Below are 43,965 nucleotides of genomic sequence, written 5' to 3' on the forward strand. Positions count from 1 at the left end.
ACCAGCATCTATTACGAAGAACTCGGCAGTAAAGCAAGCTAAAGAAAGCTATTCAATGGCTGATTTAAACAAAATGAATGATCAAGAATTAATTGAAACGTTAGGCAGTATTAAGTGGCACCAAATTACAGACTTATTCCAGTTTAATGAAGATGCAAAAGCCTTTTATAAAGATAACGGAAAAATGCAAGTAATTATAGACGAATTAGCTCATAGAGGTAGTACATTTACGAAAGATGATTCAAAAGGAATTCAAACGTTTACTGAAGTGTTACGTTCAGCTTTTTATCTTGCATTTTATAATAATGAATTAAGCGACTTAAATGAAAGAAGCTTCCAGGACAAATGTTTACCAGCGTTAAAAGCTATTGCGAAAAATCCCAACTTTAAGCTTGGAACAAATGAGCAAGATACAGTCGTATCTGCATACGGAAAATTAATTAGTAATGCATCAAGTGATGTTGAAACGGTGCAATACGCATCGAATATTTTAAAACAATATAATGATAATTTTAATGCATATGTAGACGATCGTATGAAAGGACAAGCTGTATACGATATGATGCAAGGCATTGATTATGATATACAGTCTTACTTAAATGAGGCTCGTAAAGAAGCGAATGAAACGATGTGGTATGGAAAAGTAGATGGGTTTATTAATGAAATAAATCGTATTGCTCTTCTAAATGACGTAACGCCAGAAAATAAATGGCTCGTTAATAATGGAATTTATTTTGCTAGTCGTTTAGGTAAGTTTCATAGCAATCCAAATAAAGGATTAGAAGTTGTTACACAAGCAATGCATATGTATCCACGTTTAAGTGAACCGTATTTTGTTGCAGTAGAACAAATTACAACAAACTATAATGGGAAAGATTATAGCGGGAATACGGTAGATTTAGAGAAGATACGTAAAGAAGGAAAAGAGCAATACTTACCAAAAACGTATACATTCGATGATGGATCTATTGTATTTAAAACTGGGGATAAAGTGTCAGAAGAAAAAATCAAGAGATTATATTGGGCTGCGAAGGAAGTAAAAGCGCAATATCACCGTGTGATCGGAAATGACAAAGCTTTAGAACAAGGTAATGCAGACGACGTATTAACGATAGTAATCTATAATACTCCAGACGAATACCAGTTAAATAGACAATTGTATGGATATGAAACAAACAACGGTGGAATTTATATTGAAGAGACAGGGACATTCTTTACATATGAGCGTACGCCAGAGCAAAGTATTTATAGTTTAGAAGAGTTATTCCGTCATGAGTTTACTCATTATCTTCAAGGGAGATATGAAGTTCCCGGTTTATTTGGAAGAGGAGATATGTATCAAAATGAAAGATTAACTTGGTTCCAAGAAGGGAATGCAGAATTTTTCGCAGGATCTACTCGTACAAATAACGTTGTACCAAGAAAGAGCATCATTAGTGGATTATCATCTGATCCTGCAAGTCGTTATACAGCAGAGCGTACACTATTTGCTAAATATGGTTCTTGGGATTTCTATAACTACTCGTTCGCATTGCAATCTTACTTATATACTCATCAATTTGAAACGTTTGATAAAATTCAAGATTTAATTCGTGCGAATGATGTGGGAAATTATGATACGTATCGTGAGACTTTAAGTAAAGATTCTAAGTTAAATAAAGAGTATCAAGAGTATATGCAGCAGTTAATTGATAATCAAGATAAGTACAATGTGCCGGAAGTAGCAGATGATTATTTAGCTGAACATGCACCAAAAGCACTAACAGAAGTGAAGAAAGAAATTAGTGAAACGTTGTCTATGAAAGATACAAAAATGACAAAGCATACATCTCAATTCTTTAATACATTTACATTAGAAGGCACATTTACAGGTAGTGTAACAAAAGGTGAGTCAGAAGACTGGAAAGCAATGAGTAAAAGAGTAAATGAGGCTTTAGAACAATTGACGCAAAAAGAATGGAGTGGCTACAAAACGGTTACAGCATATTTCGTCAATTACCGTGTGAATAGCTCTAATCAATTTGAATATGATGTAGTCTTCCACGGTATCGCAAAAGATGACGGAGAAAATAAAGCTCCGACGGTTAATGTAAACGGACCTTATAACGGGCTTGTAAAAGAAGGAATTCAATTCAAAAGTGATGGGTCAAACGATGAAGATGGAAAAATCGTTTCTTATTTATGGGACTTCGGGGATGGAAGTACAAGTACAGAAGTTAATCCAGTACATGCATATGAAAGAGAAGGAACTTATAAAGTAGCGTTAAGAGTAAAAGATGATAAAGGTAAAGAGAGCAGAAATGAAACAACTGTTACGATTAAAGATGGGAGTTTAACAGAATCTGAACCAAATAATCGTTCAGAGGAAGCAAATCGTATTGGGTTAAACACTACTATAAAAGGTAGCCTTATCGGTGGGGATCATACCGATGTTTATACATTTAATGTCGCATCAGCGAAAGATATCGATATTTCTGTTTTAAATGAGTATGGAATCGGGATGACATGGGTACTTCACCATGAATCAGATATGCAAAATTACGCAGCTTATGGTCAAGCTAATGGAAATCGTATAGAAGCAAAATTTAATGCAAAACCAGGTAAGTATTACTTGTATGTATATAAATATGATAATGGCGATGGAGCGTACGCATTATCAGTAAAATAAGTGCTTTTCCAATGTATGTTTAACTTTACTTTTTGTGGAAAATAGTATATTATATAGATATACAATATATCGGTTATTTACTAGGAGGAGCCTGTCACAATAGGTTTCTCCTGTTCTTTTTTAGAGGCCTGTCTTACAGGCTTTTCTTTAAAAGATAAATAACTGAAAATTAAGAACGATAATCTTTGAAAGAGGTGGGGCATACATATAACAAAAAAAGGGATTGTTTAAGAAAGGGGGATAAGAAATGGTCTTGTTTGGTTATCCACTTGAAACAATTTATTTATATGGATTTATTATTGCTACTATACTCACTGTTATTTATATTTTCTTTGGAGATATATTTGAATCAATATTTAGTTTTGGGGGCGGATCTGTATCCGTTGTAACTTTATTACTTAGTTTTTTTGCAATGTTATGTGGATTTAGTTATATAGGAGAATATTTATTTTCCTTTAATAGCATTATTACTTTTGGTGGCTCATTTGCTATATCCTTTATCGGTGTTTTCATAATGAAAATATTAATTTTAAAACCGATTGCAGAGGCAGAGCAAAATACAATGCACCGCATGGATGAATTTATTGGACGAAAAGGAGAAGTAATTATATCGATTCCGAAAGAAGGATTTGGAGAAGTATTAATCTCATCCCAATTTGGAAGTAATGCAATACCAGCGAAAACAATTGGGAAAAAAGATATTTCACAAGGAACCGAGGTCATTATTGAAGGAGTTCAAGATGGTGTTTTGCTTGTACAAAACATCGCTTATTCTTTAAAGAAACCAAAATTATAAGGGGGAATTTACATGACGATTCCATTAATTATCGGTGGAGTTTTACTCGCAATTTTACTTCTACTCATTTTAGTATTCATTACGAAGTATCGTACAGTTGGTCCAGATGAAGCATTAATTGTAACAGGGAACTGGCTTGGTGGTGGAAAGAATGTCGTTACCACTGATGATGGAAAGAAGATTAAGATTATCCGCGGTGGCGGTACTTTCGTTGTTCCAATTATGCAACGGGCAGAACTTCTTAGCTTATTAAACTACAAATTAGAAGTTGGAACACGTGATACGTATACGAAACAAGGTGTACCGATTACAGTAAACGGTGTTTCTATTATTAAAGTAGGATCGACAATTGAAGAAGTTTCTACAGCAGCTGAACAATATTTAGGAAAAGAAACGGAAGAGTTAAAAGTAGAAGCAAAAGAAGTTTTAGAAGGGCATCTACGTGCTATTTTATCTTCTATGACAGTAGAAGATGCTTATAGTAATAGAGAGCAATTCGCACAAAAGGTGCATGAAGTGGCTTCTACTGATTTGAAGAAGATGGGACTTCGCATCGTTTCCTTTACAATTAAAGAAATAATGGATAAAAACGGTTACTTAGATGCACTTGGTCAGCCGCAAATTGCAATGGTTAAGCGTGATGCAACAGTTGCAAATGCAGAGCGTGAAAAAGAGGCACGAATTGAAAAAGCTCGTGCTGAGAAAGAAGCAAAAGAAGCGGAATATCAACGTGATGCACAAATCGCTGAAGCTGAAAAACATAAGGAATTAAAAGTACAATCTTATAAGAGAGACCAAGAACAAGCTCGCGCAGATGCAGATCTTTCTTATGAATTACAACAAGCGAAAGCACAACAAGGTGTTACAGAAGAGCAAATGCGAGTTAAAATCATTGAGCGTGAAAAGCAAATTGAGTTAGAAGAAAAAGAGATTGCGCGTCGTGAAAAGCAATACGATGCAGAAGTAAAGAAAAAGGCAGATGCAGATCGCTATGCTGTTGAACAATCAGCCGAAGCGGAAAAAGTAAAACAAATGAAAAAAGCAGATGCGGATCAATATAAAATTGAAGCAGAAGCAAGAGCACGTGCAGAAGAAGTACGTGTAGAAGGTTTAGCAAAAGCAGAAATTGAAAAAGCACAAGGTCAGGCAAAGGCAGAAGTACAAAAGGCGCAAGGTACAGCGGAAGCAGATGTTATTAGGTTAAAAGGTTTAGCAGAAGCAGAAGCGAAACAAAAAATTGCAGAAGCATTTGAATTATATGGGCAAGCCGCGATTATGGATATGGTTCTTAAAATGCTTCCGAGTTATGCGAAAGAAATTGCGAGTCCGCTTAGCAACATTGATAAAATTACAGTCGTTGATACAGGCGGTGGTGGAAAGAATAGCGGCGCCGGAAAAGTTGCAGGGTATGCGACAGATTTAATGGCAACAATGCAAGAAACTTTAAAAGCCTCTTCTGGTATTGATTTAAAAGAATTACTAGAAGGATTCGCTGGAAAAGGTGCCGTGCAGCAACTATCAAACGATAAACCTGTCGTATCTGTAGTAGAAGGTAAGGAAAAAGAAGTAGAGAAAGATAAGGAATAGTAAGGTGAAAAGCCCCTCTAGTAAATAGATATTAGAGGGGCTTTTGTGTGTTTATAGGACTCTCTGCTAACACTAAGGCAGAGTAGTGAATAATGATATAAAAGTAAAGAAATAAATGTGGTATGATTAAGTTGAAAAATCTGTATATTCTTTGAATTCTATCTTCAGTAATGTTAGGGGAATGATTTTGAAATTGAAGAAATTGAAGAAATTGAAGAAATTGAAGAAATTGAAACTGCAACCGAGAATTACATTAACTATTAGTACACTTATTCTTGTTGTACTGCTGTTAACGAGTTATTTATTTTACTACATATTATCTGAAACAGTAGAAGAACAAATTGGAAAAAGGGCGTTGCATGTTGCGAAAACAGTTGCTGCTATACCGGAAATCGGGGAAGCTTTTCAAAAAGAAAATCCAGCTTCTATTATTCAGCCAATTGCAGAAAAAATTCGAATCGAAACAGATGCTGATTTTATTGTAGTTGGAAATAAAGATGGTATTCGTTATGCGCATCCTAAGCGAGATAAAATAGGAGAGAGAATGGTTGGCGGAGATAATGAAGGGGTTCTATTAGAAGGGGAATCTTATGTTTCGAAAGCAACGGGATCATTAGGGCCTTCACTACGCGGAAAAGTCCCGATTCATAATCAGGATAATGAAATTATTGGTGTAGTATCTGTTGGTTTTTCAATGGATGATATTCATGGAGCGATAGAAGTGTATGGAAAGCGTGTGTTTTGGATTACAATAACAGGTCTGTTAATTGGGATAATAGGGTCTGTATATTTAGCAAAAAGTATTAAACGGATGATGTTTGGAATGGAGCCAGAAGAAATTTCATCTTTATACGAGGAGCATAGTACAGTTATTCAATCTGTACGTGAAGGGATTGTAGTAATCGATAAAAATGGAATGGTTAGTTTAGTAAATCAAGCGGCATACGATATCCTTTCTTTAGATAAACAACAAAATATAATGGGAGAATTTATTTTAGATGTTATTCCTAATTCATCGATACTGGATGTACTTCAAACCGGAGAAGAACAATTTGATCGCCAATTAAATATAAAGGGACAGGATGTTATTGCTAATCGTCTACCTATTAAAGTTAATCATAAAGTAACTGGTGTAGTATCCAGTTTACGCCTGAAATCTGAAATGGATCAATTAACAGCAGAATTGTCTCAAACGCGGCAATATACAGAGGCATTGCGGGCACAAACGCATGAATATAACAATTTATTGTATACGCTTTCGGGTCTTATCCAATTAGAGTCGTATGAAGATGCTTTAGAGCTTATTCATAAGGAAACAGCAGTATATCAAGAGTTCGTTCAATTTATTATGAAACGAATTCAAAATCCATGGTTAGGTGGGATTTTAATTGGATTTTATAATAGGGCGCGAGAGTTGAAGATTGATTTTATGTTAGATCGGGAAAGTAGTTTAGAAGAGTTAAGTCCGCATATTGAGAGTAATTACGTTGTTTCTATTTTAGGGAATTTGATTACGAATGCATTTGAAGCAATCGAAAGAAATCACGAACATAATAAGAAAGTAAGAATGTTTGTAACAGACATTGGAGAAGAAATATTAATTGAAGTGGAAGATTCAGGACAAGGTGTTCATGATGAAATAATTACAAGTATATTCTATAAAGGTTTTTCGACGAAGGCGGGCGAAAAACGTGGATATGGATTAGCGAAAGTCAAAGAGTTAGTGGAAGATTTAAATGGGAGTATTGCGATTGAAAAAGGGGATTTAGGTGGTGCTTTATTTATAATTGCATTACCGAAAGAGAGAGGCGAATTGTAATGAATGAGGGGATTGAAGTATTGATTGTAGAAGATGATATTCGGATTGCGGAAATTCATCGTCGTTTTACTGAAAAAATTGAAGGGTTTAAAGTAATTGGAACAGCAACGACTGGGGAACAGGCGAAAGAATGGTTAGAGTTTGTAAAGCCACAACTCGTTTTATTAGATGTATATTTACCTGACATGCAAGGGACTGAACTCGTCACATATATTAGGCATAATTTGCATGATACAGATATTATTATGATTACAGCCGCATCAGAGACGGATGTAGTGCGACATGCTTTACGAGGCGGAGTAACAGATTATATTGTAAAGCCACTTACATTTGATCGGTTTAAAACAAGTTTAGAAAGTTATCAAAAGAAGATTACGAAGTTAAAGAAAAATACTCAATTATCTTCAGAACAGATTGAACATCTATGGTCCCAAAGAGGGGTGCAGGCAAATCAAATAGAATATGCGCCAAAAGGAATCGACCCTTTAACGTTAGCAAAAATAAAAAAGCATATGCTAACTATTAATGAAGAGGGAATTACTGCAGAGATATTAAGTTCAATGGTAGGTGTAAGCCGATCAACTGCGAGGCGCTATTTAGAGTATTTGATCTCTGGAAAGAAAGTGCATGGGGAGCTTATATATGGAAGTGTGGGAAGGCCAGAAAGAAGGTATTTCCGCGTTTCTTCATAGGGGATTTTTACAACAATAAAAACAGTAGAGGATTATTACATTTCCTCTACTGTTTTTTCTAGTTTCATCTTATATTGGAATAATTCCAATTACAATTCCAGTAATCAACATAACCATTGTCGTTCCAACGGCCCAAAGTAAAGTGAATCGTTGGTGTTCACCAAAATCAACCTTGGCCATTCCGACTAATAAATAAGTGGAAGCAACGAGGGGACTCAGTAAGTGAACAGGTTGACCGAGTAACGAAGCACGTCCCATTTCTGCTGCACTAATTCCGTAAGCGGCAGCAGCTTTCGTTAAAATAGGTAATACGCCGAAGTAAAAAGCATCATTAGACATGAAAAATGTGAACGGCATACTTAGTAAAGCTGTAATAATTGGAAGCTGTGGGCCAAGTGCATCTGGTATAAGAGTAACAACACTTTGAGCCATCGCATCTACCATTTTTGTTCCAGATAGAATACCTGTGAAAATTCCAGCAGCAAAGACGAGAGAAACAACCGCTAATACGTTTCCAGCGTGAGACGCAATACGCTCTTTTTGTTGCTCTAAGTTTGGATAGTTAATCATAACGGCAATAGCAAAAGCGACTGTAAATAGAACAGGTAGCGGCATAACTTCTAGTATGAGACAGACAAGTAATGTAGCGGTCAATAAAAAGTTAATCCATAGAAGTTTAGGGCGTTTATGCACGGCAGCTTCAACAGTCGCAGCTTGCTCATCCATTGTTTGCATTTGTTTTAAATATTGTACATCCATAATTCCTAAACGTTTTCTTTCTTTTTTTCCAAGATAGTAGGCAACGAAAACTACCCAAATTGCACCAGCAATCATTCCTGGTATAAGTGGTGTGAAGAGCTCTGATGCATCAAGTCCAAGAGCACTCATAACCCGAGCAGTTGGTCCACCCCAAGGTGTAAGATTTGTAACACCTGCCCCTAACATAACAACCCCAGCTAATATAAGTGGATTCATTCCAAGACGTTTATATAGTGGATACATTGCGGAAACTGTAATCATATATGTTGTTGTTCCGTCACCATCTAATGAAACGATAATAGTAAGAATAGCTGTACCAACAACAATTTTTAAAGGATCACCTTTTACAAATTTTAAAATTTTACTAATAACAGGATCGAATAAACCGCTATCAATCATAATTCCGAAATATAAAATGGCGAACATAAGCATAATACCAGTAGGTGCTAGCTTTTGAATTCCTTCTAACATCATCGGGCCCATATTGGCATAAAAGCCACCAATTAATGCGAAAATAATTGGAACTAATATTAATGCTACTAAGGCTGACATACGTTTAGTCATAATCAAAAACATAAAGACGAATACCATTGCAAATCCAAGTAATGCTACCATGTAATCTCCCCCTCAAAAAATGATTGCGCTTTCAATATAAAACGAAAATTCAGATAAAAGGTTTTTTATTTATAATAAAAGGTTCAATTCGAATGGTAAATAATTAAAGAAATAACATCATTAGAAACATAATCTTTATTTTGATCATTTTGTTCATGAGGTAATTTTGAATTTTTAAAAAGATAAATGCCTTCGTACAAGAATGGTAGAATAAGGTGAAAACGAGAAGCGCGTGAAGTAGGGAGTAGATTTTGAATGGAAACAAGAATAGAAGAGATTTATAGTTCATGTAAAGGAAAAGTAGAGGAGATTTTTATTAATGAATCCTCTTACGTATATGAATGGGAGAAATTAATGATGATCCGAAAAAATGATGGTGAGCTTGAGAAAATCGGGATAGGGATTAGTGGAAATATAAGATTAGTAAATGTAGAAGTTGGACAGGAAATTGATACGGATACATTATTAGTTAAGCTGGAAGATGATTTATTAATTACTGGTTGTGAATGATGAGGGATGTGTAGAAGTAACTGCACATCTCTTTTTTGCTCCATATATTACAAAAAGAACATTGTTTTTTCACAAATCTCACACAACCTTCTGCTATTCTTTTCGTGGAGTATACGGTTTTTAGGGAGGAATATTAATGAGGGTAAAATATGTCGTACTTGTTATATGTGTATGTTTCATCTTTATGGCAGTAGGATGTGGAAAACAGGAAATAAAAGCTGTGGCAATTAATGAGAAACATGATAAATGTGATATTTGCCAAATCGGGGTAATGGATAATCAATTTGCAACAGAAATCATTTTAGAAAGTGGAAAAGCGTTAAAGTTTGATGATATCGGTTGTATGTATAAATGGATGGAGATCAATTCAGGTGAAAAGACGAAAGAAAAATTTGTTCGAGATTATGATTCGAAAGATTGGGTTTCGTTAGAAGATGCTACTTACGTATATGATAAAACAATAACGACACCGATGGCTTATAATGTCATTTCATTTAAAAATAAAAAAGATGCAGAGAGTTTTGTATCTAACTATAAGGGGAAAGTTCTTTCGTATAAAGAGCTATCAGAGCATAAATGGGAAATGAATAAAGAGATGATGGGAAAACCGAAAACAGGGAATCACGGTGGGCATCATTAATAATAGAAAAAGACAACTATATAGTTGTCTTTTTCTATTATTACTCAGGTGCAAATATAGAAAAGGTGTAAAAATTTTAGAAGAACGGTTACAATGGAATATAGTAACCTAAAGCAATCATTTATGTACTTTTTAGAAATATATACAAATGCGGTAAAAACGTGCTAAACTAATTGCTTCATAATGTTAATGATGAGGCCATCAGGCGTATCATTCCAATAGGTTGAGAAACATAGTATAAGTTTAAGATAATCCGATTAAAGAAGGAATCTAAAGGGCTTATGGATAAATGTACTCAAGAAGAGTTATTGTATGTGATGGAGGAATGGTTAAGAAAACATTATCTTTCATAGGAGCTGTAGTTGTGAGAAAACAAAAAATTTTATTATGTATGTTATTAGGACTTTTAATGACGGTAGTGGCTTGCGATAAGCAAGAGGAGCCAGAATCAAAACCGGTTCATGTGAAAAACGAAAAGAAAAAAGAAAAGCATAAAGAACAGGAAGAATCTAAAGAAGAAAAAAGTATAAATTTAATGGACAAACAGTTGCTACTTTCTGCGACGCTTGGAGACACAGAAACAGCTATGAAGCTGATCCAAGATGGAGCGAATATCAATGTAGAAGGTGACAACGGAGAAACGCCTGTCCTTGCAGCGACGTATCAAAATCATGTAGAGACAGTTAAAGCATTAATTGATGCGGGTGCTGATATTGAAATTCAAGACGAAAAACAAAGTAATCCATTTCTTTATGCAAGTAGAGAAGGATATACGGATATTGTAAAAGTATTAATTAATGCAGGAGTTAATACGAAGGAAACGACTAAGTCAGGTGGAACAGCACTTATTTCTGCATCTGAGCGTGGCCATGTAGAGGTTGTTAAAGAATTATTAGAGCATACAGATATTGATGTGAATTATAAGAATGAACGTGGTGGAACAGCTTTATTAGAAGTAATTGTATTAGGAAATGGTAGTGAAAGTCATAAGAAAGTAATTCAAATGCTTATTGACCACGGGGCAGATGTAAATATGGCCAATAAGGAAAATATTACGCCGCTGCAATATGCTGAAAAAAGAGGTTTTAAAGATATTGCGAATATGTTGAGGATAGCTGGAGCGAATGAAGTAGTACAGCCGCAACCACAACTGGCGGAATAACAAGCTGAAGAAATAAAAAGCACGAAATAATCCCATTTAGATAGACAGAATGAAGAAGTCATTTTAGTATGATGGATTCAGTAATGTGTATTTAAATGGGATTTTTGTTTTGAAAAAATGGATGGATGCTATATCGAGAAGGCTACAAATAGTAATTAAGGAGGGTATAAATGCGATTTTCAGAACTTGAGTTAATAGCAATTCAGGCAGAAGTTTTATTTGTTCATAATCAAGTAGGAAGAATAAAGTGTGTAAATGAAAATGGAAATCTGAAAGCACCACGTTTTTTTCTTAGCAGAACTCGTGAAGGCAATATAACGAGGTATCATTATAAACTGCATGGTGAAATGATAAGTAAGATTGAGAAATTAATTCGAGAATGCTCAAATCACATTGAGATAGCAAAGATCATTAAAGTATTAAATGAAGAGAGAACGGTGGAGAATATTTGGGTGGGTCCTGCTTTCATGTTCCCTAATAATTTACATAAGCCAACTAGAACAATACAAATAACAGAGAAGAATAAAGAGCTTTTGCGAGAAAATTTTTCTAATCTAATAGAACAGATGGAATGGAGGCGACCTTATTTTGCAATTGTAAAAAATGAAAAGGTAGTTTCTATATGTTGCAGTGCCAGAAGTACGCCCGTAGCTGCTGAGGCAAGTGTGGAAACTTTAGTGGAGTTTCAAGGGAATGGATATGGTGCTGATGTCGTTACAGCCTGGGCACTATCAATACAAGAGGAAAAGCGCATTCCGCTTTATAGTACTTCTTGGGATAACTTTGCTTCGCAAGCAGTGGCGAGAAAACTAAAACTCATTAACTATGGAATGAATTTACATATTGATTGAATTTTAAACATTGTTGTGTTCTGTTGGGATTTATTCGTATATCTAGATTATTGTAAAAGTAATATGGTGAATATTAACATTCGATTAACATCTAATTAACAATTTATCAAAACTGACTTAATAAATGCGTAATATAGTAAAGGTAACAAAATACCTAGGGTAGAGAACATTTGAGAACACCCGCTTACATATAACGTGCCGCTTTCTTAAGTGTGCTCTATTCCCTAGAGTTCAAATAAGGAGAAAGGTGTTCTATGTAAGTAGGTGTTTTTAGTTTGGATAAAAATAGAAAAGCTAGGTGGAATGAATGTTTGAAGAACCTTATATTGCGATGATAAAGGATTGGAAAGGGTACAAAACATACAAAAAATTACCGAAAACAGTTTTTCTTATGACTGGTTCAATGCTGGAGTTACCAGAGCGTGTATATGAACTACAGAAACATGGACACGATGTATTTCTTCATTGTGATTTTATACAAGGCTTAAATACGAACACAGAGGAAGCACTTTTATATATTCAAGATGTTATCGGAGCACAAGGTATTATTTCGACAAAGGGATCGACAATTCGAAATGCCAATAAAATTGGATTGAAAACGATTCAACGCATTTTTATTGTTGATACTTTATCTCTTACAAAATCAATTGAAAATTGTAAAACGACTAAACCGAATGCAGTAGAGATTATGCCTGGCATTATGCCTTCTATTATTAAACAGCTAGCGGAGGAAATAAAATTCCCTATTATTGCAGGTGGGCTGATTCAAACGCGAGAGGATGCAGAAATCGCAATTCGTGCAGGAGCAAGTGCAATTTCAACGAGTCATTATGAAGTGTGGATACAAGAAGAAAAAAGGAGTGCAACCTTGTGATTGAATTGAAAAATGTTTCAAAGGTATATAAAAATGCGGAAGAGACAGCAGTTAAAGACGTATCAGTTCATATTAAAAGAGGAGAATTTTTTGTTTTAGTTGGACCTTCGGGATGTGGAAAAAGTACATTATTACGAATGCTGGCTGGTTTAGAAGAAATTTCTTCGGGAGATTTAATTATTAATGAACATGTTGCAAATGATTTAGAGCCGAAAGACCGTAATCTATCAATGGTATTTCAAAATTATGCATTATATCCACACCTAACTGTAGAAGAAAATATTTTATTTGGACTTAAGGTAAGGAAGGTACAAAAAGAAGAGCGACAAAAGCGATTAATGGAAGCTATTGAAATGGTAGGACTGAAAGAGTATGTGAAAATGAAACCGGGCCAATTATCAGGCGGGCAAAGACAGCGTGTTGCACTTGCTAGGGCCATTGTCAGTCAAGCACCGATTTGTTTAATGGATGAACCACTTTCGAATTTAGATGCGAAATTACGTGCCCAGATGAGGATTGAAATTAGAGAAATTCAGCAACGATTAGGAATTACGATGATTTACGTTACTCACGATCAAATAGAAGCAATGACTATGGGAGATCGTATTATGGTTTTAAATAAAGGAAGTATACAACAAGTTGGAACACCGCTTGATATATATAACGAACCAGCAAACGAATTTGTTGCAAGTTTTATAGGTTCTCCTTCTATGAATATAAATGATGGGGAAGTGGATAAAGAAAAAGGCATATTACATATAGGGCAATTGCAAATTCCATTATCTATTGGACAGTTAAAGCAATTACCAGAAGGAATAATTCGAATCGGCATGCGTCCTGAGCATATTGCATTGTCTGAGGAAGGACAAGAAGTTACGCTGCAATCTGTAGAAGTATTAGGGAATGAATCTATATTAAACTTTGCGGTAAATAGAACAACTTGGAGTGCGAAAGTCATCGGACAGTTACTCCTGAACAAAGGTGACAAAGTAAAATTATTATTCTCGCAAGAAAAACTATGCTTCTTTCACCAAAATACGAATGAACGATTAAAAGTGGTGGCTGAAGAAGAGTTGAAAGTGGTGGCGAAATAATGATTGAAGTAGGTAAGTTACCAGTTCAAACAACAGTGTCAAAAAAGAAGAGTTTATGGGGCAGAACGAAAGATTTAAGAATAGGATTATTGTTTTTGGCGCCATCTATTTTGTTATTTTCAATTTTTCTTTTCTATCCATTGTTTAGGACGATCTACTATAGCTTTTATTTAACAGATATACACGGAGAAGCTAATCTTTTCGTTGGCTTAGAAAATTATCAATATTTATTTTCGGATCCTGCTTTCTATAAAAGTATAAAGTCAACTTTATTATTTGTTTTATATACAGTGCCTACTAGTATTGTATTCGCCTTATTTCTTGCATTAATTGCAAATGAAAAAGTAAGAGGGATCGGGTTATTCCGAGTACTGTTTTCTTCAACGATGGGAATATCAGTAGCTGCTAGTGCAGTGATTTGGCTATTTTTATTTCATCCAAGTGTAGGGTTATTTAATAATATATTAGCCTCTATGAATCTTCCGGCAATCGCATGGTTAACGAGTCCAGACTGGGCACTGTTTTCTGTATCGGTTACAACGGTTTGGGTGAATACAGGATTTGCATTTTTAGTTATATTAGGTGGTTTACAAAATATTGATACGTCTTTATATGAGAGTGCATCTATAGATGGTGCTAGTTATTTACATAAGCTTCGCCGCGTCACATTACCGATGCTATCACCAACTTTATTTTTTATCGTGACAGTAACGTTAATTAGTGCATTCCAAAGCTTTGGACAAATTGATATTTTAACGCACGGTGGACCGAATGATGCAACGAATTTAATTGTGTACTCGATTTATAAAGAGGCATTTGTAAATCATCAATTTGGAACAGCAAGTGCACAAGCGATGGTATTATTTATTTTCATTTTTATTGCTACATTGATTCAATTTAAGTTTGCTGAGAGAAAGGTGCATTATAAATGATCGTTAAACAGTGGAAACAAAATTTCCTATTATACATGCTGCTCATTATTAGTGCAGTAATGGTGTTTTTTCCTGTACTGTATGCGTTTTTAATAAGCTTTATGACACCAGACGATATTCAAATGAGAAGGTTATTTCCAACTCAATTTACTTTTGATAATTTCATTAATATTTTTCAAAAAGTACCTCTTTTTACATACTTATATAACAGTTTAATTGTATCGACAGTTGTTATGCTTGGACAACTTATCGTATCCAGTTTAGCAGCTTATGCTTTTGTTTTTCTTCAGTTTAAAGGTAGAAACTTAATTTTCTTCTTGTTTATTTCAACAATGCTTATTCCGTGGGAAGCAACGATGGTACCGAACTTTTTAACGATTCAAAACTTCGGATGGATTAATAGTTTTGCTGGGATGACGGTGCCGTTTTTTGCAACAGCTTTCGGTATTTTCTTACTACGTCAACATTTTATGACACTTCCGAATGAACTGAAAGAAGCTGCTTTTATTGAAGGGATTGGAAATGTAAGGTTTTTATTCAGTGTTGTAATTCCGTATTGTAAAACGAGTTTTATTACGCTTGGAGTATATAGCTTTTTAACAACGTGGAATATGTATTTGTGGCCGCTCTTAGTAACCACTGATGAAAAAGTAAGAACGGTTCAAATTGGTGTAAAGCAGCTTCAATCTCAAGAAGTTGCAACTGATTGGGGCAGTGTAATGGCCGGTGTTACGGTTATCGTCATTCCAACGTTGATTTTACTATTTTTAGGGCAAAAGCAATTACAAAAAGGATTAACAAAAGGTGCAATTAAATAAGCATACATAGGAAAAGGTGGGATTGAGATGAGTTTATTGAAAAAAAGTGCTGCTCTTTTAATGGCAGCCACAATGGCATTAACCGGCGCAGCTTGTTCAAATAGTAAAACAGAGGGGAAACCTGAAGCACAGGCAAAAGTAGCTCCAGTTGAAAAGAATGGTGATAAAACTGTAATTCGTTTCTGGCATGCAATGGGTGGAAAAACACAAGGTGTACTAGATGGGCTTGTTGCAGACTATAATAAGTCGCAGAATAAATACGAGATAAAGGCAGAGTTCCAAGGAACATACGAAGAGTCTTTAACGAAATTTAAAACGATGTCTGCAACGAAAGAAGCGCCAGCTCTTGTTCAATCGAGTGAAATTACAACGAAGTATATGATTGATAGCAAAAAGATTACGCCTATCGATAGCTGGATTAAAAAAGATAAGTACGATACATCAAAATTAGAAAAAGCAATTACGAACTATTATTCAATTGATGAAAAAATGTATTCTATGCCGTTTAATTCATCTACACCAGTATTAATTTATAATAAGGATGCTTTCGCGAAGGCTGGATTAGATCCAGAGAAAGCTCCGCAAACATATGATGAGTTAAAAGAAGCGGCGAAAAAGTTAACGATTAAAGAAGGCGGAAATGTAAAGCAGTATGGATTTTCAATGCTGAATTATGGTTGGTTCTTTGAAGAGTTGTTAGCGACACAAGGTGCTTTATATGTAGATAACGAAAACGGCCGTAAAGATGCTGCAAAGAAGGCGGTATTTAACGGAAAAGAAGGTCAAAAAGTATTTGGGATGTTAGATGAATTAAATAAAGCTGGTGCACTTGGAAAGTATGGAGCAAGTTGGGATGATATTCGTGCTGCGTTCCAGTCTGGACAAGTTGCTATGTATTTAGATTCTTCAGCTGGTGTTCGTGATTTAATTGATGCATCTAAGTTTAATGTAGGCGTTTCGTATATTCCGTATCCAGAAGATTCGAAACAAAATGGTGTTGTTATTGGCGGTGCATCATTATGGATGACGAATATGGTTTCAGAAGAAACGCAGCAAGGTGCTTGGGACTTTATGAAATATTTAACGAAGCCAGATGTACAAGCAAAATGGCATACTGCAACAGGATATTTCTCAATTAATCCAGATGCATATAATGAGCCGTTAGTAAAAGAGCAGTATGAAAAGTATCCGCAGTTAAAAGTAACGGTAGAGCAATTACAAGCAACGAAGCAATCTCCAGCAACTCAAGGTGCATTAATTAGTGTATTCCCAGAATCAAGAGATGCAGTCGTAAAAGCATTAGAAGCAATGTATGACGGGAAAAATAGTAAAGAAGCGTTAGATGAAGCTGCAAAAGCAACAGATAGAGCAATTAGTATTTCAGCTCGTACGAGTCAAAAATAAGAGAAAGCCGCATCCTTTTTCAGGATGCGGCTTTCTTTATTGGGAGATAAGGGATCAAAGAAATGATGAAGTCTTATCTCTTTTATATGAGTAAAGGGTCTAGAATGAATTTTGTCTTTTTCATTATTTGTTTAACTCCATTGCAACTTGTTTCCCATTTACAAAAACCTCTGCCACCGCTACTACAACTTCCATCACTTTTTTCATATCTCATCTCTCCTTGTTTTTTGTTTCATTTCTTACTTTTAGTATAAGGAAATGCAGTAATTGCAACCATCGAATTGGATGACAAGAGACTTACATTGTTGTAAGGATAATAGTTTTAGTTTGTAATAAATGTGATTCAGAAGTTTCTGTCGTTTTGAATTATAATTAGAAAGAGAATGGTTTAGAAAGAAGGGGAAGAAATGAAGAGAATACTTGTTATTAGTGATATTCATGGAGAAATAGAAAAGTTCGAACAATTATTGGAAGAAGCTCACTACGATGCAAAACAGGATCAACTAATTTTGTTGGGGGATTATGTAGATCGTGGTCCAAATGCGCGTGCAGTAATTGAAAAGGTAAAAGAGTTAAAAGAAGCGGGAGCCCTCGTTCTAAAGGGCAATCATGAAGATATGATGATTAAGGCGTTAACGACAGATGAGGAACGTTCATGGAACCATTGGGTAAAAAGGAATGGTGGGGATAAAACGTTATATAGCTATGGATTTGTAGAAGAAGACATTGCGGTTAATGAGGAAAACTTCCAAAAACCGATTTTACAATCTCATATATTAGAGGAACATGTAACGTTTATTCAAGAATTAGATCATTACATTGAAACAGAAGAGTATATCTTTGTACATGCTGGTGTTGAGCCGATGAATCGAGTTTCTGAATCAGAACCATATACATTAATGTGGATCCGTAATGAATTTCATAATGGATATAGCGGCGAAAAGGTTGTTGTATTTGGCCATACGGAAACAAAAACGCTTCATGGTAGTGAGAATTGCGGAGTGTATTTTGGTAGTAATCGTATTATTGGAATTGATGGCGGGGCTGTGTATGGTGGTCAGTTAAATTGTTTGGAGTTGCCAAGTAAAAAGGTATATGTAGTAAAAAATTTAAGAAAGAGCCTTTATAATAAAGGTTCAAAATTTTATATCTAGCAAAACTTTAGAAGGAAATAGTTGAAAATGAAATTACATAATATGATTACATTATTTCGTTATGAAGAGAAGAGATGCAATAATAAAGAGAGTTGAAATAGATTGTGGAAGGTGAGAATATGCGCTTACTTGTAGTAGAAGATAATGCCTCGTTATTAGAGTCTATCGTACAAATTTTACGTGATGAATTTGAAGTGGATACGGCAATGAATGGGGAAGACGGCTTGTTTTTGGCGCTGCAAAACATTTATGATGCAATTTTGCTTGATGTGATGATGCCAGAAATGGACGGATTTGAAGTGATTCAAAAAATACGTGATGAAAAGATTGAAACGCCAGTCCTGTTTTTGACAGCGAGGGATTCTTTAGAAGATCGAGTGAAAGGATTGGACTTTGGTGGAGATGATTATATTGTTAAACCGTTTCAGGCCCCTGAATTAAAAGCGAGAATTCGTGCATTACTACGCAGAAGTGGTAGTTTAACAACACAGCAGACCATTCGCTATAAAGGGATTGAATTGTTCGGAAAAGATAAAGACATTCAAGTAGATGGACAAGGTATTAAGCTGACATTAAAACAATATGAGCTACTAGAGTATCTCATTCAAAATAGCGGAAAGATTTTAATGCGTGAACAAATTTTTGATCGTGTTTGGGGATTTGATTCTGATACGACAGTAGCAATTGTAGAAGTGTATGTACATCATTTACGTAAAAAATTAGAACCATTCGGTTATCAGAAAGATATTCAAACCGTTCGTGGTATTGGATATATATTAAAAGAACAATGAGAAAGGGAAGCATGTTTCAAAAGACACGTATTCGTCTAACTATATTGAATTCGTTAGTATTTATCCTATTAATAGGTGTATTAGGTAGTATTATTTATTCGTACACATACAAGCGTACTTATAATGAAGTGGATCAATCTATAAAAATGATAACTCAGTATAGAGAAAAATTTGATGTTAAAATGCCACCACCAAGAAAACGTATAGAGAATATCAAAATTCGAGACCCACGGATAACTATAATAACTTGGAATGGAAAAATAGTGGAGATAGAAGGCGATAACCATAAATTTCGCTCTAACTTTGAAGGGGATTTGGAAAAGTTTTCTCCAAAAAAGGTAGGGGATTTGCAAGATATTGAAGTGCAAGGACGATATTTTAGAACGTTTGCGTTTCAAGAAGATGGAAAAATAGTTCAAATTGTACGTGATACAACAGCTGAAGAAGAAATGATAAATACTTTATTTTTAATTCTCGTTATAGGTTGCAGCATAGGAAGTCTATGTGCAATAGGAATCGGCTTTTTCCTAGCGGGTAGAGCACTCATACCTATTCAAAATTCATGGGAGAAACAGCAGCAATTCGTTTCTGATGCATCGCATGAATTAAGAACACCGCTTGCAGTTATTCAATCAAAAACGGATGTATTATTCCAGTCCCCATCCGCTACGATAGAAGAAAAAGCCGTGGATATCTCTACAATTTCAAAAGAATGTAGGCGGCTATCGAAACTCGTTAGCAATTTATTGTTGTTAGCACGTTCGGATTCTAATCAAATTGAGATGGAAAAGAAAACATTTGAACTGGATAAGTTGTTAGAAGAAATTATAAATCCATATAAAGAAATTGCCTCTTATCAAGAAAAAGCGATGATATTAAAAGTAGAACGTGATATAACGTTTATGGGTGATAGAGAGAGAATCCATCAAATGATGGTCATATTGTTAGATAATGCGATGAAGTATACGAATGAAGATGGGCATATTCAAATTGATTGCACACAAACGAGTAATTCAATTCGTATACGGGTGAAAGATAATGGGATAGGAGTTAAAGAAGAAGATATTCCAAATTTATTTGATCGTTTTTATCAAGGAGACAAAGCAAGAAGTATGTCAGAAGGAGCTGGGTTAGGTCTTTCAATCGCTAATTGGATTGTAGAAAAGCATTATGGAAAAATATCGGTAGAGAGCAAATGGGGAGAAGGAACTTGTTTTGAAGTGATTTTCCCTAAAAATCAAAGAATATAAGTGAGAAGACGATCTTGTTTTTACAAGGTCGTCTTTTTTTTAAGGGAAAGTTAAGAAACAACTTGTATCATGTATTACATCATGGAAACTTGTGATGGAAAGAAAAGATGTAAGTTTTTTTGAATGAACTGGATAAATCATAAGGTTATTTCTAACAGAGATGAAGTTTATGTATAGTATAAAAAAATTTATGGGAAAGCTGGAAAAAGAAAGCGTGAGAGGGAGGAAGAAGTCTTGAAAAAGAAAATGATGACGGTATTCACTATTGGAGTAATGAGTTTAAGTATATTAGGGGGTGCCTCCCCTTCTGGAATGACAAAAGGAAAGACAGATTACACGCAGCGTAGTAAAGAACAATTAAATGATGGGAAAATACATGCAATGCATACGGAAGAAAAAGCGGAAAAGTTAGGCATTGAAACGGAGGGGAAAGAACAAATTACGTTAGAAAAAGAAATTCATGAGACGGAAGTAGGAAGAGAAGCTAATCAATTGGGTATCTCGGCAGAAGGGAAAGATGTTGGAATTCTTTCAGAAGAAATTTATGAAACAAAAGTGAGGCAAGAAGCGTTGAAACTAGGAATATCTATAGAGAATACGTCGATTGTGAGTTTAATTGATCAAATTAATAAGATTAAAATTAATAATGAAGCAGAAAAGCTTGGTGTTTCAACTGAAGGAAAAGAAATAGAAGAGATTGAGGAAGAAATCTATGGAACGAAAGTTAGAGAAGAAGCAGAAAAGCTAGGTATTGCTCAACAAGGAAAAGAGATGGAAGAGTTAGCACAAGAAGTGTACGAACAAAAAGTACAGGAAGAAGCAAAAAAATATCATATTGATTTATATGGCAAAGATATATATCAAGTATTAAGAGAAATAAATGAGCAAAAGGTAATAGAAATAGCAGATGAGCTAGGTATGGATAAAACGAATTTGAAGATTCAAGATTTAGCGGAGAAGATAAATCTTGAACAACCTGAAAAGGGAAAAGAGCTTAAGTTTGTTCCTATGGTTCAAACAGATGCTGATGCGTTTTATTCGTATTTAACGAATTAAAAAGGGCGTGAGAGTGATACGAAAATGGAAGTGGTATATATGTATGGCCTTACTATGTATAGGGGTATGGGGTGCATATACAAATGGAATTACAAAGTATGTAGAGAAAGTAAAGGGGTTACTATTTTCAAGTGTACAAAGTCAAAAACGAATAGAGTTTAGTAATAACGATGAAAAAGTCATGTTATCAAATGTGCCTTTAATTCAGCAATTACCAGAGTTAGATAGAGGCTGCGAAGTAACAAGTTTAGCGATGATGTTACAATACGCAGGTGTTTCTGTAGATAAGATGAAATTAGCGAGTGACATCAAAAAGGTAAATTTTTTAGATGATGGTGTAAGAGGAAATCCGAATGAAGGCTTTGTTGGGAACATTTATACGTTTTCTGAATCGGGATATGGTGTATATCATGGACCACTTTTTCAATTAGCGAAAAAATATTTACCGAATGAAGCTGTGGACTTAACAGGGAAGAGTGTTGAAGAACTTTATAAGAGTGTAAGTAATGGGCAACCGGTAGTAATGATTACGAATGCAACATATGCACCGCTAGATGAGGATGAATTCACTATATGGGAAACAAATGGTGGAGATGTTTCTATTACTTATAATGAACATTGTGTTGTTCTTGTTGGATATGATAAGGAGTCTGTATATATTCAAGATCCACTTAATGAAAGCCCGAATATCAGTGTATCGAGAGAAGATTTTGAAAAGGCGTGGGTACAGATGGGGAGTCAGGCAATTAGTTATGTGAAAAGCTCAAAATAAATTAGGGGGAAAAGGAGTATGGACCTAGGGATAACGGGTGACGAAATTAAGTTAGTGAGTTATACAGATGAGTGGAAAAATGAGTTTTCTAAAGTGAAACATGAGATACAAGAAAATATGCATATAGAAGCGGATCGTATAGAACACATTGGCAGTACGGCTATTGAAGGTATGGTATCCAAACCAATTATAGATATATTAGTAGCTGTAGATGATTTAAATACAGTAAGTAAATCTATTATAGATGGTTTTAAATCTATAGGATTTTTACGATTAAAGGTGGAACGACCTGGTGAGATTATCTTTGCAAAGTTTACTGATTCTACTTTTCAAAAACGCACACATTATATTCATTTAGTAGAGTATGAAAAGGGGATTTGGAATAATTTAATCTTTTTTAGAGATTATTTGAATGCAAACGAGGAAGCAAAGGGAGAGTATATAAATTTAAAATTAGATTATGCTAAGAAGCATTCAGCGGGGATAAAGAATTACACGGATCATAAAGAAAGTTTTGTGAAAGGTATTTTTAAGAAGCGAAAGTGATATGAAACAAGAGAACTTCTATATGGGGTTCTCTTATTTTGTAATTTAATCTTTTTAAAAATAACTAAATATGCAAAAATGCATAATTGAGCAAAATAATACATGTTATTATTATGTATTGTTTTCTAAGTTGTTGAAATAACGAAGAGTGCAGCGGCTGTAGAAAAATAAGTTAATTTGATGGAAGAAGAAAAGAACTACAAGCAATGACTAGTAAATTTAAAGTATAATAACAGCAAATAAGTAAGGTGAAAATAATATCACCTTACTTATTTTTCTATTCAGTAATTAGGGGAGTCATTAACGGGATGAAAAAAAGAAAAAGACTATGGAATTTATGGAAAACGATTACATTGTTAGTTTGTACAGTTGTAATTTTTTCTTTACTTGTGACAGATATATTAATTAGTCATAATGTAGAACGGACAACGGAGGAAAGCCAAGCAGAGAAAGCGAAAACAATTGCACACATTGTGGCGAATGATTCAGTTGTAATCAATGGTTTGATTGGGAAAGCAGATACTTCAGCAATCCAAACGTATACAAATAGAATATTAAAAAATACAGGTGTTCAATTTATTGTAGTTATGGATATGGATGGAATAAGAAAATCTCATCCAAATCCTCAAAAAATAGGTCATCATTTTATTGGGGGAGATGAAGGACCTGCATTGAAAGGGAAGGAACATGTATCGCTAGCAGAAGGAACTTTAGGTATTTCAATGCGAGTGTTTGTACCAATATTTTCTGAAACAGGTGAACAGCTTGGAGCAGTAGCTGTCGGTATTTCAGCAGATAATGTAAAAGAAAGAGTTAAGCAAAGTAGACATATTATTTATATTGGTGTCGGAGTTGGAGTATTAGTTGGGATTATAGGAGCAATATTGCTAGCTAGACATATAAAAAAAAGTTTATTTGGTCTTGAGCCGCATAGGATAGCAAAAATTCTTGAAGAAAGAAATACGATGTTGCTTTCGGTGAAAGAAGGTATTATTGCTGTAGATAAAGAGGCGAATGTAACTTTAATAAATAATGAGGCAAAACGATTATTTAAGAAAAGTGGACTTGAAGAAGACTTTATTGGTAAAGATGTTGAATTGTATATGCCAAATTCACGTATAAAAGAAGTGTTGCAAACAGGCGAGGTACAATTAAACGAAGAACAAAATATTTACGGGATTACGATTGTCACAAATCGTGTTCCTTTATATGTAAAAGGAGAAATAGTTGGCGCGATCGCAACATTTCGTGATAAAACAGAAATTAGAAAATTAGCAGAGGAACTAACTGGTATTAGGCTATATGCGGAAGCGTTACGGGCACAATCTCATGAATTTATGAATAAAATGCATGTCGTATTAGGGCTAACACATATGAAACAGTATGAAGAATTGCAGAAATATGTAAGTAGTATGGTATCAGAGCATCAATATGAAATTGGTGGGGTTATGAAAAGAATAAAAAGTCCAGTATTTGCTGGTTTTTTACTAGGTAAACTTAGCTATGCTAGGGAGAAAAATATAAAGTTAATTATAAGTGAAGATTCTTACTTGCCGGAAATATATGATGAAAGTATTACTCATGAACTTATTACGATTGTAGGGAACTTAATAGATAATGCATTAGAGGCAGTGATACATTGCAAAAAGAAACAAGTTGAAGTTGGGATACAATATCAGAATGCATTAACTATCACAGTACAAGATACGGGGAAAGGTATAGAAGAAGACGCAGTGGATGCATTATTTACAAAAGGTTATTCCACAAAAGGGGATAATCGCGGTTATGGTTTGTATCTTGTAAAAGAAAGTATACAGCGAATAAATGGGGAGATTCACATTTCCTCCTTATTAGGAGAGGGAACAACGATAACAATTGAAATACCTAAAGGTAGGGATGAGAAGCAAATATGATTAAAGTTTTAATTGTAGAAGATGATCCGATGGTTGCGATGTTAAATACGCATTATTTAGAGCAAGTGGGAGGATTTGAACTTGTTCATGCAGCTAAATCAGTAAAAGAGGCGATAGAAGTATTAGAGAAATCACGAGTAGATTTAGTATTACTTGATATTTTTATGCCTGAAGAGACTGGATTTGAGCTGTTAATGTATATTCGGAATCAAGAAAAAGAAATTGATATTATGATGATTTCAGCTGTACATGATATGGTGAGTATTAAAAAGGCATTACAATATGGCGTAGTAGATTATTTAATTAAACCATTTACATTTGAACGATTTAAAGAGGCATTAACTGTATATCGAGAAAAACTTACTTTTATGAAAGAACAACAAAAAATTAGTCAATCGGAATTAGATTCATTAATTTTGCAAAAAGAAAAAAGAGAATCTTTTGTTAATAAAGAACTTCCAAAGGGATTAACGAAGCAAACATTGCAATTAATTTGGAAGAAAATCGAATCACTTAATGGACAAGCATTTACAACTGATGAAATGGCGCAATTAGTAGGGGTTTCGAGAGTTTCTATTCGAAAGTATGTAATGTTTTTGACTGAAATCGGAGTATTAGAGAATGAAATGGTGTATCAAAATGTGGGAAGACCGGTGAGTAAATTAAGGTGTATTGACCGGAATAAAATAGACTTTTACGTATAAGCGGCTTATTATAAGTCGCTTATACTTTTTTTAATTACAAAACCAATTACAAAACTTACAAAAACTATTTTTACTATTGAAAGCGTTTTAATATTGTTATTAAGAAAACAAGGGGGTGCCATATGGGAATTCAAAAAAATGTGGAAGCGGTATCATTTTCTGAAGGCAATGAATTGAAAAGTGAATCTTTCGCTTCTAAAATTATGAACGTTAAAATCGGTGTTATACCTTTACCGTTATATGTAGTATTGGCTGCTATTATTTATGGAGCATCTGTATATAATAAATTACCAGCAGATATGATTGGTGGTTTTGCAGTTATTATGATCATGGGTATTTTCTTAGGTGATATTGGAATGAGAATTCCAATATTAAAAAATATCGGTGGTCCAGCAATTCTCTCATTATTTATTCCATCGTTACTTGTATTTTTTAACTGGATGAATCCAGCTTCAATGGAAGCTGCGACTATGTTAATGAAAAAATCGAACTTTTTATATTTATATATTTCTTGTTTAGTAGTTGGAAGTATTTTGGGAATGAACCGTAAAGTGTTAGTGCAGGGTTTCGTTCGTATGTTTATTCCTTTAGTAGTAGGAACGTTAGCTTCTGTAGCAGTGGGCTTATTAGTCGGTTCACTATTTGGATTTGAAATGAAGCAGACATTTTTCTTTATCATCGTACCAATTGTGAGTGGTGGTATCGGAGAAGGGATTTTACCATTGTCGCTAGCTTATAGTGATATTTTAAATGAATCATCAGCAACGTTTGTATCACAGCTTATTCCGGCAGCTATTATTGGGAATATGTTTGCAATCGTGAGTGCAGGGTATATGAAGCGTTTAGGTGAGAAGAGACCTGAGCTTAGTGGTAACGGTGTATTAGTAAAAACAGACAATCAAGCAGATTTATTAAAGGAGCAAAATACAGAAAAACCAATTGATTTCTCATTAATGGGAGCAGGATTATTGATTGCATGTACATTCTTTATTTTCGGAGGATTCGCTTCTAAGTTTATCGGTATTCCAGGAGCAATCATTATGATTTTTTCAGCGGCAATTGTGAAGTACTTTAATCTAATGCCAGCAAAAATGGAGCAAGGAGCATTCCATTTATATAAATTCATTTCAAAGAATTTAACATGGCCATTAATGGTCGGTTTAGGATTGCTATATATTCCGTTAAAAGACGTAGCAGCAGTTCTTTCGGTAGGATATGTTGTTGTGTGCGCATCGGTTGTTCTTACAATGGTAGCGTCAGGTTTTCTTGTAGGGAAAGTGATGAAAATGTATCCAGTTGAATCAGCGATTGTAACTGGATGTCATAGTGGTTTAGGTGGAACTGGAGATGTTGCTATTTTATCAGCTTCAAATCGTATGGAATTAATGCCGTTCGCACAAATTTCAACGCGTTTAGGTGGGGCTGCAATGGTCGTAACAGCGACAATTTTATTAAAAATGTTTTCATGATCAAACAAGCTAGCTATATTCATATAGCTAGCTTGTCAAATTAAGGGGAGATTATAAGTATGTTAGAAAAACAAATTAATGAAAGATCATTGTTATTGCATAAAGAATTAGTAGGGAAAATTGAAATTACAAGTAAAGTAGAAGTGAATACAGCGGACGATTTAAGTTTGACTTATACACCGGGGGTAGCAGAGTCTTGTAAAGCAATTGCGGCAGATGAGGAAACAGCTTATGACTATACAGCACGTGGTAATATGGTTGCAGTTGTTTCAGATGGAACTGCAGTACTTGGTTTAGGGAATATTGGACCGAAAGCGGCTATGCCTGTTATGGAAGGGAAAAGTATTTTATTTAAGAAATTTGCGAATGTAGATGCTTTCCCGTTATGTTTAGGGACGACTGATGTGGATGAAATCGTTACCCTTGTTAAAAATTTAGAGCCTACATTTGCAGGAATTAATTTAGAAGATATTGCAGCACCACGCTGTTTTGAAATTGAAAGACGATTAAAAGAAGAAACGAATATTCCTGTATTTCATGATGATCAGCATGGGACGGCTATTGTCGTTTTAGCAGCTGTTATTAATGCACTAAAAGTTGTAAGTAAACAAATGAATGATGTGAAAATTGTTATTAACGGTGCGGGTTCGGCAGGAATTGCAATTGGAAAATTATTATTAAAAGCTGGCGCAAAATACATTACGTTAGTTAGTTTAGAAGGTATTGTTTGTGAAGGTGAAACATGGATGAACGAAGCGCAAATCGAAGTTTCAAAGAAGACAAATCGAGAATATGTACGTGGAACATTAAAGGAAGCGATTCATCAAGCTGATATTTTCATCGGTGTATCTGCTCCAAACGTATTAACGAAAGAACTTATACAGACGATGAACGAGAAACAAATTGTTTTTGCAATGGCGAATCCAATCCCAGAAATATTCCCAGAGGACGCATTAGCAGCTGGAGCTGCTGTAGTTGGAACTGGTCGTTCTGATTATTCAAATCAAGTAAATAATGTATTAGCGTTCCCTGGTATATTCCGTGGTGCATTAGACGTACGCGCGACTGATATTACAGAAGAGATGAAATTAGCAGCAGCATATGGGATCGCTAACATAATTACGGACGAAGAGCGTAATGCGAATTATGTAATTCCAAATCCATTAGATAAAAGAGTTGTTCCAAGTGTTGCAGAAGTAGTAGCGAAAGCAGCCATTGATTCAGGTGTGGCACAGATTACGAAAATGCCAAGTTATAAATAGTCAAAAGCAGCGCCTTAAAAAGGCACTGCTTTTTTTGAGATAAGAAATCAAAATAATGAAGAAGTGTAAATTTATTCAAGCCCCGTTCATTATTTATTTAACTCCATTGCAACTTGTTTACCATTTATTAAAACCTCAGTTACTGCTACGATCACTTCTATCATTTTTTTCATCTCTCATCTCTCCTTGCGTCATTTCTTACTTTAAGTATAAGAGAAGAGAGATAATCCACCTATCGAAGTACGTGACGTAGAAATTACATTGTTGTAAGGAAGTGTTTCAGTTTTGTCACTTTATTCGGCATTGATTACAAATTGATCATAATATCTTTCATTCACATATATGTTTAATACCCATAATCCAGATGAAGGTAGTGACATTACGAGAGGGAGTTCCTTTACGGTTGTATCGACTGTATTTGAAGTAGTCCAAGTTTGTTTGGAGGTTTCTTTTTGAAAGAGTACTGGTGTTGGAGTTGTAGTTCCTTGTTTTAACGCGATAATAGATAGTTTTCCAGTTGGCATTTCAGGATCCAGGAAGAACCACATTATTTCATTTTGCTCATTTGCGATAATAGAGCTATCAGCCATTGCAATTTTTCTTTCAATGCCTTTTAACGGTATTTTTCCTTCTACGAATGATGGTGCTTCTTCCCAATTTACATCTTTTAAGACACTAAGGTGAAAAAAGGAAGGTGCGTTAATTTGAGAGGATGATGTTTCTAGTACTTCTTTTTTAGGTACATTTGAATCGGGTTGCATTTGCGCGCAGCCAGTAATGAGGAAGGAGAAAAGTAGCATAGTTCCGATTTTTTTCATGGTGCCACACTCCTAATTTTTATTGTTAGTGTAATTGTATTTGCTAGCAGGCGGGACAATTCCTTTAAATCATAAAAAGAGGTCGTAAGTTTTGTACGACCTCTTTTGACATTTTCTATCCCGCATTAACGGGCAGTAAAACTCCCACCTCAAAATTCAGCTGGAGCAAAGAAGTTAGGTGGGAGATTAACTGCCCGTAAACACCCGATTGGTTCAACTAATAATCAGTGGGGATGAACAAAACCCCCACTGATTAAAGTTTCACTTTATATTTGCTCAGTTGAAAAGGTTGGTTCTCTCTCTTTTTGAGGCATTGTTAAGAAAATAACAGAAAGAACAATACATACTCCGCCTAATAATTGATATGCTCCAAAAGACTCATTAAGCCAAGCGATTGAAACGATGGCAGCTACAAGTGGTTCAATGCTAGATAAAATACTTGTTTCTGTTGCTGCTAAATATTTAAGACTACCGATATAAAGAAGGAAAGAAAGAGTGCCGCTTATAATGATAAGAATAAGCATAGAAAAAGTTTGAAGTGTGAAAGTTTGCGAAATCTGATTCCATCCAAAAGAACGATTACAAATAAGCAGTGCAATCCCTCCAATTAACATCCCCCAGCCAATTACTATAGTTGTTCCGCATTCTTTAATAAGGGAAGCCGGATGAAGGGTATAAAACGCAAAACCAATCGCTGTTAATAGACCGAAAGTAATAGCTGCTTTAGATAAAACAATATTTTCAATTGAACCGTTTGTAATAATAAAGTATGTCCCTGTTAGAGCAGTTATAATTGCGAGTATTTGCATAGAAGCAGGGAATTTCTTTTGCTCAAACGCAACGTAAATAGTAATAAGAACAGGGCCTAGAAATTGAAAGAGTGTTGCTGTGACCGCATTACTAATATGAACTGTTTCGATAAAAGCGTACTGCGCACCAAGCATGCCAAGAATAGAGAAAATAATAAGCTGTATAGAATGTCTAGGGTGTCTCCAAATTTGAAATATGTTTTGTTTCTTTATTAGTAAGAAAGACAAAATAAATACTCCTGCAAGCAACAAGCGAATTGTTAAAAAATCAAGTGATGATACGTTAGTATGTTGAAATAGCCATTGAATCATCGGTCCAGATAATCCCCATAATGTGGCTCCTGTAATAATCATAATGAGTCCGATACGTCTACTTTTGTTCATGATCATGCATCTCCTCTTTAGTATTTGATTTTTTATGTGTGACATGATAAAAGGAATTATATATAAAATCTGGTACTGTAAAAAGTATCAGATTTTAGTTTTATTAAGGGGTCAGATATTATGTTAGAATTAACGCCTAATTTAAATATGAATAGTAAGAAGGCATTGTATGTGCAGTTGTATGAGTATATAAAAAAAGAAATTAAAGATGGAACGATTCCGGCTTTTACGAAATTACCGGCTAAGAGGAAGCTAGCAACATATTTACAAGTAAGTAAAAATACAGTAGAGGCAGCTTATGAGCAACTTCTTGCCGAAGGATATATTGAGTCGATTTCTAGAAAAGGTTATTTTGCATGTGAAATCGAGCAAATGATTCATGCGGAAGGTAGTGAAGAGGTAATAGGGGAAGTACCTTTTCAAGAGCAGGTGTATAAATTTGACTTCACTCAAACGGGTGTGGATACTAGCACTTTTCCGTTTCATGTATATCGAAAAATTACGAACGAGGTATGGCAATTTGAAAATAAAGATTTACTTTTTATTGGACATCCGCAAGGGGAGGTAAGTTTACGAGAAGCAATCGCGAGCTATTTGTATGAATCTAGAGGTGTGCGATGTTCGGCTAGTCAAATTGTAATCGGAGCTGGTACGCAAATATTAGTGAAGTTGTTATTTCAATTGTTAAAAGGAAGTGGTTATGCAGTTGAAAATCCAGGCTACCACCGAAAGATGGTTGTTTTTGAACAGGGTGAACAAAATGTTCAAATGTTATCTTTAGATAAAGATGGTATTTGTATTTCAGAGTTAGAAAATAGTTCAGCTAATATTGTGTTTGTTACACCTTCTCATCAGTTTCCATATGGGATGATTATGCCTATCACGAGAAGGATGCAGCTTTTACAATGGGCGAAGAAAGAAGAAGGTAGGTATATTGTTGAAGATGATTACGATAGTGAATTTCGTTATTCGGGAAAACCTATACCGGCACTGCAAGGGTTAGATACAGACGGGAAAGTTATTTATATGGGGACGCTATCTAAAGCATTGTTGCCATCATTACGGATGAGTTATATGGTGTTACCAAAGAAATTGATTAAAAAGTATCAACAACAATATTTATTTTACACACAAAGCGTTTCAAGAATGGATCAAGAGATCATTAGGAAATTTTTAAATGACGGGCATTGGGAAAAACATATTCATAAAATGCGTGTTGTGTACCGAAAGAAGAGAGACCGTCTTGTTTCGGTATTAGAAAAATGTTTTTCTAATCGCATTGAAGTAATAGGGGAAGATTCCGGCCTACATATTTTATTAAAAGTGCATAATGGGATGGAAGAGAAAGAATTAATGGAAGCTGCAGCTGAAAGGAGTATTAAGGTGTATCCTGCTTCGATATATTATAAGGAAGGGACTTCTCCCAAAAGTACAGTATTGCTTGGATTTGCGACTTTATTAGAGGAAGAAATTGAAGAGGCCATTCAATTATTATATACAGCATGGTTTACAAGAAAGTAAAAAAACATCCTCATAAATGGAGGATGTTTTTTTATTACTTTTCTTCATCTAGGAAAAGAACCATATGCTCTTCATCCCAATATTGTCCGTTATATTTTAATGAACGTTCTTGCACGCCAAACGTTTTAAAGCCTAATGACTCATAAAGTTTTTTTGCACCATCGTTTCCGACAACAACATCAAGCATAACTTGCTCTACTTCTAAAGATTTAGCAAGCTCAAGACATTCTTTAATAAGTGCTTTTCCCGCTCCAAGTCCGCGTGCTTTTGGAGACACGTATACTGAACCGATTTTTGCTTTATGTTCTTGTTTTACATATGGTTTCGTTTCCAGTGTTGCAACTCCGATTAAAGTGCCATCTTTAAATGCACCTAGTGTATAGTTCTCATCTTGTGCTAATTTTTGGGCTTTATATTCAATAGCACACTCTTTATTAATAATATCTTCATAAGAAGAGCTGAAAGCCTCCGGATTTTGTTTTAATCCTTCTACTCGAAGTTCTAAGTAAATTTCTGCTTCGTCTTTTGTTAATACATGGATATCCAATTGTATCACCCTCCAAATCTTTGACAGTTATACCTATATTTTATATTGAAATAAGAATAATTTCAAAAGCTTAGCTTATAATAGTTGGTTTTATAAATAAAATAGCACCAGTAGTGTTGACTACTACTGGTGATTTCACGCATATATTATACAAATGGCAATTCAATTATAAATTCTGTTCCGACTTCTAATTCGCTTTTAACTTCAATAGAACCATTATGAAGTTCTACAATTTCTTTTGCAACAGCCAGTCCGATACCTTTTCCACCTGTAGCTCGTGTTCTGGATTTATCGACACGGTAAAAGCGATCAAAAACATGTGGGATATCTTCTTTTGGAATACCTTCACCTTCATCTTGTACACTTATTGTAAAAGTATTCGCACTGGTTAGTACACGTATTATTATAGAAGTGTTTTCTGGTGAATGTTGATAAGCATTGTGTAATAAATTTAACATAACTTGTTCCATACGTCTTTCGTCTATGCAAACTTCTAAATCATCTTTGCAATGTACATGGAGTTGCATTTGTTTGTTTGTTAATGTTGTTTTTGTTTTTTCAACCATTCGTTCTAAAAATGGTTTAAGAATTACTTTTTGTTTTTTTATAACAAACTGGTGTTGCTCTAATTGTACAAGCATAAATAAATCTTGTACGAGATCGGTTACACTATCCGTTTCGTCTTCAATGATTTGTAAGTATTCTTCACGTTCTTCTTTCGTTAGAGAATCTCTTTTTGCTACCTTTGCATAACCTTTCATATAGGTTAATGGAGTTAGTAATTCATGCGCTACACTAGCGAGAAATTCGTTTCGTTCTTTTTTCATATACGTAAGTTCACTAGATAAATCTTCAATCGTTTTTGCTAAGCTTCCAAGTTCATCATTTCGTTTAATTCCTAATTGAATCGGCTTATTTAATTTTGACATTTTTTCTGTCGCCCGCTTCATTTTTATAAGCGGTTCTGTAATAACACGAGAAAAAACAAAGACAGAAATAGTAGTTAAAATAATTGTCAAAACACTAATGATAAGAAATTGATTCATGAGTTTAAGTAACATATTTTCTAAGAAAGATGTCTTTAATAACATATATAACTTACCTTGAAATCCTTGAATTTCCAGCGGGCTTACTGTTGAGATGAATTTTGATTTTTTCCAGTTTTTTTCAACGATTAATCCACCTTCTGGGATAGTCTCAGTTTTACAAGTAAGTTGTTTTTGCATTTCTTTCGTTACGGGTTCTGAGGTAGAAATAATTTTGCCGTTATTGTCTGTTATAATGATAGCTATATCAGAGTTAGCAATTAATTCTGATTCAACTAAGTGTTCAGCCTCAGTGTTGATATCAAACTCGGGGTACACAGCACGTTTAGGTCGTTTACTGTGTTCAGCGCTTTCTGTGAGTTGCCTTTCTTTAGAATATGCACCCCACTTCGCGCGGTTTTTAATCATTTTACTATAGCGATTTCCTTTCTCTAAAAGAGCAAGAGTTTCCTCTTCAATGCGTATGTTTGAAAGGTTCTTATAAAAAGATACGAAAGCGATTGTCTCAATACATAAAGCTAATATTAAAAAGTATGTCCCAACTTTAAGGGAAAGTTTGCTCATTTTCTCACCATACCTTATTTCATATAGAGTGAAACTTTAATCAGTGGGGTTTTATCCATCCCCACTGATTAAAGTAATTATTCACTTTTCCATTTATATCCGACTTTATAGACGGTTTCTAAGTAATCTTCAACTGGAAATTCTTTTTTGCGTAATTTATCACGGATATTACGAATATGTGAATCGATAGTTCTGTATTCGATGTCTGTTTGATATCCCCAAATTTTTTCAATTAAATCATCACGGCTGTAAGCACGGTTTGTATTTTGTAAAAAGAGTCCAAGTAACGAGAATTCAATAGGAGTTAGTGAGATTCTTTCACCATAAACGGTAACAGTATGTTTCGTTTTATCCCACTCAATACCATTGAAGCTAACAAATCCGTCTTTCTTCGTACGGCGTAATATGGCCTCAATTCGTGCAACTAATACATGCTCATCAAATGGTTTTGTAATATAGTCATCTGCTCCCATGGTCAGGCCTTTGACCATATCATAATTTTGGTTGCGAGCTGTTAGCATAATAATTGGAACGTTGGAAATTTGACGGATTTGATAGCAAGTATCCCACCCATCCATATTCGGCATCATAACATCTAATAAAATAATATCGAAGTCCTTTTGTTCGATTAATTCTAGCGCTTCAAGGCCAGAAGTAGCTTTCATACAAAAATAGCCACGAGGGCTTAAGAACAGATCTAACAATCGTAACATACGTTCTTCATCGTCTACTAATAAAATTTTCACCATAATCTTGTGCACCCCAAACTATTCATTCTACTTGTATAGTTTACATGAAAATAATAAAAAACTCTTTTTATGTGATTGAATGGATGGCTGATTTTTTCAATCAGGGCAATTGACATAAAAAATGCACTAGTTTTGCACAACTATTTTTTATAATAGAAAACGTAGCGACACAAATACCCTATGTTGCGACATAACGTCATGTCATTTTATTTATAAAATGACAATTCCATTCTATTGTGTATGTGAGATAGAGAGGGTTTTCGTATTCACCTCGCATCGGATAAGAAAAATTTCCTATCTCACACTTTTTTTAATATAAAGGGGATTGTACACATGAGTAAAAAAGTAGAACTTTTACAAAAAGAAAAGCAAGATTGTAATGCGATTGTAATGTGTGTTGCGGTATCTATGCTTATTATGATAAGTTGTGTAAATAAATTTTTCGGGATTTTATAATAGAAAAAAAGCTTATTGCTTCTTAAGAAGCAATAAGCTTTTTTAATGTGTTCTATATAATAAACCAAGGTAGAATTGCCAGTCCAGAAGTTACAATTGCTGTAGCAAATATTAAAAAGATAGCTTGTTTGTTTTGTTTCATGTTACATTCTCCTCCACATATCAATTGCATGCTATACGTTCATTTAATAATTAGCGGGAGACGGATCCTCCTCGCTGAGTGAAGTTTCACTTTATATTTTTAGTATAACGAATGGAAAGGATTGGAACGATCGATAAAGGTGACATGAAGATTACATTGTTGTAATGAAAAAAGCATCTTAATTAATAAGAAGATGCTTTTGAAAAATTATATTAAAATGTTAATTATTTAAGAATAAAACCATATGCTCTTCGTCCCAATATTGGCCATTATGTTTTAAGGACCGTTCTTGCACACCGTAAGTTTGGAAGCCGAGGGACTCATATAATTTTTTTGCAGCAGTGTTATCAGCGACAACATCAAGCATAAGCTGTTCTACATGTAATTTATCGGCATTTTCAATAATCGCTTTAATTAAAGCTCGTCCTGCACCGAGGCCACGCGCTTTTGGAGAAACAAAAACTGAGCCGATTTTTGCCTTATGCTCTTGCTTAATAAATGGCTTTGTTTCTAGAGTAGCAATACCGATTAAATCATTATCTTTGAAGACACCTAGAGTATACTTATCCGGATTGCTTAATCGCTTTGCCATAGCAGCGACAGGGTTTTCCTGTTTAAGAACATCTTCATAAGAAGAGCTAAAAGCCTCAGGGTTTTTCATTAAACCTTCCATACACACTTTCAAATAAATTTCTGCATCCTCTGTTGTTAATAAGCGAATTTCCATAGTTGTAACCTCCTAGATTGATTCAAATTTAATTCATTAACTTTGTAAGATTAAGTTTAGTTAAATGTATTCTGTGACTATTCTTTCTTAATTTGTAAAAGAATGAAAAGATTATGCTACTATGTTTTCATTTTATTTATCCCGCTATTTGTGGGCAGTAAAACTCCTACCTCAAAATTCGGCTGGAGCAAAGAAGTTAGGTGGGAGTCGGGCTGCCCGTAAAAGCCCGATTGGTGAAGGCTAATAATCAGTGGGGGATGAACACCCCCCACTGATTATAGTTTCACTTTATGTAATGAAATTATATATTAACTTTATTAACTATTCAAGGTTTTAATATGTTACATTTTTATAACTAAAATTCCCGCTTTGTAAAGGAGTCATTTTTATCCAACTATTCGTGGGAGTCGGATTGCCCGTAAAAGCCCGATTGGTTGGGCTAATAATCAGTAAGGAGGGAAAAACCCTCCACTGATTAAATTTTCACTTTCTTTTACGTATTCAATCGTTTATTTTGTAGCCATCGATTCGTTCCGGATGTGTATAAATATTGCAAGATCCATTTCGAATAAATCCTACTACGGTAATACCTAAATCGTGGGCGAGTTGCAGAGCTAGTTTAGTTGGAGCTGATTTAGATAGAACAATTTCGCAACCTATTTTTGAAACCTTTAACAAAATTTCAGATGAGATGCGTCCGCTAAACGCAATGATTTTCCCTTGAACAGAGATATTGTTTCGTAAACAATGACCGTATATTTTATCTAGCGCATTATGTCTTCCGATATCCATTCTTGATAAAAGAATGTTATTTCGATCACATAAAGCGGTATTATGCACACCACCCGTTTGGCGAAATGTAGTTGAAGATTGTTGTAAGGAAGTCATTAGGTGAAAACATTCTTCCGGAGTAATAGTTATATGTATATCATGTAACTTTTTTGCTTTTGCTGCATCGTTGACGAAAACAAAGCCTTGTCTACTTTTCCCGCAACAAGAAGTTACGTACCGTTTATTATATAAAGTTTGATAGAGCGGATTAATTTTTGATGATTTTACATGGACAATTCCGTTTTCTTTTTGGATCCATAATTCTTCAATATCTTTATAAGAAGAAATAATTCCTTCAGAAATTAAAAAACCGGTTACCATATCTTCAATGTAATTAGGAGTGCATACAATTGTTACGTATTCTTCGCTATTTAATTTAATTGTAATGGGAGATTCCGTAACAACCTCATCGGTTTGTTTTGAAAATGTACCAGATTGATAACGTACAATTGTATATGTTTCTTGAATAGGCCCCATATTAAATTCCCCTTTATATGTATTTTTCTCCATATTTATCATAAAACATCGAAAAAACAAAAGCACCTACTAACAAGAAGATGGCAGATTATTTTGGTTATTATTGTATATGTACGATATAATAGATTTGTAGAATAGCGACATTTTCAAGCTTTCGTAGTTATACCTTATAACATCTAGAATCGACTTCCAAAGGAAAGTATTTCAACAGGGCGCTTCAAAAATATGTACAACAAAATTATGAAAACGGATTCAAAATTGTGTTGTACAGTTAGTTGTAAGGAGAGGGGAAACTATGACAGAACAGACAGTCCGTGTAACCGTTGATGGTAAAGAATTTTTCGTATCAGGTGAAAAGACGATACTCCAATTGTTTAACGAAGGTAATTTAGAACATCCTCAAATTTGTCATGTACCAGAGGTAGATCCTATTCAAACTTGTGATACATGTATTGTAGAAGTGAATGGAAGTTTACTACGTGCCTGTTCGACGAAGTTGGAAGATGGCATGCATATTGAGAGGCAATCGGAACGTGCAAAGGAAGCACAAACAGAAGCGATGGATCGAATACTAGAGAATCATTTATTGTATTGTACAGTATGTGATAACAATAATGGTAACTGTAAAGTCCATAATACAGTACATATGATGGAGATTGAAGAACAGAAATATCCATATGAACCGAAAGTAAGTGCATGCGAAGTGGATACGTCGCATCCGTTCTATCGATACGATCCAAATCAATGTATTGCTTGTGGGCAGTGTGTAGAAGTATGCCAAAATTTACAAGTGAATGAAACTTTATCGATTGATTGGAGTTTAGACCGTCCACGTGTTATTTGGGACAATGGTGTGAGTATAAATGACTCGTCTTGTGTTAGCTGTGGGCAATGTGTAACAGTTTGTCCTTGTAATGCATTAATGGAAAAAACGATGCTAGGAGAAGCTGGATTTATGACTGGTTTAAAACCAGATGTGCTAAATCCAATGATTGATTTTGTAAAAGATGTAGAGCCTGGATATAGCAGTATTTTAGCAGTTTCAGAAGTAGAGTCCGCGATGCGTAAGACGAAAATTAATAAGACAAAAACAGTTTGTACATTTTGTGGTGTAGGTTGTTCATTTGAAGTATGGACGAAAGATCGTCAAATTTTAAAAGTGCAACCTGTTTCAGATGCACCGGTTAATGGTATTTCCACATGTGTAAAAGGAAAATTCGGATGGGACTTTGTGAACAGTGAAGAGCGTATTACAAAGCCGTTAATTCGCCAAGGGGATATGTTTGTTGAGGCTTCATGGGAAGAGGCTCTTGAAGTTGTTGCATCTAATATGCAACATATTAAATCAGAGTATGGTAGCGATGCGTTTGGGTTTATTTCTTCTTCGAAAGTAACAAATGAAGAAAACTATCTTATGCAAAAACTAGCTCGTCAAATATATGGAACAAATAATGTAGATAACTGTTCCCGTTATTGCCAATCTCCAGCAACAGACGGTTTATTTAAAACTGTCGGTATGGGCGGAGATGCTGGAACAGTGAAAGATATTGCTGAGGCAGGTCTTGTTATTATTGTTGGGGCAAATCCAACAGAAGGACATCCTGTACTTGCAACTAGAGTGAAGCGTGCTCATAAATTACATGAACAAAAACTAATTGTCGCAGACCTTCGTAAACATGAAATGGCGGAGCGTGCTGATATATTTGTTCACCCGAGTCAAGGGACGGATTATGTATGGCTTGCTGGGATAACGAAATACATTATCGATCAAGATTGGCACGATAAAAAGTTCATAGCTGAAAATGTAAAGAACTTTGATGAATATAGCAAAATGCTAGAAAAATATACACTTGATTATACTGAGAAAATCACAGGGATTTCTAAAGATCAGTTAAAAGAAATGGCTCGTATGGTATATGAAGCAGATGGTACTTGTGTACTTTGGGGAATGGGCGTAACTCAAAATACAGGAGGAAGTACAACGTCGGCAGCAATTTCAAATTTACTTCTCGTGACAGGTAACTACCGTCGTCCTGGTGCCGGTGCGTATCCGTTACGCGGGCATAATAACGTACAAGGTGCTTGTGATATGGCGACATTACCGAACTGGCTTCCGGGTTACCAAGCAGTTTCAGATGATGTGCATCGTGCGAAATTTGAAAAAGCATACGGTACTACCATTCCGAAAGAACCGGGATTAAATAATATCGCAATGTTACTTGCGGCCGAAGAAGGAAAACTGCGTGGTATGTATGTTATGGGAGAAGAAATGGCTTTAGTAGATTCAAATGCCAACCATGTACAACATATTTTAGCGAATTTAGACTTTCTTGTTGTTCAAGATATGTTCTTATCGAAAACAGCTCGTTTCGCCGATGTTATTTTACCAGCAGCACCAAGCTTAGAAAAAGAAGGAACGTTTACGAATACAGAGCGCCGTATTCAAAGATTATACGAAGTATTGAAACCGCTTGGTGATTCAAAACCAGATTGGTGGATTTTACAAAAAGTAGCTCGTGCACTGGGCGGAGACTGGAATTATGGAAGTCCAAGTGAAATTATGGACGAAATTGCATCGCTTGCACCGTTATACTCTCAAGCGACGTACGACCGTCTAGAAGGCTGGAATAGTTTATGTTGGGGTAGCCATGATGGTAGTGATACACCATTATTATATGTAGATGGATTTAACTTCCCAGACAAACTAGCACGTTTATCACTAGATGAATGGGTTCCGCCAGTTATAGCACCAGATGAGTATGATTTACTATTAAATAATGGCCGTATGCTAGAGCATTTCCATGAAGGGAATATGACGAATAAGTCGGCTGGTATTTTATCTAAAGTGTCTGAAGTATTTGTTGAAATTTCACCTAAACTTGCTAAAGAACGCAATGTGAAAGATGGTGGTCTTGTAGAGTTAGCATCACCATTTGGAAAGATCAAAGTACAAGCGCTTGTTACAGATCGTGTAACTGGAAATGAGTTATATTTGCCGATGCATGCGACAGTAAATGAAGAGGCAATCAATATTTTAACAGGAACAGCAACAGACATTTATACGTGTACACCAGCTTATAAACAAACAATGGTGAAACTGCGCGTATTACGTGAAAAAGGAAATCGTCCGTTACCATCTTCAAACCCGAGAGATAAAAAACGTCATCCGCAAAATGGTGTTGAAATCGAGCGAAAGTGGCAAAGAAAACAATACGTATCACTTGTGGACCAGAATTAGGGGGCGGAGATCATGGCAAAAGAGATTACTTTAATTAAAAAGAAGATTGTAACAGAAGAAGAAAAAAAACAGCAAGTAACAGATGAGTTGTTAAATGATCTAGCTGAAAATAGAGAAGCAGTAGAAGAGACGATGCAGCTATTAGCGCAGTTGCAAAAAGCTGGAATTTTAGATGCAGCAATTAGTTTACTTGCTGCAAAAGAAGATGTTTCCAAAATAGCTGTTGAACAATTGAATCGTGAACCAGTAAAAAACGCATTAAACAATATGATGGGGGCAGGAGAGGCATTATCTTCAGTGGACCCAGAAATAACGAAACAAATAACATCTAGTTTAGTCACTGGATTACAATTTGCAACAGAGGAATTAAATAGTGGTAAAAAAACAAAAGTGATGGATTTCTTTAAAGTGTTAAAAGATCCAGATATCAATAGAGCAATTACATTCGGTTTTAGCTTCTTGAAAGCATTTGGTCAAGGGTTAGAGAAAAAATAGAGTAAATGAAAAAGTGATGGCAAGTAGCCATCACTTTTTCATTGTATGTATAAGAGTGTTCATGTTAAGCGGAATATATTATTATTAAAAAGATGGGTTGGAAATGGAAATATGGAATCCATCTCAAATATCGTTTTAGAATGTGGAGGAATATATGCAACACCGTAAAAGACTATCTATACCAGGGGTAATGGGACATTCCTTTCAAACAGTTAGATTTGCTTTTTGGAATGTATTAACCTTTCAACTTGCTTATAAATTATTAGCAGCGATTGTATTTGTCCCGCTATTTGGGATCATTTTTAATAAGTTATTGTATTTTGGTGGTTATGCAAATGCGACGAATGATGAATTATTAGCGTTTTTAAAGACACCATACGGCATTTTGGCAATCGTAATTTTATCATTGTTAGCACTGTTTCTTATCTTTACGGAATTTGCGGTGCTTATTATCATTTCGTACTTCGCTCATAAAAGACAAAAGGTGAAATTACGTCCGATTTTATATAAAACCGTAACGTATTTACCTACTCTTTTCACATATTGCTTACCAGGATTTATTTTATATGCTGTCGTATTGTTACCTCTTTTAAATATTGGATATGAAACGGCATTAATTCCGCAAATTCAAATTCCTAACTTTATTACAGGAGAACTGTTTAAGACAACGATGGGACAAGTTGGTTATTACACGTTCTTTGCTGTAGTTGCGTATTTGAACCTTCGCTGGATTTTTGTTCTACCTATTGTTGTTTTAGAGCAAAAGCCGTTTCGCACAGCAGCACGTAAAAGTGCAACGTTAGTAAAAGAAAGTTTTTTTAAAGTACTATTCTTTTTAGTAGGATTTTTTATTTCAATAGGGATTGTATACGGTGTATTTTTTGGAATGTATTTATTGTGTCTATGGGGCATGTATGAATTTACAAATCCACAGGGAACATTTGCATTATTAGCGGAATCAACAATGTCTGTATTTTTAACGAGTACATTGTATTTATTTAGTTTTATCGTGACGCCATTTTATATTATGGCAATAACACGATTGTATTTACAAAAGGTTCCGGTTGAAGAGGTTTTATTAGAAGAAGGATTAGATTATTCGAAAACAAAAGCAGATAAATGTTTCTTCCAAAAACATCGTTGGAAATTTATTGGTGTATATATTGTAGGAATTATTACTGCCGGAATGGTCGTTGCCTTCATTGTAACGTTTATTTCAAATTCATATAAAGAACCAATTATTATGGCTCATCGTGGTTATATTTCAAAAGGTGTAGAGAATACGAAAGAAGCTGTGCAGGGGGCTATTGATGCCAAAGCAGACTACGCTGAAATTGATGTACTGCAAACAAAAGACGGTGAACTAGCAGTTATACATGATTTGAAGCTAAAACGTCTTGCTAATGCTAATGTTCATGTGTCAGATTTAACGATGGAGGAGTTAAGACAGCTTACCCTTAGTCAAGATGGTTTTTCAGGACAAATAAGTACACTTGATGAGATCATTAAGCTGGCAAAAGGAAAAATCAAACTTAATATTGAAGTGAAGCTTCATGGTGGCGAAAAAGATTTCGTAAACAAAGTATTAAAAGCGATTAAAGATAATGAATTTGAGAAGCAATGTGTCATTCAAACGTTACACTATCCGCTTATTAAAGAGTTTAAACGTGCAAATCCAAATATAAAAGTAGGATATATACTGTATGCGAGTAGAGCTAACTTAAAGAATGTGAAGGCTGATTTTTATGTAGCAGAAGAATACATGTTAAATAAGAAATTAGTAAAAGAAGCAAGGAAGTTAAACAAGCCGATTTACGTATGGACGGTAAATGATATGGAAAGTTTAAAGGGATATTATAAGTTAAACGTAGATGGTATCATTACCGATTATCCTGAAGATGCACGTGAAACAATTAAGATGTTAAAAGAGCAAGAAGATCGTGAAAGTGATATGTTTGATAAAATTAGTGAGACGACAGAAGATCTATTTTCAAAGTTATTTATAAGTTATCCAGCTGCTGGCTAAATGCCAGTAGCTGTTTTTTTGTGAAAAGAATATATTTCTAAAGTATTGAACAAAGTAATAAGTGTATATGTATACGTCATTGCTTAGTTTTTTTACATTGTTACATTATTGTCAAATAATAAATAATTACTATGCATTTTGAATGGATATAATAGAAATAGAGTAATAGATGATGGAGTGGTACGGAGAACCCAATAAAATCAATGTTTTATATATTTACACTATTCTAAATATATAAACTTTAAAAAAATAGTATGTTAGCGTTTTCATAACTTTTAAGTTATGCTAGAATAAGGACATAAGTTATTAATTATTTAAAAAAGAAAAAAGAATTCCTTTTTTCTGTTAATTATAAGGGGGCATTTCATTATGCGTATTGGGGTACCAGCAGAAATTAAAAACAACGAAAACCGTGTGGCAATGACACCAGCAGGTGTTGTACATTTAGTTCGTAACAATCACGAAGTATTCATTCAAAAGGACGCAGGTGTAGGATCTGGTTTCACAGATGCTCAGTATGTTGAAGCGGGAGCGAAAATTGTTGATACGGCTGAAGAAGCTTGGAACATGGAAATGGTTATGAAAGTTAAGGAACCAGTTGAAAGCGAATACAAACACTTCAGCGAAGGTTTAATCTTATTCACATACTTACACTTAGCTCCAGAACCAGAATTAACAAAAGCGTTAATTGAAAAGAAAGTTGTTGCTATCGCATATGAAACAGTACAATTAGAAAACCGTTCTTTACCATTACTTGCACCTATGAGTGAAGTAGCTGGTCGTATGGCTGCACAAATCGGTGCGCAATTCCTTGAGAAAAACAAAGGCGGTAAAGGTATCTTACTTGCAGGTGTTCCAGGAGTTAAACGTGGTAAAGTAACAATTATCGGTGGTGGACAAGCTGGTACAAATGCTGCTAAAATTGCAGTTGGACTAGGTGCGGATGTAACAATCATCGACTTAAGTGCAGAACGTCTTCGTCAATTAGATGACATTT

General features: G+C 34.8%; 38 protein-coding genes (1 of these 38 cut by a window edge). 30 read left to right on the top strand and 8 right to left on the bottom strand.

Annotation, left to right across the window (positions count from 1 at the left end; all coding sequences use genetic code 11):
- The 5 genes from colA to CQ058_RS21785 all read left to right on the top strand — a co-directional run.
- On the top strand, nt 1-2,668 hold the 3' portion of the coding sequence (gene colA, locus CQ058_RS21765; protein WP_002193368.1) for a collagenase ColA. 230 nt of this gene lie to the left of the window's left edge; 2,668 of the gene's 2,898 nt are visible here — the last part of the coding sequence; its start codon lies off the left edge, out of view; it ends in the stop codon at nt 2,666-2,668.
- A 247-nt stretch (nt 2,669-2,915) separates the two neighbouring features.
- Entirely contained in the window at nt 2,916-3,464 is a 549-nt protein-coding gene (locus CQ058_RS21770) for an NfeD family protein (RefSeq protein ID WP_002188231.1), read from the top strand.
- A gap of 12 nt (nt 3,465-3,476) precedes the next feature.
- Complete coding sequence (locus CQ058_RS21775) at nt 3,477-5,051, top strand: flotillin lipid rafts scaffold protein FloT (protein WP_002188232.1); 1,575 nt, start codon at nt 3,477-3,479, stop codon at nt 5,049-5,051.
- 211 nt (nt 5,052-5,262) lie between these two features.
- Nucleotides 5,263-6,870, top strand: coding sequence for an ATP-binding protein (locus CQ058_RS21780; protein ID WP_483861160.1), 1,608 nt, complete (start codon nt 5,263-5,265; stop codon nt 6,868-6,870).
- Nucleotides 6,870-7,562 carry a response regulator gene (locus CQ058_RS21785; RefSeq protein WP_105589981.1) on the top strand — a complete coding sequence of 231 codons (693 nt, stop codon included), beginning with the start codon at nt 6,870-6,872 and terminating at the stop codon, nt 7,560-7,562. The genes CQ058_RS21780 and CQ058_RS21785 overlap by 1 nt, the downstream gene beginning before the upstream one ends.
- 69 nt (nt 7,563-7,631) lie before the next feature.
- On the opposite strand, the gene CQ058_RS21790 is transcribed toward CQ058_RS21785, so the two are convergent.
- On the bottom strand, nt 7,632-8,936 hold the full coding sequence (locus CQ058_RS21790; RefSeq protein ID WP_002188234.1) for a CitMHS family transporter: 1,305 nt from the start codon (nt 8,934-8,936) through the stop codon (nt 7,632-7,634).
- 255 nt (nt 8,937-9,191) lie between these two features.
- On the opposite strand from CQ058_RS21790, the gene CQ058_RS21795 reads away from it, so the two are divergent.
- The 19 genes from CQ058_RS21795 to CQ058_RS21885 all read left to right on the top strand — a co-directional run bounded on the left by CQ058_RS21795 (nt 9,192) and on the right by CQ058_RS21885 (nt 28,138).
- Nucleotides 9,192-9,446 carry a hypothetical protein gene (locus CQ058_RS21795; RefSeq protein ID WP_002029671.1) on the top strand — a complete coding sequence of 85 codons (255 nt, stop codon included), beginning with the start codon at nt 9,192-9,194 and terminating at the stop codon, nt 9,444-9,446.
- Nucleotides 9,447-9,582: 136 nt separating this feature from the next.
- Entirely contained in the window at nt 9,583-10,086 is a 504-nt protein-coding gene (locus tag CQ058_RS21800; protein WP_002140312.1) for a nitrous oxide reductase accessory protein NosL, read from the top strand.
- 289 nt (nt 10,087-10,375) lie between these two features.
- Nucleotides 10,376-11,248: an ankyrin repeat domain-containing protein gene (locus CQ058_RS21805; protein ID WP_002125108.1), complete on the top strand. Its 873-nt coding sequence runs from the start codon at nt 10,376-10,378 to the stop codon at nt 11,246-11,248.
- Between the two features lie 170 nt (nt 11,249-11,418).
- Nucleotides 11,419-12,099 (top strand): GNAT family N-acetyltransferase, encoded by a 681-nt coding sequence (locus tag CQ058_RS21810; protein ID WP_002125110.1) that lies wholly within the window; start codon nt 11,419-11,421, stop codon nt 12,097-12,099.
- Between the two features lie 307 nt (nt 12,100-12,406).
- Nucleotides 12,407-12,973, top strand: coding sequence for a glycerol-3-phosphate responsive antiterminator (locus tag CQ058_RS21815; RefSeq protein WP_105589982.1), 567 nt, complete (start codon nt 12,407-12,409; stop codon nt 12,971-12,973).
- Nucleotides 12,970-14,067, top strand: a complete 1,098-nt coding sequence (locus tag CQ058_RS21820) for an ABC transporter ATP-binding protein (RefSeq protein WP_002188235.1) — start codon at nt 12,970-12,972, stop codon at nt 14,065-14,067. Before CQ058_RS21815 ends, CQ058_RS21820 begins: the two co-directional genes overlap by 4 nt.
- On the top strand, nt 14,067-14,999 hold the full coding sequence (locus CQ058_RS21825) for a carbohydrate ABC transporter permease (protein ID WP_002125116.1): 933 nt from the start codon (nt 14,067-14,069) through the stop codon (nt 14,997-14,999). Before CQ058_RS21820 ends, CQ058_RS21825 begins: the two co-directional genes overlap by 1 nt.
- Nucleotides 14,996-15,817 carry a carbohydrate ABC transporter permease gene (locus CQ058_RS21830; protein ID WP_002125118.1) on the top strand — a complete coding sequence of 274 codons (822 nt, stop codon included), beginning with the start codon at nt 14,996-14,998 and terminating at the stop codon, nt 15,815-15,817. The genes CQ058_RS21825 and CQ058_RS21830 overlap by 4 nt, the downstream gene beginning before the upstream one ends.
- Nucleotides 15,818-15,844: 27 nt before the next feature.
- Complete coding sequence (locus tag CQ058_RS21835; RefSeq protein WP_002188237.1) at nt 15,845-17,221, top strand: ABC transporter substrate-binding protein; 1,377 nt, start codon at nt 15,845-15,847, stop codon at nt 17,219-17,221.
- A gap of 407 nt (nt 17,222-17,628) precedes the next feature.
- Nucleotides 17,629-18,375 (top strand): metallophosphoesterase family protein, encoded by a 747-nt coding sequence (locus CQ058_RS21840; RefSeq protein WP_002188238.1) that lies wholly within the window; start codon nt 17,629-17,631, stop codon nt 18,373-18,375.
- Between the two features lie 119 nt (nt 18,376-18,494).
- On the top strand, nt 18,495-19,166 hold the full coding sequence (locus tag CQ058_RS21845; protein ID WP_002091066.1) for a response regulator transcription factor: 672 nt from the start codon (nt 18,495-18,497) through the stop codon (nt 19,164-19,166).
- An 11-nt stretch (nt 19,167-19,177) separates the two neighbouring features.
- On the top strand, nt 19,178-20,416 hold the full coding sequence (locus tag CQ058_RS21850) for a sensor histidine kinase (RefSeq protein ID WP_002188239.1): 1,239 nt from the start codon (nt 19,178-19,180) through the stop codon (nt 20,414-20,416).
- Nucleotides 20,417-20,650: 234 nt separating this feature from the next.
- A complete protein-coding gene (locus tag CQ058_RS21855) occupies nt 20,651-21,472 on the top strand; it encodes a hypothetical protein (protein ID WP_002188240.1) in 822 nt (273 codons plus the stop codon).
- Nucleotides 21,473-21,515: 43 nt separating this feature from the next.
- A complete protein-coding gene (locus CQ058_RS21860) occupies nt 21,516-22,244 on the top strand; it encodes a C39 family peptidase (RefSeq protein WP_002188241.1) in 729 nt (242 codons plus the stop codon).
- An 18-nt stretch (nt 22,245-22,262) separates the two neighbouring features.
- Nucleotides 22,263-22,790, top strand: coding sequence for a GrpB family protein (locus tag CQ058_RS21865; RefSeq protein ID WP_002188242.1), 528 nt, complete (start codon nt 22,263-22,265; stop codon nt 22,788-22,790).
- A gap of 308 nt (nt 22,791-23,098) precedes the next feature.
- Nucleotides 23,099-24,703: a sensor histidine kinase gene (locus tag CQ058_RS21870; protein WP_002188243.1), complete on the top strand. Its 1,605-nt coding sequence runs from the start codon at nt 23,099-23,101 to the stop codon at nt 24,701-24,703.
- Nucleotides 24,700-25,407 carry a response regulator gene (locus CQ058_RS21875; RefSeq protein WP_002188244.1) on the top strand — a complete coding sequence of 236 codons (708 nt, stop codon included), beginning with the start codon at nt 24,700-24,702 and terminating at the stop codon, nt 25,405-25,407. The genes CQ058_RS21870 and CQ058_RS21875 overlap by 4 nt, the downstream gene beginning before the upstream one ends.
- A gap of 122 nt (nt 25,408-25,529) precedes the next feature.
- Nucleotides 25,530-26,876: a 2-hydroxycarboxylate transporter family protein gene (locus CQ058_RS21880; RefSeq protein WP_002125134.1), complete on the top strand. Its 1,347-nt coding sequence runs from the start codon at nt 25,530-25,532 to the stop codon at nt 26,874-26,876.
- A 59-nt stretch (nt 26,877-26,935) separates the two neighbouring features.
- Entirely contained in the window at nt 26,936-28,138 is a 1,203-nt protein-coding gene (locus CQ058_RS21885) for an NAD(P)-dependent malic enzyme (protein ID WP_002188246.1), read from the top strand.
- Nucleotides 28,139-28,431: 293 nt separating this feature from the next.
- On the opposite strand, the gene CQ058_RS21890 is transcribed toward CQ058_RS21885, so the two are convergent.
- Both CQ058_RS21890 and CQ058_RS21895 read right to left on the bottom strand, forming a co-directional pair.
- Nucleotides 28,432-28,956 (bottom strand): DUF4871 domain-containing protein, encoded by a 525-nt coding sequence (locus CQ058_RS21890; RefSeq protein ID WP_002167075.1) that lies wholly within the window; start codon nt 28,954-28,956, stop codon nt 28,432-28,434.
- Nucleotides 28,957-29,222: 266 nt separating this feature from the next.
- Nucleotides 29,223-30,149 (bottom strand): DMT family transporter, encoded by a 927-nt coding sequence (locus tag CQ058_RS21895; protein ID WP_002188247.1) that lies wholly within the window; start codon nt 30,147-30,149, stop codon nt 29,223-29,225.
- A 120-nt stretch (nt 30,150-30,269) separates the two neighbouring features.
- Here CQ058_RS21895 and pdxR point away from each other — a divergent pair, with 120 nt between their 5' ends.
- Entirely contained in the window at nt 30,270-31,670 is a 1,401-nt protein-coding gene (gene pdxR / locus CQ058_RS21900) for a MocR-like pyridoxine biosynthesis transcription factor PdxR (RefSeq protein WP_002188250.1), read from the top strand.
- Nucleotides 31,671-31,704: 34 nt separating this feature from the next.
- Here pdxR and CQ058_RS21905 read toward each other — a convergent pair whose 3' ends face one another.
- The 3 genes from CQ058_RS21905 to CQ058_RS21915 form a co-directional block, all read right to left on the bottom strand.
- Nucleotides 31,705-32,217, bottom strand: coding sequence for a GNAT family N-acetyltransferase (locus CQ058_RS21905; RefSeq protein ID WP_002029700.1), 513 nt, complete (start codon nt 32,215-32,217; stop codon nt 31,705-31,707).
- Nucleotides 32,218-32,363: 146 nt separating this feature from the next.
- A complete protein-coding gene (locus CQ058_RS21910; RefSeq protein ID WP_002188251.1) occupies nt 32,364-33,827 on the bottom strand; it encodes a sensor histidine kinase in 1,464 nt (487 codons plus the stop codon).
- Between the two features lie 77 nt (nt 33,828-33,904).
- Nucleotides 33,905-34,576 (bottom strand): response regulator transcription factor, encoded by a 672-nt coding sequence (locus CQ058_RS21915; RefSeq protein WP_002010439.1) that lies wholly within the window; start codon nt 34,574-34,576, stop codon nt 33,905-33,907.
- A gap of 333 nt (nt 34,577-34,909) precedes the next feature.
- On the opposite strand from CQ058_RS21915, the gene CQ058_RS32375 reads away from it, so the two are divergent.
- The gene (locus tag CQ058_RS32375) at nt 34,910-35,032 is read left to right on the top strand and encodes a hypothetical protein (RefSeq protein ID WP_002188252.1); all 123 of its coding nucleotides are present in this window, start codon (nt 34,910-34,912) and stop codon (nt 35,030-35,032) included.
- 362 nt (nt 35,033-35,394) lie between these two features.
- Here CQ058_RS32375 and CQ058_RS21920 read toward each other — a convergent pair whose 3' ends face one another.
- Nucleotides 35,395-35,901: a GNAT family N-acetyltransferase gene (locus CQ058_RS21920; RefSeq protein ID WP_002010444.1), complete on the bottom strand. Its 507-nt coding sequence runs from the start codon at nt 35,899-35,901 to the stop codon at nt 35,395-35,397.
- A 501-nt stretch (nt 35,902-36,402) separates the two neighbouring features.
- Complete coding sequence (gene fdhD / locus CQ058_RS21925; RefSeq protein ID WP_033727980.1) at nt 36,403-37,209, bottom strand: formate dehydrogenase accessory sulfurtransferase FdhD; 807 nt, start codon at nt 37,207-37,209, stop codon at nt 36,403-36,405.
- Between the two features lie 295 nt (nt 37,210-37,504).
- Here fdhD and fdhF point away from each other — a divergent pair, with 295 nt between their 5' ends.
- The 4 genes from fdhF to CQ058_RS21945 all read left to right on the top strand — a co-directional run.
- Nucleotides 37,505-40,447, top strand: a complete 2,943-nt coding sequence (gene fdhF / locus CQ058_RS21930; protein ID WP_002188256.1) for a formate dehydrogenase subunit alpha — start codon at nt 37,505-37,507, stop codon at nt 40,445-40,447.
- A 12-nt stretch (nt 40,448-40,459) separates the two neighbouring features.
- Nucleotides 40,460-40,942: a helical membrane plugin domain-containing protein gene (locus tag CQ058_RS21935; RefSeq protein WP_002140332.1), complete on the top strand. Its 483-nt coding sequence runs from the start codon at nt 40,460-40,462 to the stop codon at nt 40,940-40,942.
- Nucleotides 40,943-41,096: 154 nt separating this feature from the next.
- Complete coding sequence (locus CQ058_RS21940; RefSeq protein WP_002188257.1) at nt 41,097-42,968, top strand: glycerophosphoryl diester phosphodiesterase membrane domain-containing protein; 1,872 nt, start codon at nt 41,097-41,099, stop codon at nt 42,966-42,968.
- 369 nt (nt 42,969-43,337) lie between these two features.
- A partial coding sequence (locus CQ058_RS21945) for an alanine dehydrogenase (RefSeq protein ID WP_142396386.1) occupies nt 43,338-43,965 on the top strand: 628 nt, incomplete at its 3' end.

Origin of the sequence: Bacillus sp. MYb56 (assembly GCF_002976445.1) — a bacterium.
GTDB classification, from domain to species: domain Bacteria; phylum Bacillota; class Bacilli; order Bacillales; family Bacillaceae_G; genus Bacillus_A; species Bacillus_A mycoides.

Excerpts from the sequence above, each read along its gene's own strand:
- CQ058_RS21805 (WP_002125108.1), top strand. The coding sequence starts at position 10,376 with ATGTACTCAAGAAGAGTTATTGTATGTGATGGAGGAATGGTTAAGAAA.
- CQ058_RS21940 (WP_002188257.1), top strand. The coding sequence starts at position 41,097 with ATGCAACACCGTAAAAGACTATCTATACCAGGGGTAATGGGACATTCC.
- CQ058_RS21840 (WP_002188238.1), top strand. The coding sequence starts at position 17,629 with ATGAAGAGAATACTTGTTATTAGTGATATTCATGGAGAAATAGAAAAG.
- fdhD (WP_033727980.1), bottom strand. The coding sequence starts at position 37,209 with ATGGGGCCTATTCAAGAAACATATACAATTGTACGTTATCAATCTGGT.
- CQ058_RS21935 (WP_002140332.1), top strand. The coding sequence starts at position 40,460 with ATGGCAAAAGAGATTACTTTAATTAAAAAGAAGATTGTAACAGAAGAA.
- CQ058_RS21910 (WP_002188251.1), bottom strand. The coding sequence starts at position 33,827 with ATGAGCAAACTTTCCCTTAAAGTTGGGACATACTTTTTAATATTAGCT.
- CQ058_RS21860 (WP_002188241.1), top strand. The coding sequence starts at position 21,516 with ATGGCCTTACTATGTATAGGGGTATGGGGTGCATATACAAATGGAATT.
- CQ058_RS21800 (WP_002140312.1), top strand. The coding sequence starts at position 9,583 with ATGAGGGTAAAATATGTCGTACTTGTTATATGTGTATGTTTCATCTTT.
- fdhF (WP_002188256.1), top strand. The coding sequence starts at position 37,505 with ATGACAGAACAGACAGTCCGTGTAACCGTTGATGGTAAAGAATTTTTC.
- CQ058_RS21770 (WP_002188231.1), top strand. The coding sequence starts at position 2,916 with ATGGTCTTGTTTGGTTATCCACTTGAAACAATTTATTTATATGGATTT.
- CQ058_RS32375 (WP_002188252.1), top strand. The coding sequence starts at position 34,910 with ATGAGTAAAAAAGTAGAACTTTTACAAAAAGAAAAGCAAGATTGTAAT.
- CQ058_RS21880 (WP_002125134.1), top strand. The coding sequence starts at position 25,530 with ATGGGAATTCAAAAAAATGTGGAAGCGGTATCATTTTCTGAAGGCAAT.
- CQ058_RS21845 (WP_002091066.1), top strand. The coding sequence starts at position 18,495 with ATGCGCTTACTTGTAGTAGAAGATAATGCCTCGTTATTAGAGTCTATC.
- CQ058_RS21920 (WP_002010444.1), bottom strand. The coding sequence starts at position 35,901 with ATGGAAATTCGCTTATTAACAACAGAGGATGCAGAAATTTATTTGAAA.
- CQ058_RS21835 (WP_002188237.1), top strand. The coding sequence starts at position 15,845 with ATGAGTTTATTGAAAAAAAGTGCTGCTCTTTTAATGGCAGCCACAATG.
- CQ058_RS21790 (WP_002188234.1), bottom strand. The coding sequence starts at position 8,936 with ATGGTAGCATTACTTGGATTTGCAATGGTATTCGTCTTTATGTTTTTG.
- CQ058_RS21895 (WP_002188247.1), bottom strand. The coding sequence starts at position 30,149 with ATGAACAAAAGTAGACGTATCGGACTCATTATGATTATTACAGGAGCC.
- CQ058_RS21785 (WP_105589981.1), top strand. The coding sequence starts at position 6,870 with ATGAATGAGGGGATTGAAGTATTGATTGTAGAAGATGATATTCGGATT.
- CQ058_RS21890 (WP_002167075.1), bottom strand. The coding sequence starts at position 28,956 with ATGAAAAAAATCGGAACTATGCTACTTTTCTCCTTCCTCATTACTGGC.
- CQ058_RS21915 (WP_002010439.1), bottom strand. The coding sequence starts at position 34,576 with ATGGTGAAAATTTTATTAGTAGACGATGAAGAACGTATGTTACGATTG.
- CQ058_RS21875 (WP_002188244.1), top strand. The coding sequence starts at position 24,700 with ATGATTAAAGTTTTAATTGTAGAAGATGATCCGATGGTTGCGATGTTA.
- CQ058_RS21825 (WP_002125116.1), top strand. The coding sequence starts at position 14,067 with ATGATTGAAGTAGGTAAGTTACCAGTTCAAACAACAGTGTCAAAAAAG.
- CQ058_RS21815 (WP_105589982.1), top strand. The coding sequence starts at position 12,407 with ATGTTTGAAGAACCTTATATTGCGATGATAAAGGATTGGAAAGGGTAC.
- CQ058_RS21885 (WP_002188246.1), top strand. The coding sequence starts at position 26,936 with ATGTTAGAAAAACAAATTAATGAAAGATCATTGTTATTGCATAAAGAA.
- CQ058_RS21810 (WP_002125110.1), top strand. The coding sequence starts at position 11,419 with ATGCGATTTTCAGAACTTGAGTTAATAGCAATTCAGGCAGAAGTTTTA.
- CQ058_RS21850 (WP_002188239.1), top strand. The coding sequence starts at position 19,178 with ATGTTTCAAAAGACACGTATTCGTCTAACTATATTGAATTCGTTAGTA.
- CQ058_RS21775 (WP_002188232.1), top strand. The coding sequence starts at position 3,477 with ATGACGATTCCATTAATTATCGGTGGAGTTTTACTCGCAATTTTACTT.
- pdxR (WP_002188250.1), top strand. The coding sequence starts at position 30,270 with ATGTTAGAATTAACGCCTAATTTAAATATGAATAGTAAGAAGGCATTG.
- CQ058_RS21830 (WP_002125118.1), top strand. The coding sequence starts at position 14,996 with ATGATCGTTAAACAGTGGAAACAAAATTTCCTATTATACATGCTGCTC.
- CQ058_RS21795 (WP_002029671.1), top strand. The coding sequence starts at position 9,192 with ATGGAAACAAGAATAGAAGAGATTTATAGTTCATGTAAAGGAAAAGTA.
- CQ058_RS21870 (WP_002188243.1), top strand. The coding sequence starts at position 23,099 with ATGAAAAAAAGAAAAAGACTATGGAATTTATGGAAAACGATTACATTG.
- CQ058_RS21865 (WP_002188242.1), top strand. The coding sequence starts at position 22,263 with ATGGACCTAGGGATAACGGGTGACGAAATTAAGTTAGTGAGTTATACA.